Source organism: Streptomyces sp. NPDC002306 (assembly GCF_053593435.1).
Genome location: NZ_JBSFCK010000006.1, coordinates 338318 through 394615 on the forward strand (window position 1 = coordinate 338318; position 56298 = coordinate 394615).

Here is a 56298-nt window from a genome sequence, read left to right on the forward strand (position 1 = left end):
TCCGCGCGACGGACGGCGGTCTGTACCCCCGGGCTGAACTTCTCCAGCAGTTCGACGAGTTCGGCCGCGGCGGCCTCGACGCCGGACAGCGGCATCGGGGCCATGCCCTCCAGCAGGAAGATGCCCGAGGTCGTCGTCCCGGTGAGCCGCGTGCGCGGGCCCTGGCGCCAGTTCCAGCGCCGGCAGGTCACTCCCGCCTCGTCGCACCACACCACCTCGCCGGTGTCCGGGTGTTCCACGGTTCGCGTACCGCCGGCGTCGGTCACGAAATCCTCGTCACCGACGGCGCGCACGAGGCGCATCCCGCCCCGCACCTGGTCGATGTCCTCGCCCCCGACGGGGATGAGGTGGGCGACGCTGACGGCGTTGTAGAGGTCGACGAGCAGGTTGACGCGTGGCAGGCCCGCGTCCGACAGGGCCCTTCTGGCCAGCGCCTCCGCCGAGTTGCGGGTGCGGGACGGCTTCGACCCGAACGCCGTGTAGACCTCCCGCCAGGCCGCCATGTGCGGGTCCTCGTGCGGCGCGCGTCCCTCCAGCCGGACGGCGAGCCGACGGACCGCGTCGTCGAGGAGTGCCGCACTGGCGTCCGTGCTGGGCCCGTTGCGCAGTCCGTGCGCCTCCACGGCGAGGGGCGTGAAGCCGGGCGCGAGGGCGCGCACCTCGTCGGACACGGTCAGGGAGGGGGTCATCGCCTGCCTCGGAGTGCGGTCGGGAGCGTCTTGCGGAGAAACGACCGGTCGGGGGCGGCCCGCAGGGCGCTCAGCACGACCGGATGCGGTTCAGCGTACAGGACCGGATAGTCCACCTCATTGGACTCCGGGTCGACCGTGAAGGCCAGGCGCTCCCCGTGGAGGGAGAACCGCGCGTCCACACCCGGTTTGTTGCCCCGCGGATCCTGCCGATGCCAGGCCCCGTCCAGCCGCACGGCGACCAGTCCGTGCACCACGTACCCGCCGTCGTCGTCCGCCAGTCGCTGGTAGCAGAGCGCCGTCGGGATGCCCTCGGCGCGCAGCAGCGCGGTCAGCGCGTGGGCCTTGGCGTGACAGATGCCGGTACGCCGCTCCAGGACGTCGGAGGCGCGCCAGGTGACCCGCGGGTCACCGGAGTCCTGGGAGTGCGGGACGGTGTCGCGGACGAACTCGAAAGCGGCCCGCGCATAGCCATACGAGTCCGCGCTCTCCCGGGCGAGGCGGGCGGCCGTTCCCCGGACCAGCGGGTGATGATGGTCGATGGTCTCGTCGGCGGCCAAGTAGGCGGACAGGTCGGGAGTTTCCTGGATCAGCTCCATGGCGGCAGAGCATAGGAATGCGACCACCCGAGCGTCAATTACTTTTCGGGTGGCCGCATATCTATGCACACCGGCCTGTGCCGGTGCGCCTCTCGCGTCCTTGCCTGCCGGGCTAGCGCGCCATCTCTTCCTTGAGGGCCGCGACGAACGCGTCCACGTCGTCCTCGGTCGTGTCGAACGCGCACATCCAGCGCACGTCGCCGGCCGCCTCGTCCCAGAAGTAGAAGCGGAAGCGCTTCTGGAGGCGCTCACTCACGTCGTGCGGCAGCCGGGCGAAGACGCCGTTGGCCTGCACCGGGTGCAGGATCTCCACACCGTGCACCGCGCGGACGCCCTCGGCCAGCCGCTGGGCCATCTCGTTGGCGTGGCGGGCGTTGCGCAGCCACAGGTCCTTGGCGAGCAGTGCCTCCAACTGCACCGACACGAAGCGCATCTTGGACGCGAGCTGCATGGACAGCTTGCGCAGGTGCTTCATGTGGCTGACGGCGTCCGGGTCGAGGACCACGACCGCCTCGCCGAACAGCGCGCCGTTCTTCGTCCCGCCCAGGGAGAGGATGTCGACGCCCACCGCGTTGGTGAACGTCCGCATGGGCACGTCGAGCGACGCGGCCGCGTTGGCTATCCGGGAGCCGTCCAGGTGGACCCGCATGCCGTGGGCGTGCGCGTGGTCGCAGATCGCGCGGATCTCGTCGGGGGTGTAGAGCGTGCCCAGCTCGGTGCTCTGGGTGATCGACACGACCTGCGGCATCGCCCGGTGCTCGTCGTCCCAGCCGTACGCCTGCCGGTCGATCAGCTCGGGCGTGAGCTTGCCGTCCGGCGTCGGCACGGTGAGCAGCTTCAGGCCGCCCATCCGCTCCGGGGCGCCGCCCTCGTCGACGTTGATGTGCGCGCTCTCGGCGCAGATCACCGCGCCCCAGCGGTCGGTGACCGCCTGGAGCGCGACGACGTTCGCGCCGGTGCCGTTGAAGACGGGGAACGCCTCGGCCGAGGCCCCGAAGTGGCTGCGGATGATCCGCTGGAGGTTCTCGGTGTAGTCGTCCTCGCCGTACGCGACCTGATGGCCGCCGTTGGCCACGGCCAGGGCGGCCATCACCTCCGGATGGGCTCCGGCGTAGTTGTCACTGGCGAAACCGCGGATCTCCGGGTCGTGATGGCGCCGTGCGTCGGTCTTCGGAGGGTTCACGGCTTCTCGGTCAGCCACAGACGTTGTCCGTTCACTTCGGCGGCGGGCTTGCTCCACACGTCGACGATGGCGTCGGCCAGGTCCTTGACGTCCGTGAAGCCCGCGAACTTCGCGTTGGGTCGCTCGGCGCGCATCGCGTCGTGCACCAGTGCCTTCACGACCAGGATGGCAGCAGCGGACGTCGGCCCGCTCTCGCCCCCCGCCTTGCGGAAGTAGTCGGCCAGCGCGAGGGTCCACGCCTCGGCGGCGGCCTTGGCGGCGGCGTAGGCGGCGTTGCCCGCGGTGGGGCTGCTCGCGCCCGCCGCGCTGATCAGGACGTACCGGCCGCGCTCGCTGCGCTGCAACGCCTCATGGAAGGCGAGGGAGGTGTGCTGCACGGTACGGATGAGCAGCATCTCCAGCAGGTCCCAGTCGTGGAGATTCGTCTTGGCGAAGGTCTCGCTGCCGCGCCAGCCGCCGACGAGGTGGACCACGCCGTCGACGCGCCCGAAGTCCTTCTCGACGTGCAGAGCCCACTCGCGGGTCGACTCGAGGTCGAGCAGGTCGACCGTCTCGCCGATGACGGTGGCCCCGCCGTGCCCGTAGCGCGCCTCGTCCACGGCTTCCGCCAGGCGCTCCGGGTCGTTGTCCGCGCCGATGACGGTCGCGCCCGCGTCGGCGAGGCGCACCATGGCGGCCCGGCCGGCCGGGCCGCCCGCTCCGGCCACCGTGATCACAGCTCCGCTGAGAACCCCGTTCCCCACCATGCGCGCCTCCTGAGCAGTGTTCTCGGTATCGCGGTCCCTCACGCGGCGGCCCGCTCGGCACCGTCCGCCGTGATGCCCCTGGTGGAGGCGATCACGTTCTTCAGCTTCTTGGAGAGTGCCTCATAGAACATGCTCAGCGGAAACTCGTCCGGAAGCACGTCGTCCACGAGCCGGCGCGGCGGCTGGGACAGATCCAGGGCGTCCGGACCCTTGGCCCACTTGGAGCCCGGGTGCGGAGCGAGATAGGTGGAGACCAGCTCGTAGCCGGCGAACCAGTGCACCAGCTTCGGGCGGTCGATGCCGTCGCGGTACAGCTGCTCGATGTCGGCGCACAGCTGGTTGGTGACCTGCGGGGCGCGCTGCCAGTCGATGTGCAGCTTGTTGTCGGTCCAGCGGACGACGTCGTGCTTGTGCAGGTAGGCGAAGAGCAGCTGGCCGCCGAGGCCGTCGTAGTTGCGCACGCGCTCGCCGGTGACCGGGAAGCGGAACATCCGGTCGAAGAGCACCGCGTACTGCACGTCACGGGCCTGCGGGACGCCGTCGGCCTCCAGCTTCACGGCCTCCTTGAAGGCGGTGAGGTCGCAGCGCAGCTCCTCCAGGCCGTACATCCAGAACGGCTGGCGCTGCTTGATCATGAACGGGTCGAAGGGGAGGTCGCCGTGGCTGTGGGTGCGGTCGTGGACCATGTCCCACAGGACGAAGGCCTCCTCGGAGCGCTTCTGGTCGTGGACCATCGCGGCGATGTCCGCGGGCAGCTCCAGGCCGAGTATCCCGACGGCGGCGTCGGTGACCCGGCGGAAGCGCGCGGCCTCGCGGTCACAGAAGATCCCGCCCCAGGTGAAGCGCTCGGGGGCCTCGCGCACGGCGATCGTCTCGGGGAACAGGACGGCGGAGTTGGTGTCGTAGCCGGCCGTGAAGTCCTCGAACGTGATGCCGCAGAAGAGCGGGTTGTCGTAGCGGGTGCGCTCCAGCTCGGCCAGCCAGTCGGGCCAGACCATGCGCAGCACGACGGCCTCGAGGTTGCGGTCGGGGTTGCCGTTCTGCGTGTACATCGGGAAGACGACCAGGTGCTGGAGGCCGTCCTCGCGGTGCGCGGCCGGCTGGAAGGCCAGCAGCGAGTCGAGGAAGTCCGGCACCCGGAAGCCGCCGTCCGCCCAGCGGCGCAGGTCCTTGACGAGCGCCTCGTGGTACGCGGCGTCGTGCGCCAGCAGCGGCGAGAGCTCCTCGACGGCGTCTCCGACACGCCGGACGACGAGTTCCACCTCGGCCGGACCGGGGGCGCCCTCGGCGTCGAAATCGATCGATCCGTCCTTCGACTGCCATGGCCGGATCTGCTCCACGGCATCCTTGAGCACGGGCCATGCCGGGTGCTCAACCACCCTGCTCACGGGAGGAACCCGCTCCTCCGTACCCACCTGCACAAGAATTTCCGTCATGTCCCATCCTCCACGGGAGAACCTCGCGTATGAAGACCGTATACATACGGGGTTTCTCCCAGCAAGGGGGTACCCGGGAAATTATCCTGCGCGCCCCACATGTCACCGCACTTTTTCCTGCCGGACATGAGAGCGGCACACACTTCCGCTACCCCTTCCCGTTCCGGGCACACCCGGGTCCCAAGGGCGGGATCCGGCCACCGCGTGGGGTCGATCACCGAGGGACTCGCCCACGCCCGAGTGAGCGCTCTCGACGCTCCACGCCGCTTCCGGCCCGCACGCCACACCAATGCCCTGTGTACGAGCGGGTACATCGCGGGGCGGGGCCACTAGGCTGCGGCTCTGCCGCGTGGACAGGGCCGTCCGCTCCGGTCCGCGCGCGTGCCGAGCCGCCGTCGACGGAAGCGAGTTGAGCCTTGAACTTCCTTACCATCGGTCATCGCGGGGTCATGGGTGTCGAGCCCGAGAACACCCTCCGTTCCTTCGTCGCCGCCCAGCAGGCCGGCCTCGACGTCATCGAACTCGATCTGCACCTGAGCAAGGACGGCGCCCTCGTCGTCATGCACGACGCGGACGTGGATCGCACGACCGACGGCTCAGGCCCGATCGCCGAGAAGACCCTCGCCGAGCTGCGCGCCCTGGACGCGGGTCTCGGTGAACGGGTCCCGGTCTTCGAGGAGGTCCTGGACGCGGTGCGGTCACCGCTCCAGGCCGAGATCAAGGACGTGGCGGCGGCCCGGGTGCTGGCCGGGGTGATGACCGGACGGGACCTGCTGGGACGCGTGGAGGTGTCCTCGTTCCACGACGAGGCGATCGCGGAGATCTCCCGCCTGGTCCCGGGCGTACGGACCGCGCTCATCGGCGGCCGCTACGGCCCCGACATCGTGCGCCGGGCCGTCGACGTCGGGGCCTCGACCCTCTGCCTCGACATCCGCCGCCTCACGCTGGAGGTCGTGGAGCAGGCGCGGGAGGCGAACCTGAAGGTCATCGGCTGGGTGGTGAACACCCAGGACCACCTGCGGCTCGTACGCGCCCTGCAACTGGACGGTGCGACCACCGACCATCCGGACATCAAACGCACGGGCCGCTTCACGGCCTGACGGCCGGGCAGGTCCTAGACGAGCTCCTTGACCAGCAGCTCGAACTCCAGGTCGTCGCGCTGCGGAACGCCGAAACGCTCGTCGCCGTACGGGAACGGACTCTTCTTTCCCGTACGGCGGTAGCCGCGGCGCTCGTACCAGGCGATGAGGTCGTCGCGCACCGAGATGACGGTCATGTGCATCTCCGTGACGCCCCAGGTCGCACGGGCCAGCCGCTCCGCCTCCGCGATGACCGCCTTGCCGAGGCCGCCGCCCTGCTGGGTGGGGCTGACCGCGAACATGCCGAAGTAGGCGTGGTCGCCGCGGTGCTCGAGCTGGCAGCAGGCGACCATCCGGCCGTCGCGCTCCACCGTCAGCAGCCGGCTGTCGGGCGCCTCGACGACCGCCAGCACACCCTCCGGGTCGGTTCGCTGACCTTCGAGGATGTCCGCCTCGGTGGTCCACCCGGCCCGGCTGGCGTCGCCTCGGTACGCCGACTCGACGAGCGCGACCAGCGCGTCCACGTCGGTCTCGGTGGCGTCGCGGAAGATGAGTCCGGCGGCGGTGTCCATGGGCGGGTGTCTCCGATCTGTGGCGCGGCTCGCAGGGACGAGGGTATCGCTGCCACTAGGCTCCGGGTGCATGGTGCATGTACTCAGCAGCCGGACCCTCCTGAGCCCCACCGACCCCGCACGCTCCCGGGCCTTCTACGGCGAGCAACTGGGCCTCGCCGTCTACCGCGAGTTCGGTACGGGCCCGGAGCGCGGCACCGTCTACTTCCTCGGCGGCGGCTTCCTGGAGCTCTCCGGGCGGTCGGACGCCCCGGCGTCGCCGCCGCCCCGGCTGTGGCTCCAGGTCGCGGACGTGACAGCGGCGCACGATGAGCTGCTCGCCCGGGACGTCACGATCACGCGTCCGCCGGTGCGGGAGCCGTGGGGGCTGGTCGAGATGTGGATCGCGGATCCGGACGGCACCAGGATCGTCCTGGTGGAGGTGCCGGCCGACCATCCGCTGCGGTACCGACCGGGCATCTAGGAGTACCTCGTCCCGTCATGGTTCTTCCGGCCGGCAGGGGCTGGGCCCTCAAGGCAGGTCCGGATGGACGCCCTGCGGGGCCGGGGCTAGCGTGCTGGAGGGGTCTCCTTTCGGAAGGAACGCCATGAAGCTCGACAAGCCGATGCCCGGCGGACCCTGCTGGACCGAACTGGGGACCAGCGACCTGGAGGGCGCGAAGCGCTTCTACGCCGAGCTGTTCGGCTGGCGTGCCGAGACGGATCCGCGGCAGGAGGCGGGCTGCTACACGGTCGCGCACCTCGGTGACACGGCGGTCGCCGCCCTGTCGCCCCTCTACCAGGAGTCGCAGCCCGTCGCGTGGAACGTGTCGTTCGCCGTGACGGACGCGGACGTCGCGGCGCGGCTGGTGGCGGAGGCCGGCGGGACGATCCTCGTCGGGCCGATGGACGTGCTCGACGCGGGCCGCTTCACGGTGGCCCTCGATCCGGGCGGCGCGCCCTTCCAGCTGTGGCAGGCGCGCGCCTTCCCCGGCGCGGGGCTGTTCAACGAGCCGGGCGCGCTCGGCTGGGTGGAACTGCTGACACGCGCCCCGGAACAAGCCGAGAACTTCTACACCACGGTGTTCGGCTGGAGCGTGAACGCCTCCGAGCACTACACACAGTGGGGCCTCGACGGCGCCGACTTCGGCGGAATGATCACGATGGACGACAAGTTCCCGCCCGAGGTGCCGCCGCACTGGCTGCCGTACTTCGCGGTGCGGGACGTGGACGCGACGGCGGCCACGGCGACGGCCGCGGGCGGCACGGTCCTCATGGAACCCACCTCCGTGCCCCAGGGACCGCGCATCGCGGTGCTACGGGATCCACAGGGCGCGGTCTTCGGCGTCCACCTGGGGGGCACGGAGGGCTGAACGCTTCCGGGGTCCTGGCGGGGCGGAGGGCTGAGCCCTTCCTGGCACCCTGGCGGGGCAGAGGGCGGGGACGGAACACTTCCTGGCACCCTGGCGGGGCGGAGGGCTGAGCGTCCCAGTAGCCCCGGGGCACGCGGAAGGCTGAGCCACGGCGGACACGGGCAGGAGCGGCAGGGCGCCCCCGGCGTCCCTGCGGGCGCGGAAGGCTGATCCGGCTCCGGGCACCCCTGCGGGCACGCAGAGCCGGGCTGCTCCAGGCCTCCGACGCGCGGAAGGCTGAGCGCCGCGACTCAGTCCCCCGGCCGGAGCGAAGGGCTGAGCGTCCGGGCACCCCAGCGGACACGGAAGGCTGAGCCGCTTCAGGCACCCCTGCGCCCACCGCGGGCTCCGGTGGGCGCTGAAGGATGAGTGCCTCAGCACCCCCGGCACACCGCACCCCCGGCGAACCCTGCGGGCGCGGATGGCTGGCCCCTAGGCCCCCCGGCTGGAGCGGAAGCCTGAGCCGGGCAGGTATTCCGGTGGCTTCGCCGCCCCTGAGCCGTCCCACGTACCCGGCGCCCTCGCCCTCAACCGGTCGGTCGCCGAGGCGCACGCGGTGCGCCTGCCGCGAGGGCTGCTGGCGACGCCGTCGAAGTCGGTGGGTCGGCGGGTGGATGGGGGGGTGAAACGAGCGCGTCCCCTGGTCCGCCGCCGAGGCCCGGGGCCTCAGACATCCCCGTGACGGCGGCCTTGGTGACGGCGTCGACCAGAAGGGGCGCGCTTGGCGCGAGCGGCCCGAGGTGTCGCCGTGGCCCGCGCGGGCGCCGCCCTCCCGAGTCGGCGTACGCGGTGTCGTAGGGCGCGGGTGCGGTGAACGTCGTCGTCGAGCGGTGGCAGGACGAGCCGGTCAGGCGCGCAGCGCGCCCATCCGGCCCTCCAGTCGGCCGAGCAACTCGGCGAGCAGCGTGGCGAGTTCGCCCTGTCTTGGCGGATCCAGCACCTCCAGCACGGTCGTCTCGTAGGCGAGTTGCTCGGGCAGGATCGCGTCGACCAGGGCGCGGCCGCTCTCCGTGAGGCGGACATGGGCGACCCGGCGGTCCCTGGTGTCGCCGCGGCGCTCCACGAAGCCACGCTCGGTCAGCTGCTTGAGTCGTTTGGTGACGGCGGCGCCGGAGGAGAAGGTCTCGCGGGCCAGCTCGCTCGGGGTCAGCTCGTGCCCGGTGCGGCGCAGCGCGCCGAGCAGGTCGAACTCGGGACGGCTCAGTCCGGCCCGGCGCAGCGGAGCGTCCTCGGCCTGCTGGAGCAGGGCCGCGCAGCGATTGACCCGGCCGATGATCTCCATGGGCCCGGTGTCGAGCTCGGGGTGCACGGCCCGCCACTGCCGTACGACGGCGGCGACGGTGTCCCCGTACCGCGCCCCCATGGCATCACCTTCGGTCGTGCCGGGCCCGTCCGTCGGTCGTCCCTGCGTCGGCGTCATGGCCGTACGTCCTCCGCTCTGCCGCTCGTGCGCCCGTCCAGGTGCAGTCCCTGGCGCCGGACCGTCGCCGCGAGCGTACGGTGTCCGGCCTGCTCGGCGAACACGACCCGCTCCTGGGGCAGTGCGCGCTGCCACCACTCGCCGGCCGCGGCGTCCGCGGTGGCGCGCAGGTCGACCAGGGCGCCGGTCAGCGCGCGGCGGGCGGAGTCCAGTGCGCCGGAGGCGGAGTGCGGCTCGGCGAGCAGCCGGGCGGTGTGGTCGCGGGCGCGTTCGGCGGCGGTCAGCGCCTGTTCGAGGCGGGCGCCCGAGCGCCGGTTGGTGACGGCGACCGCGGCGACGAAGCCGGTCAGCGCGCCGACCACGGTGTCCAGCACCCGCTCGGTGATCAGCTCGCCGGAGTCCTGGAACCGGGCGAACTCGGTGATGAGCAGCGCCATGGGGGTCACACAGGTGCTGCCGAGCCAGTAGTTCCGGCCGATCAGGGCCTCCGCACCGAAGTTGAGGGCGACGCAGCACAGCACCAGCGCCGCCTGGTGGAGGTGGGCCAGCGGGACCAGTGCGGCGAAGACGAGGACACCGACGAGGTTGCCGACGACGCGCTGGACAGCCCGGCTCCAGGTGAGGGTGACGTTGGCCTGGTAGAGGGAGGCCGCGGTGACCAGGGCCCAGTAGGGACGACCGACACCGAGGGCGAGGGAGGCGTAGCCGGCGAGGGCGCAACCCACGGCGGTACGCATGGCGAGCGGGGTCAGCGGGCCGAGCCTGGTCCACAACGGCCGTTTCCCGGAGGCAAGTTCGGCGTCGACGCCGAGGAGCTCGCCGACGGCTTCGGCCAGGTCGTCGGCCCGCGGTACCGGGCCACGCCCGCGCAGGGCGCGCGCCAGGTCGCGCAGCGACTCGGGGTCGGTGTCGCCGGGCGCGGAGAGGGCGACCTCGGCGCGGACCACGAGCCGTTCGAGTGCGCGCCGGGTCTCGGAGCGGGCTCCGGCGGAGAGCAGTGACTGCCAGGCGGCGTGCAGGGCCGCCGACGCGGCGGCCCGGGCCTTGGCCTGAGCGGTGCTGATGCCGGTGTCCGTGTCCGTGCCGGTGTCGGTGTCCGTGTTCCTGTCCGTGCCGGTACCGGTGCGAGAACCCCTGGTCGCGGCATACGCGGCGGCGGCGTCGAGGGCCTGCGCGGTGGCGCGGCGCTCCGGGCCGTGCGGGCGGACGAGTCCCGGGGCCATGCCGACGAGCCAGGCCCAGGCCCCCGCCGCGAGGGCCAGGGCGAGGTGCCCGGGCACCTGACCGAGGGCGCCCGGGACGAAGAGGGAGGCGGAGCTGATGAAGCTGAGGACCACGTTGCCCGGCGGGCCGACCCGGGTGGCGTCGCACAGGGCCTTCTGCACGGCGGCCAGGAGCGCGCCGACGGTGACGAGGACGACGGCGTTCGTGGTCAGCGAGGCGGCGACCAGCGCGACGGCGAGACCGCCGGTCATGCCGAGCACCACCCGGGCCAGGACGCGGGCCCGGGCGGCGTACGGGCGGTTGTGGGCGTACAGCGCGCACAGGGACCCGGCCATCGTGTACATCGCCAGGTCGAGCCGGCCGAGCGCGAGCAGGATCAGGTTGGGCGGGGCGACCGAGGCGACCACGCTCAGCGCGGGCTTGAACCAGATGTCCGAGGGCCGGCCGAGGCGCAGCACACCGGCCAGCGGGAGGCGCCGGACGAGTGGAGCGGCGGGGGTGAGGGTGGGGGGCGCACTGCTCATACGTATAAGATTAACCGGTGTTTTACTTGTAAAGAATTAATTTTGAGACCGGCAGCCGCACCGGTGACCTGCTGTGCTTCGCCGAGTGCTCCCCGTGTACAACATTGCGCTCGCTTGAGCTCCGCGTGACCCGGGCATCCCTTGACCGACCGTCGGAACCGGCTCGGGAGCCGCCCGACCGTCCGGACGTCCGAGCCGTACGAGCGGGGAGGCACGTGTGCACGGACCGGCTTCGCCCGGCTGGCTGCTGGTCGCGCTGTGCGCGGCGACCGGGGCCTACTGCCTGCTGCGGATGCGCAGCAGGGTCGAGGAACAGCGCCGGGCCGCGGGCGGTGAGGCGCTCATGGGCTTCGGCATGGCCGCGATGGCCGTCCCGGCGACGGTGTTCAGCCCGCCGTCGTGGGCCTGGCCCGGCTACGCGGTGGTCTTCGGCGCGGCGGCCCTGCACGCCCTGTGGGCGGCACGGGCCGACGCACACCATCTGCACCACCTGGTGGGAACGTCGGCCATGGTCTACATGGCGGTCGCGATGGCCGCCTCCCCCGGACACCACCACGGAACCGGCGGATCCGGGCTCCCGCTGGTGACGGGTGCGCTGCTGCTCTACTACGCGGGCTACGTACTGCTCTCCGGAGCCCGGCTGCTGCCCGCCGGGGCCGGCGCCACGACCGGGGGCTGGGGCGACCGGCCGGAGCTGGCCCGGGCGTGCCGGCTGTCGATGGGGATCGGGATGGTCGCGATGCTGCTGACGCTCTGAATCCGCGATCCTCGCCTGCGTCGGCGGTCGTTGCTGTCGCCAGCCGTCGTTGCTTGCGGCGGCGATTGCTGCTCGAGTCGACGATCGTTGCTTGCGTCACTTCCCGTGGCAGCCCGTACCCCTGACCACGCGGCGCTCATAGGGTGCTCCCATGATGGTCCCCGCGGCACTGTTGCTGCTCGGCGCCCTGACCGCCGTCCTCGCCCCCCGGGTGCTCGCCCGCGCGGACTGGGCGGACCGAGAACCGGTGGTCGCCCTGTGGGTCTGGCAGTGCGTGGTGGCGGCCGTACTGCTGTGCTGCGCGCTGTCGATGACGCTGAGCGCCGCGGCGGCCTGGCAGGCGGTGCGGGGGCATGTGTTCGGGCCCGCGCCCCGCGCGGTGGTGGAGGCGTACGCGCTCGGCGCGGCGGGGCCCTGGGCGGCCGCGACCGCGGTGGTGCTGGCGTGCGGCGGGCTGTGGAGCGCCGCGATGCTGGTCCGCGAGGTCTCGCGAGCCCGGCTCAGGCGACATCGCCGAAAGACCGAACTCCTCGTACGCGCCCCGATGTTGCCCGGCGAGGAACCGACGGGCGAGCGGCTGGTGGTGCTGGAGGGCGAGCGGCCCGAGGCATGGTGGCTGCCTGGCGCGGCACCCCGGCTCGTCGTCACCACGGGCGCCCTGCGCCGGCTCAAGGGGCGTCGGCTGGACGCTCTGCTGGCCCACGAGGAGGGCCACGCGCAGGCCCGGCACGACTGGCTGCTGCACTGCTCGGCCGCGCTGGCCGAGGGTTTTCCGCAGGTGCCGGTGTTCGCCGCGTTCCGCGCCGAGATGCACCGGCTGGTCGAACTGGCCGCCGACGACATGGCCTCGCGCCGCTTCGGCCGGCTGACGACGGCCCTCGCCCTGGTCGAACTCAACGAGGACCGCGGCGTGTTCGGCCCGGCGCCGACCCCGCACGCCCACGTCCCGCAACGGGTCGACCGGCTCCTGACTCCCCCGGCCCGGCTCACCGCGGTCCACCGGCTGCGCCTGACGGCGGCGGCGGCGCTGATACCGGTGGTCCCGGTCCTGGTGACGTTCGTACCGGCGCTGCGCGCGCTGGGTTAGAGCCGGTCCGACCACGGAGCCGCGAGGCCGGTCCGCGCACCGGCCGGACACCTCGTGGCCGACACTCCGGCTCGTCGCCGATACTCCAGGTCGCCGCAGACGCCCGAGGTCATCGCCGACACTCCAGGCCGCGGAGTTCGCCCCGCGCCCCATGGGTCGGCGAGGATCTCTCCATGCCCACCCCGTACGCGCCCGCCCCGCCCCGACCGCCGGAGCGCCGCGTCACCCCCGCCGGGACGGCACTGGTCCTGGCCCTGTGCTCGGCGCTGCTGAGCACCCTGGTGGCGACGGAATGGCTCCCCCTGCTCGCCCTCGACCACGACATCGCCCGCGCCACCCACCGCTGGGCGGTCGACGAACCCGGTCTCACGCACACGTTGCGCATCCTGAGCGACTGGGTGTGGGACCCGCTGACGATACGCCTGCTGGCCGCGGCCGTCGCGGTGTGGCTGGTGTGGCGGCACTCGGCGTGGTGGACCGCCGTGTGGCTGCTGGTCACGTGCGCGGTGGGCCTGTTGGTGCAGCAGTCCCTCAAGGCGGCGCTGGACCGGGCGCGTCCCGTCTGGCCCGACCCCGTCGTCTCCGCCCACTACGCGGCCTTCCCGTCGGGTCACGCCATGACGGCCACGGTGGTCTGCGGCCTCCTCCTGTGGCTGCTCCACGACCGGGGCGCCGGCCGCGCCCTGTGGCGTACGGCTCTCACGCTGGCCCTGCTCAGTGTGATCGGCGTCGGGCTGACCCGGGTGTGGCTCGGCGTCCACTGGGCGTCGGACGTCGTCGGCGGCTGGCTGCTCGGCGCGTTCGTGGTGGCGCTGGCGGTCTGGGCGTACGAACGGCGGCGCGACGGCCGCGCACACCCGAGCTGAACGACCGCGCGCGCCCACACCACCCATCGCGTTCTCCGAAACGGCCCTCACGTCTCCGGAACGGCCGCACGTGCTCCGGAACGGCCATCTCGTTCTCCGGCACATCGCTGCCCGCGTCCCTGAACCGGCCGGCGCCGCGGGCTCCTCGCGCCGGACGGCGGTCCGGGTAGGGTCCGGGCATGACCGCCGTTCTGTTCGACTTCTCCGGGACCCTCTTCCGCGCCGAGTCCACCGAGTCCTGGCTGCGCGCGGTGCTCGCCGAGGCGGATCTCGGCCTTCCCGAACCGGAGTTGGCCAAGATCGTCCGGGCCCTGGAAGCGGTTGGAGCGCTGCCCGGCGGGGACCTTCCGCCGCGCGTCCCGGCGGACCTCGCCGAGGCGTGGGCGACGAGGGACGTCAGCGCCGCGCTGCACCGGGCCGCGTACACCGGCCTGGTCCGCCAGGTCGCCCTGCCCGGGACGGGGTTGCACGAGGCGCTGTACGACCGGCACATGGCTCCGGCCGCGTGGGCGCCGTATCCGGACGCCGCCGAGGTGCTGCGGGCACTGCGCGAGCGCGGGATCGGCGTGGGGGTGGTGAGCAACATCGGCTGGGACCTGCGCCCGGTGTTCCGCGAGCACGGCCTCGACCCGTACGTGGACGCCTACGCCCTGTCGTACGAACACGGCATCCAGAAGCCGGACCCCCGACTGTTCGCCGCCGCCTGCGAGTTGCTCGGCGCCGATCCGCGGGACACGCTCATGGTGGGCGACAACCGTCACGCGGACGGCGGTGCGGCGGCCCTGGGTTGCGGCGTCCACTTCGTGGACCATCTGCCCGTGACCGAGCGTCCGGACGGCCTGCGCCCGGTGCTGGATCTGGCGGGCTGACCCCGACCCCGGGCCGCCCACCCGGGAGTTCGGATCCGGAGCAAATCGCCTCAGGCAACTACCAGTGCGAAGAAAGCGTCCGCCTCGGACGATCCCCCGCGTCGCCCGAGGCGGACGACAGCCCGGCATGACCCCGAACAGGGGTCGGCCAGGACGCGTTGAGTATAGTTGGCTGCCAACCAGTCAACGCAGGAGTTCCAGCATGTCCCCGCGCAGCGCCTCGGTCAATGAAGAATTGCGGCGGCGTTCCCGGGAACGTCTGCTGCAGGCGGCGGTCGAACTCGTCCGGGAGCGCGGGTACGACGCGACGACACTCGGCGACATAGCCGACCGGGCCGGTTCCGCGCGGGGCCTGGTCTCGTACTACTTCCCCGGCAAACGCCAGTTGGTTCAGTCGGCCGTGCACCGGCTGATGCACCGCACGCTGGAGGAGGCACTGGAGCGTGAACCGCGCACCGAGGACGGCCGGGAGCGGACGGCACGCGCCGTGGACGCCGTCCTGGGACTGGCGCGGGACCAACCGGTGCTGATGCGCCAGCACATGGCGGGACTGTTGCAGGCCGAGGGTTTCGTGCAGTGCCCGGAGCAGAAACGGCTGGCCGAGCTGCTGCGCGACACCATGGTCCGGCACGGCTCACAGAACGTGGACGCCGACTATCCGATGCTGCGCTCCCTGCTCATGGGCGCCGTCTACGCGATGGTCCTGCCGAACGTGCCGCTGCCCATCACCCCGCTGCGCGCCGAGCTGTTCGAGCGTTACGGACTGGACTGGGACATGGGCGTCCCGCCGGACACCGAGGCGTCCGGCGGGACGGTCGAGTCGGATCTCTCACGCTTCTTCGCCACGGAGGGGCAGGAGGTCGACCAGCCGCATCAGCGGCCGGTGAACCGGCCCCCCGGGCAACCTGTCGACCGGCCGGGACAACGGCCGGCCGACAAGTCGTAGCCGTCTCCGACGGTCGGCCGGAGTGGCGGGCGTTCGTCAGTCGAAGTAGTCCGGCTGCGTCTGGACGTTGAGCTCGTCCAGCCGGACGTGCTTCGCCGGATCCGTACGACGGTCGCTCAGCTTCAGGACGTCGAAGCCCTTGGCGATGTCGTTCGAGTAGATGTAGCCGTTGTAGTAGTACGCCGACCACGAACCGCCGATGGAGAGCGTGGTGGACAGCGGGCCGCGCTCGAAGTAGGCGATCTCCTTGGGGTGGGCGGAGTCGGTGAAGTCCCAGACCGAGACGCCACCCTGGTACCAGGCCTGGACCATGATGTCCTTGCCCTTCACCGGGATCAGCGAGCCGTTGTGGGCCACGCAGTTCTCGGAGTCCGCCTGGTGGCGGGGGATCTTGTAGTAGCCGCGGAAGACGAGCTTGCGGTGGTCGCCCTTGCCGACGATGTCGTAGATGCCGTCGGCGCCTCGGTTCGGGCCGACGGTCGCGTTGCAGGTGGCCGCACCGCCACCGCCGAGTTCGTCGGTGAAAACGACCTTGTTCGCCTTCTGGTTGAAGGTCGCCGAGTGCCAGAACGCGAAGTTGACGTTGTCCTGGACCTGGTCGATGACCTTCGGGTGCTCGGGGTCCTTGATGGAGAACAGGATGCCGTCACCCATGCACGCGCCCGCGGCCAGGTCCCTGTCGGCCAGCACCGTGATGTCGTGGCAGCCGGTCGTCTTGGAGACACCGGGGTTGGTCGGCGAGCCCGGGTTGCCGCCGCCGTCCGGCCCTTCGCCGGGGAAGAGGACGGGGAAGCTCACCAACGCGGCCTTCTCGGGGGCCTTGCGCGGCACCTTGATGACCGAGATGCCGTCGTGCGGCGGCTGGCAGTCGGGGTAGGTGGCGCTCGGCGAGTACGAGGAGACGTAGATGTAGACGTTCCTGCGCTCCGGTACCAGCGAGTGCGTGTGCGAGCCGCACGCGGTCTCGACGGCGGCGACGTACTTCGGGTTGGTCTTGTCGCTGATGTCGAAGATCTTCATGCCCTCCCACGACGACTTCTCGGTCGCGGGCTGCGTCGTGCTGTTGCAACTGCTGTCGCTGCGCGAGGAGTCGGTGGACAGGAACAGCAGGTCGCCGGAGACGGAGATGTCGTTCTGCGAGCCGGGGCAGAGCACCTGGGCGACCGTCCTGGGCGCCTTCGGGTTGCGCAGGTCGAAGATGCGGAAGCCGTCGTAGTTGCCGGCGAAGGCGTACCTGCCCTGGAAGGCGAGGTCCGAGTTGAGGCCGGTGAAGGCCTCCTTGGGGACGTTCGCGAGGTGTTCGATGTTGGCGGAGTGGACGATCTCGTCCTGGCCCGGTATCTCACCGTCGGCGATCGCCCGCGCCGCCTGGGCCTGCGCGTTCGCGGACAGCTCCGTCCGCGCCGCCGGGCCGTCCCCGGGGTCGGGGGTGGCGGCCGCCGGGACCGCGGTCAGCAGTGCGGCCAGAAGTCCGGTCGCCGCCGCCGCGATTCCGAATCGTCTGCGCCGCGTTCGGGAATGGTTCAACAGGGTCACTGCTTCCTCCCTAGTCGCCGTGGTCACCGTTCACGCGGGAACGGTTCACGTTCCACCGAAGTATGGTCTTTACCATGCTCACATCAATAGAGGGCAATGCGTTCGCCATGCCGAGTCATGCGCCGTGGTGTGCGCGAACCAGCCGGAATGAGTCACCGGCGCTCGTATGACCACCGGGGTCCCGTCAACCCGCCTGCCACTGGAGGTCCTTGTGCTCTACCGCCGCGCGTCCCGTACGCCCCTCACCCTGGCCGCGTTGACCGCGCTCGCCGTACTCGCGCTCGGGGGCTGCGACTCGGGCTCCGACGCCGAGTCCCGGCAGGCCGGGGCGGACGGGCCTTCGGTGATCGTGCCGGGTGCGCCCGGCGAGGCGAACCGGACCCTGTCCGCCGCGGACGCGGCGCAGCAGCGCGCCGACGACGACACCCCGAACGCGGCGGACATCGCCTACGCCCGCCGGATGATCGAGCACCACACCCAGGCTCTGGAGATGACCGCACTCGTCCCCGGACGTGCCCGGTCGGCGAACGTCGAGCGGCTCGCCGAGCGGATCTCCGCCGCGCAGGGACCGGAGATCAGTGTCATGGAGAGCTGGCTGAAGCCCTACGCCAAGAACGGCGGCACAACCGGACACGAGCACGCCGCGATGCCCGGCATGGCGACCGAGGCCCAGCTGACGAAGCTGCGCGCGGCCAAGGGCAAGGCCTTCGACACGCTGTTCCTCAGCCTGATGATCGCCCACCACGAGGGGGCGATCACCATGGCCACGGACGTGAAGGCCCAGGGCAACAACGTCCGGATCGAGGAGATGGCGGACGACGTGATCGCCCAGCAGACGAGCGAGATCACGCGGATGCGTGAAATGGGGTGACGGCCGCGCGGATGCGTGCGACGGGGTGACGGCCACCCCGATGCGCGCGACGGGGTGACAGTCAGGCGGATGCGCGCGATGGGGTGACGGTCAGGCGGATGCGCGAGGCGCGGTGACGACCGCACGGGGACGCGAGAGGGGGCGCGGACCGCACGGATACGCGTGCTGCGGTGACGACCACACGAAGACCCGCGATGCGGCGCGGATCGCTTGGCGACGCCGAGGTGCGCTCACCGGCCCGGTCAGCGCCGGGCGTGGCGGGGTGTCAGATAGCCGGCGTCCCGGGCCTGCGCGATCAGCCTGAGGGACCGGCGGCGACTGTGTCCGGTCGCGCACATCACCGCGTGGACGGGGTCGACGCCCTCGTCCTGGGCGGCCCGGTACTCCTGCGCGACCAGCCACCGCCCCTCGATCCCGCGCGGCCACGCGGGGCGGGCCCGGCGCGACCCGCCGTCCGTGTCGTCGGGCCCGAAGACGGTCTCGCCGGTCCCGTCCTCCAGCCCCTCCGCCGGGTCGGCGTCGAGCCCGCAGGCCTCGAACAACGGGCCCTCGATCCAGTCCGCGAGCACCGTCAGGTCGCCGAAGGAGAGCGCGGGCTGGGCCCGGACGTCCTCGACCGAGACACAGCCGTCGGCCACCACGGCGAGCGCGTCGACCCGGGCCCCGTCGGCGAAGGCGAGCCGGACGTTCAGCCAGGCGGTCGCGCCTTCCCCCTCCTGTACCTCCCACGCGGGCCACACGGACACCGCGCCGTCCGAGGCGGAACGACCGGAAAGATTAAGAAAGGATGCTTCTAGCACACACGCAACGTAACCGCATGATCACATTCCATACGAATGGACACGCGCGCCCCCGAACGCCACAGCACCCTGTCAGCGGAGCCCTCACGGTGCGATGCTGAAGACGTCATCGATCTCCTCCGATCCCCCCACTGCCCTCGGAGAAGGAGTACGCCGTGCTGCGTGTCGCCGTCGTCGGCTCCGGGCCGAGCGGGTGCTACACCGCCCAGAGCCTCGTCCAGGAAGACCCCGGGGTACGCGTCGACGTCCTCGACCGACTGCCCTGCCCGTACGGCCTGGTGCGCTACGGCGTGGCGCCCGACCACGAGAAGATCAAGTCGCTCCAGAACAATCTGCGCACGGTCCTGGAGCACGAACGGGTGCGCTTCCTCGGCGGAGTGCGGGTGGGCGCCGACGGGATCCCGGCCGAGCGGCTGCGGGAGCTCTACCACGCGGTCGTGTACTGCGTGGGCGCCGCCACCGACCGGCATCTGGGCATCCCGGGCGAGGACCTTCCAGGCAGCTGGTCGGCGACGGAGTTCGTGTCCTGGTACAGCGCCCATCCGGACGCCACCGACGCCGCCTTCGTGGCGGACGCCCGTTCGGCCGTGGTCGTCGGCATGGGGAACGTCGCCGTCGACGTCGCGCGGATGCTCGCCAGGGGCGTGACCGAGCTCAGCCCCACCGACATGCCGCAGGCCGCGCTGACCGCCCTGGCCGGCAGCCAGGTGGCCGACATCCATCTGGTGGGCCGGCGCGGACCCTCCCAGGCCCGCTTCACCACCAAGGAGCTGCGCGAGCTGGGGTCTCTGCCGGACACGGAGGTCGTGGTGGACCCCGCGGAGCTGGCCGCGGATCCGGCGTACACCGACCCCTCCGCCCTGCCGGCCGCCCAGCGCCGCAACGTGGAGGTGCTGCGCGGCTGGGCGCAGCAGCCGCCCCGGCGGACCGCGCGCAGGATCCGGTTGCGCTTCTTCCTCCGGCCGGTCGAAGTTCGCGCCGCCGACGGGCGCGTGGGCGCGGTGCGCTTCGAGCGCACGGAGCCCGACGGACACGGCGGTGTGACGGGCACCGGACGGTACGAGGACATCGAGGCGCAGCTGGTGCTGCGGTCGGTGGGCTATCGCGGGGTTCCGCTGGCGGGGCTGCCGTTCGACGCGGAACGCGGCACGGTACCGAATCTGGCCGGACGTGTCCTGCGGGCGGGCGCCGTGGCGCCGGGCGAGTACGTGGCGGGCTGGATCAAGCGCGGCCCGACGGGAGTCATCGGCACGAACCGGCCGTGCGCGAAGGAGACAGTGACGTCTCTGCTGGAGGACGCCCCCGCGCTGCTGGACCGGGAGCTGCCCGAGGACCCCCTCACGGCACTGCGCGCCGAGGGGATCGAACCGGTCGAATGGGCGGGCTGGCAGGCCATCGAGCGCGCCGAGTCCGCACTCGGGGCCACCCTCGGACGGGGTGTCGTCAAGCTGCCGGACTGGGAGTCCCTGCGGGCCGCGGCGAACGCGCCACTCCCGCCGGACCTGGCGCAGAACCTCCCACCGGACCTCCGACCGGACGTCCCGCCGGCCCTTCCGCGGGACCTCCCGCCGGCGCTTCCGCAGGACCTTCGCTAGCGGAGTGGGGCGAGGGCGGGCGGCCAGGTCACACGGCGGCAACAGCTCGGAAATCAACAAACCGTTCAATCCGCCTACGGTCACGTGCTGTCCGGAAGTCGCCACCCCCCTCGCCGCCGTTCTGGAGTCGCCCATGCCCAGGCCCGCATCGATACGTCCCCCACATCCGGCGCGTCCCACACATCCCGTGGACGAGGTGCCACCCGTACGCCGACTGGCCGCCTTCGGGCTTCAGCACGTGCTCGCGATGTACGCGGGCGCGGTCGCCGTTCCGTTGATCGTGGGCGGCGCGATGAAGCTGTCGCCGGCCGATCTGGCGTACCTGATCACCGCCGACCTGCTGGTGTGCGGCATCGCCACGCTGATCCAGTGCGTGGGTTTCTGGCGCTTCGGTGTGCGGCTGCCGATCATGCAGGGCTGCACGTTCGCCGCCGTGTCGCCGATGGTGCTGATCGGCACGAAGGGTGGCGGCCTGCCCGCGATCTACGGCTCGGTGATCGTCGCGGGGCTCGCGATCCTGCTGCTGGCACCGGTCTTCGGGAGGCTGCTGCGCTTCTTCCCACCGCTGGTCACAGGCACCGTCATCCTGATCATCGGCGTCTCGCTGTTGCCGGTGGCGGGCAACTGGGCTGCGGGCGGAGCCGGTTCGAAGGACTTCGGGGAGCCGAAGAACCTGGCGCTCGCCGGGTTCGTGCTCGCGGTGGTGCTGGGCGTGCAGCGGTTCGCACCGGCGTTCCTGAGCCGGATCGCGGTGCTGATCGGCATCGCCGTGGGGCTCGCGATCGCGGTGCCGTCCGGTTTCACGGACTTCGACGGTGTCGGGGATGCCAACTGGCTCGGGATCAGCACGCCGTTCCACTTCGGCGCGCCTGCCTTCGAGGCCTCGGCGATCATCTCGATGCTGGTGGTGGCGCTGGTGACCATGACGGAGACGACCGGTGACCTGATCGCGGTCGGCGAGTTGACCGGGCGCAAGGTCGAGCCACGTTCCCTGTCCGACGGCCTGCGCGCCGACGGCCTGTCGACCGTCCTCGGCGGCGTCTTCAACACCTTCCCCTACACCGCGTACGCGCAGAACGTGGGTCTGGTGGGCATGACCCGGGTGCGCAGCCGCTGGGTCGTCGCCGCGGCGGGCGGCATGCTGGTCCTGCTCGGCCTGCTGCCCAAGCTCGGTGCGGTGGTCGCGGCGATCCCGGCGCCGGTGCTGGGCGGCGCGGGCCTGGTGATGTTCGGGACGGTCGCCGCGAGCGGGCTGCGGACGCTGACCCAGGTCGACTTCGAGGACAACCACAACCTGACGGTCGTGGCGGTATCGGTGGCCGTGGGCCTGCTGCCGGTCGGAGTGCCGACGGTCTACGAGAAGTTCCCCGCTTGGTTCCAGACGGTGATGAACAGCGGCATCAGCGCCGGCTGCCTGACGGCGATCGCACTGAACCTGCTGTTCAACCACTGGCCGAGCAAGGCCGGTTCATCCGTCGGCGCAACGGGCGGCCCGACGGACGGCATCGACAGCGACAGCGACGGAAGCAGCAGCAAGGGCAACGTCGACAAGAACATCGGCTAGGGCCCCCGAAGGGCGCCGGCGCAGACCCCGGAAGGAGTCGCCCGGGCGGCCGGACACGTTCTGCGTGAGGCGTTGACTAGAAAGCGCTTGCCCTCTACGTTCCGTTCAGAAGTGTGACTGACCCCGCGATCACAAACGCGGCCAAGCGCCCGCTGAGCGCACGCAAGAGTTCGCCATGACGTACATCGTTCAGCTACATGATCGCCTGTGTGATCGAACGAGCTCCTCAGCCATCCGAAGGGACGCACTCGCATGCGTACTCTCCCCCCACGCACACCTCTGCGGAGATCCTTAGCCGCCGCGGCGACCGCCTTCAAGTCGGCGGTGACAGGCGGCACGGCCAAGGACGTCAGGGTCATCTGACCACCCCCCATCCGGAAGCAGGCATCGGGACATGACTTCACCAGCACGTCCACACGCCCGTCGGCACACCGTCACCGGCTCCCTGGCCGCCGTCGGCCTCTCGGTTGGCATGCTCATGACCGGAGGATTTCTCACCCCCGCGTCCGCCGCCACCTGGCCCACCGCCAACGGCAGTCAGGCCGTCTCCGCCACCCTCTCGGTCTCCGGCACCAAGGACTACGGGATGAAGCGCCTCTACGGCACCGGGGACCTGGGCAGCGACAGCCAGGACGAGGACCAGGGGCCGATCCTGGAACTGGCCGCCGGCACGGTCCTGAAGAACGTCATCATCGGCGCCCCCGCCGCGGACGGCATCCACTGCCTGGGCAGTTGCACACTCCAGAACGTCTGGTGGGAGGACGTCGGCGAGGACGCGGCGACGTTCCTGGGCTCGTCGTCGTCCAACGTGTACACCGTCTCCGGCGGCGGCGCGAAGGAGGCCAGTGACAAGGTGTTCCAGTTCAACGGCGCCGGAACGCTGAACGTCTCCAACTTCGCGGCGCAGACCTTCGGCACCTTCGTGCGGTCCTGCGGCAACTGCAGGACGCAGCACAAGCGGACGATCAACCTCAACACCATCGAGGCGACCTACAAGGGCAGCCGGCTCGTCGGCATCAACACCAACTACGGCGACAGCGCGACCCTCCGGGGCATCACGATCGTCGGGGACAGCGGCAAGAAGATCATTCCCTGCCAGAAGTACATCGGCAACAACACGGGCAAGGAACCGACCACGAACGGCACCGGCCCCGACGGCACCTACTGCAAGTACGCGACCTCGGACATCACCTACAGGTGATCGGCGGACGGCGTACGACACCGGAGCCACCGGGCGTCGTACGGCCGCCGCACCTCATTCCGGACGGCCGTGCTGCGGCACCGTGTCCGCCAACTCCCCCTGGTAGCCCGTGTACGCGGACCGCAGGGCCGCGCCCGGCCAGTCGTCCGGGAGGAGTTCGGCGGGCAGCACGGGGTCGGCGAGCAGGTGGCGCACCAGGGCCGCGAAGACGGTGAGCCGGTCGGCCGGCCGGCCCGTGCCGGTCACCCGGGTCACGTGGGAGAGCAGGGACCGGGCCGTGCCGGCCCAGGCCTCCAACGGCCACAGGTCCGCGGCCAGTTCGGTCACGGGCAGGTCGGGGCGGGCGGTGTAGTGCTGGGCCACCCGCGTGAGGTCACCCGGCAGGGGGCGCCGTAGATTGGCGGGCCGGAGCCAGACCCCCTCGCGGAGCTCGGCAAGCCGCAGGGCGGTCAACCGGGACCGCAGGTCGGCGCGTTCGGCGGGGCCGCGCCCGGTCGCCGTGACGACCACCATCTCCCAGTCACCGTTCCACGCGCGCGTGCGGGGACGCACGGCGTCGTCCTGACGGCGCTGCCGGGACAGCAGACGGTCGCTGAGACCGTAGACGGCGTCCGTGCGGCGCAGATCGCCCGCGGCCACCATCCTGCTCAGCGCGGCACGCAGGGTGGACCCGCCGACGCCGAAGGGCTCCACCGCCTGGACGAGGTCTCGCACGGGCAGTTCGGGCGGATGAGCGCCGAGCAGCAGGCTCAGCACGACCGAGCGCGCGGACAGCGGCCTCAGGTCGACCTCGCCGGGCTGCGCTGACACGTTGATCCGCATGGGCACGTACTGTACGTGCGTCCTCTTGTTGCAGTATTGCTACGACCGCAGCAGAGGTGCAACATGGGGGCATGGCCTCGATACTCGCGCACGCCCAGTCGCAGCCCCAGCCTCCGACGCAGCCCCGGTCGCAGCCGGACGACGCCGCCTTCGGCGCCGGGTCCGGCGTCACGCGGGGCGCCACGCACGACGTGACCAACCAGGCTCCTCCGCTCTCCCCGTACGACGCCTCCGACGACACGGCCCTGCTGGAGGGGCTGCGCCGGGAAGGCGCCGGGTGGGCCGAGGACGACGTCCGCAGGCTCGGGCTGCGGGCCGGCGGCGCCGAGGCGCAGGAGTGGAGCGAGCTGGCCAACCGCCACGAGCCCGAACTGCGCACCCACGACCGCTACGGCAACCGCGTCGACGAGGTCGACTTCCACCCCAGCTGGCACCACCTGATGGGGGCCGCGGTCGCCGAGGGCCTCGCGGGCACGCCCTGGGCGGACGAGCGGCCCGGCGCCCACGTGGTCCGTACGGCGAGCGGACTGGTGTGGGGGCACACCGAGGCCGGGCACGGCTGTCCCACCTCGATGACGTACGCCGCCGTGCCCGCGCTGCGTCGCCAGCCGGAGCTGGCGAAGATCTATGAACCCTTGCTGACCAGCAGGGAGTACGAGCCCGGACTCCGGGTGCCGACGGAGAAGCGCGGGCTGCTGGCCGGCATGGGGATGACCGAGAAGCAGGGCGGTTCGGACGTCCGTACGAACACGACCGTGGCGACGCCCACCGCCGAGCCCGGTGTGTACACCCTGCGCGGGCACAAGTGGTTCACCTCGGCGCCGATGTGCGATGTGTTCCTGGTGCTGGCGCAGGCCGGAGACGGTCTGTCCTGCTTCCTGGTGCCGCGCGTCCTGCCCGACGGCAGCCGCAACACGTTCCGTATCCAGCGGCTGAAGGACAAGCTGGGCAACCGGTCCAACGCCTCCTCCGAGCCGGAGTTCGACGGGACGGTGGCCTGGCTGGTCGGGCCCGAGGGAGAGGGCGTCAAGACCATCATCGAGATGGTCAACTGCACGCGGCTGGACTGCGTGATGATGTCGGCGACGCTGATGCGCAAGACGCTCGTCGAGGCGGGACACCATGTGCGGCACCGCAGCGCGTTCGGCGCGCGGCTGGTGGACCAGCCGTTGATGCGCAACGTGCTGGCCGACCTCGCGTTGGAGTCGGAGGCCGCGACGACCCTCACTCTGCGGCTGTCGGGCGCGGCCGACCGGGCGGTACGCGGGGACGCCGGTGAGCGGACGTTCCGCCGGATCGCCACGGCCGTCGGCAAGTACTGGGTCACCAAGCGCGGCCCGGCTTTCACGGCGGAGGCGCTGGAGTGCCTGGGCGGCAACGGCTATGTGGAGGACTCGGGCATGCCCCGGCACTACCGCGAGGCACCCCTGCTGTCGATCTGGGAGGGCTCGGGGAACGTCAACGCCCTCGACGTGCTGCGGGCACTCGTGCGGGAGCCCGGCGTCGCGGACGCCCTGTTCGCCGAACTCGCCCTGGCCCAGGGAGCGGACGCCCGGCTGGACACGGCCGTCAGCAGGCTCAAGGGCAGGCTCGCCGACGCGTCGCCGACCGGTGCCCGCCGACTGGTCGAGCTGATGGCTCTCACCCTCCAGGCCTCCCTGCTGGTCCGGCACGCCCCGCCCGCGGTCGCCGACGCCTTCTGCGCGACCCGGCTGGGCGGCGACTGGGGGTACGCCTTCGGCACGCTGCCCGACACGGCGGACCTAGACGGGATCCTGAACCGGGCGCTGCCGGGCGGGGAGTGAGCCGACGGCCCGCCTGGAGTCCACCGCACGGCCGCCCGACCTGAGGCCCGCGTGAGCGCGGGTTTCAGCCCGTCTGGCGTCCCCAGAGGGGGTCGAACCGTGCCCAGTCGACATCCCACTGGTCCATGCGGCGGCGTTCCAGACGGGCGCGCAGGGCGCGGCACGCGATGAAGGGCACGGCCGCGGTACTGACCCCGGCCAGCCCGCCGACCAGCGATGAACGCACCTGGGCCTCGCCGGGGGTGGCGGGTCTGGTCACCATGCCACCCTGACGGTCCGTCCAGATCACCACCGGTGTGCCGGCGGTGCTGCCGGGCCGGACCCGAACCAGCCCGGAGTGCGCGGTGCCGTCCGCCGCGGTCCAGTCCGCCTTGCCCCATACCCGGTCTCCGCTGGCGGTGCCGGTGTGCACACCAGCCGTTCCGGGCGCCTTCTCGGTGAGGTGTGCCACCGCCGGGCGCCACTCCTCGCGCTCGCGGGCCAGACCGTCCTCGACGGACCAGGTCGCCGTCAGACCGGCGAGCACTCCGGCGAGGACGGTGACCGCCCAGGCCCCGAGCACGACCCAGGCCTCCATCGCGTCGGCGCGACGCCTGAGCGGATTGCGCCGCCAGCGCCACAGCCACACCTTCGGACCACGGAACGCCATCGAAGGCTTCCTCCTCGTGAGCGCACGAACATCCCCCGACCGCCCTCCCATACGGGCGATGCGGCCACGATGCTCAGGGCGAGTCCACCGGCTCGACGGTCCCACGGGACCCATCACTCGCGCAGGCATCTGTCCGAAAGTGCCCGGAAGCTGTCCGCGGAGCATCGCAGACTGGCGTCGCCCGACCGTCACGCGCCCCGTGACCTGCGCCTACGCCGTTCACAGGGGGTGGCTGTCAGTGGCGGGGTGCAGACTGGCGGGTGTCTGGGACGACGATCTCGCGGAGGGGATCAGCAGGGCCGAGGCGCTGCTCGCGGCGGACACGTACGGCGGGCGGTCCGTCCGAATCCGCCGTCGCCGAGGCGCCTTTGCCGGACGCACCGCGCGTCCGGGTCGCGGTCGCCGTCCGGACGGGACGGCGCGAGGAGGGGGAGGATGCGGTCGATGAGGTCAAGGGATCCGAGGTCAAGGGATCTGGCGAAGAGGCCAGTTGGGCCGTCCCGGTGCGGCCTTGGCCACCGGTTGATCGCCGTCGTGCGTACGGCAGTAGGGTGACGGCCGTGGCACCACGACCTTTGCATGAAATCCTCGAACCGGGCTGGGCGAAGGCCCTCGAACCCGTCGCCGGGAAGATCGCCGAGATGGGCGACTTCCTGCGCGCGGAGATCGCCGCCGGACGCACCTACCTCCCAGCCGGGGCGAACGTCCTACGGGCCTTCCAACAGCCCTTCGACGACGTACGCGTCCTCATCGTCGGGCAGGACCCGTATCCGACCCCGGGCCATGCGGTGGGGCTGTCCTTCTCGGTCGCGCCCGAGGTGCGGCCGCTGCCGGGCAGCCTGATCAACATCTACCGGGAGCTGAACACCGACCTGGGGCTGCCCCAGCCTTCCAACGGCGATCTGACGCCATGGACCCAGCAGGGCGTGCTGCTGCTCAACAGGGCGCTCACCACCGCTCCGCGCAAGCCGGCCGCCCACCGCGGGCAAGGCTGGGAGGAGGTCACCGAACAGGCCATACGGGCCCTGGCCGCACGCGGAAAGCCGTTGGTGTCCATCCTGTGGGGCCGGGACGCCCGCAACCTGCGCCCGCTGCTCGGACAGCTCCCGTCGGTGGAATCCGCCCACCCCTCCCCCATGTCGGCCGACCGCGGGTTCTTCGGCTCCCGCCCGTTCAGCCGGGCCAACGACCTCTTGATCGGCCAGGGCGGCCAGCCCGTGGACTGGCGCCTGCCGTGACGGACCGGGCGACGCCCCGGAGCACCTGATCGAGCAACTCTCACCGTTGCTGCGCAAGTTGCCGGCGAAGACCGACGTCGCGGAACCGGGCAGGGGCGACGTGCCGCGCGCCGAACTGTGGGGCCCTCCGGCGCGGGGGTCGGGGCGCGGCAGGTCGCTCGGGTGTGGTGAGGCGGGGCGCGGCCGGCCGCTCCGATGGGCGAGCTGCGGGCGTGCGCTGGGCGGCTATGCCAGCGGCAGTGGTGCGTGGATCGGGCGGCCGAGTCCGCGGCGGCCGCGTGCCGCCCTCGGGCGAACCCCGAACCCCTGACCCCGAATCGCGCTCCCCGAAGGCCCGTTCAGGAGGGGCGCGCCCCTCCTCGTCCCACCGGAGCACGAACTGGCGCAAAAGCTACCCCTTACGCGCCGGACGCCCGTCGACGGCGATCCACCGCACCATGCGGTCCGCACAGCCGCTGACCTGGCAACTGACGCGCTCACCCTGCCGAGTGACGGGACAATGGTGTCCGTCTTCACCAAAAGGGGGATTAGCCCTGTCAGGGACAAGTCGCCCGGAAGTCATGCCGATCACTTCTGATCCGTACGTAACTCATCAGACAAAACCGGACGGATACCGCTCACCTGCACCCTCCCCGAACAGGGGAACCCAATGAGCCAGTAACATGCGGCGCCATGAGCTCCCCCACTGGGCCCGCGTCCGGCCTGCCTGTACGAATGCCGCGCCCCCGCCAGCCCGGGCGGCACCGCCGACCCGAGCCGCTGGCGGCTCCCGAGGGCGCGCCCGCGCTTGTCCTGGCGGTGCCGGGAACGCCCGCGGCCGCCACGCGTAGCCTCGCCGAGGAGGTCGTGAGCATCGCCCGCTCCGAGCTCCCCGGCCTCGACGCCCGCATCGGGTACCTCGACGGGGACGACGCGGAGTTCCCGACCCTCCAGTCCGTGCTCGCGCACGCCGCCGACGAGCGCACCGCCCGCTACGAGCAGGCCCTCGCCGCCGGTGCGGACGTCAAGGAGCCCGACGGTCCGGTGGCCGTCGTCGTGCCCCTGCTGGCCGGCCCGGACAGCAGCCTGCTGCGCCAGGTCCGCCAGGCCGTGATGGAGAGCCGGATCGCGGCCGAGCTGACCGACGTCCTCGGCCCGCACCCGCTGCTCGCGGAGGCGCTGCACGTACGTCTGTCCGAGGCGGGCCTCGCCCGTGCGGACCGCGCCCGTCTGTTCACCGTGGCGACCGCCGCGGACGGCATCATCCTGGCGTCGGTCGGTGGCGAGGAGGCCGTGCAGGCCGCCGGGATCACCGGCATGCTGCTCGCCGCGCGACTGGCCGTGCCGGTGATGGCGGCGGCCCTGGACCAGGAGGGTTCGATCGCCTCCGTCGCCGAGCAGCTGCGCGGTTCGGGCTCGCAGCAGCTGGCGCTGGCGCCGTACCTGATCGGCCCGGAGATCGACGCCTCCCTGGTCGAGGACGCGGCACGGGAAGCCGGCTGCTCCGCCGCCGAGGCGCTCGGCCCCTACCCGGCCATCGGCAAGCTGGCCCTGGCCAAGTACACGTCGGCCCTGGGTATCGCCCCGCAGCAGGCCCAGAGCACGCCGGCCCACTGAGCCGGACCGGAAGACGGCGAAACGCCGAGAGGGCCCGCTCCGCACGCCGGAGCAGGCCCTCTCGCCGTTCCCGGAGCGACCGGAGCTCACCAGAGCTACCGCTGCAACCGGAACGTCCGGAACAAGCGGATCGGCGGAGCGACCAGAACGATTCGTCGGAACTCAGTCGAGGACCACGCAGGACGCCGCCGGGACCTCGACGGCGCCGCCGCGACGCGGCACGCCCGTCTCCGGGTCGACGGAGAACCAGGTCACGTCGCCGGAGCGTTCGTTCGCGACGTACAGGAATCCGCCCGCCTCGGCGAGGGCGCGGGGCCAGTGGCCGCCGCTGGGGACCGTGCCGACCGGCCGAAGTTCCTCGCCCTGGACGGCGAGCACGGACAGCACGTCCTCACCGCGGGTGGCGGTCCACACGAAGCGGCCGTCGGGCGAGACGACGATGCCCGAGGGGTAGGCGTCCCCGGCGGGGGCGCCGGGCAGCACCTGGGTCTCGGCCAGCGGCTTCAGCACCCCGTTCGCGGCGTCCCAGCGGCAGACGGTGACGGTCGGCGTCAGTTCGTTCAGCACGTAGGCGTACGAACCGTTCGGGTGGAAGGCGAGGTGCCGTGGACCGGAGCCGGGCCGCAGGGCGGTCTCCCGGTGCAGTACGGGCGTGCCGTCGCTGAGCGTGCACGCCCGCACCGAGTCCGTGCCGAGGTCGACGCTGACGGCCCACCTCCCGCTCGGGTCGGGCTGCACCTGATGGGCGTGCGGGCCCTGCTGGCGGCGCGTGTGCGGGCCGGATCCGGTGTGCCCCAGCACTCCGGACGCGGCCGGGGCGAGGCTACCGTCGGGACGTACGGGTACGGCACTGACGCTGCCCGAGCCGTAGTTGGCGGTCAGCACGTGCCCGTCGAAGACGCTGAGGTGGGTGGGACCGCTGCCGCCGACCAGGACCGGCGGCCCGACCTGCGCCACCTTGTCGCCGTCCACGCGGTAGGCGACCACCGCGCCCTCGGCCGTCTCACTCACCGCGTACAGGGTGTGCCCGTCGTCGGACAGGGCCAGGTAGGAGGGGTCGGGTACGCCGTCGATGGCGCCGAGCACCGTCAGCGCGCCACTGTCCGCGTCCACGGCCGCCGTCACGAGCCCTCGGCCCCCGGCCGCCGTGAACGACCCGATGAACGCCCGCCGCTGCCGCCTGCCGCCGTCTGTCACCGCTGTCCCCTCTCGTCGCGCGCACCTGTCGGACGTGACGGTAGCAGTCGATCACGAGCGGTCTAGACCAGCTCTTCGGCCATGTCGCGCCCGGGTTCCGCGGCCCGGCCCGGACCCGCCGGGAGCGCCCGCACCGAGCCGACGGCAGCGGTCACGAGCCGCGCTGCGGGCGCCGGGCGACGGCCCCGCGGACTTCCCCGGAGGGTCCACCGCCCCCGGACAAATACCGCGCGCGCGGCGACACCAGCCGCGCCTGAAGCCGTAGCCGCATCCGTAGCCGTAGCCGTAGCCGTAGCCGTAGCCGCCGAAGGGGGTCGGCCGTTCAGGCTCCGACCAGTGGCGAACCCGACGGGGTGCGCAACGGTGTGGCGAGTTCGGCGAGGGCGCGTTCCAGACCGTGGAGGTGGACCAGCGCGGGCTCGGCCGAGGGCGGGTGGGCGGCGGTGAAGAGGGGTTTCGTTTCGTCGGCGCCACGCTGCGTGAGTGCTTCCACCGCGGCCTCCACCCGCCAGCACGCGGCGGCCAGGCGGGCGTCGTGGGAGGCCTCCGGATCGGCGGCGACGGTGACCAGGCCGCGTGTCTCGCGGGCGCAGTCGTCCAGCAGGGCGAGCACCTGGCGGGCGCGCCGCTTGCGGTCGGCCATCGGGTTCAGCGGGTGCACGAGCGGGGCCACCGAGAGCCGGACCCGGCCGAGCAGCTGCTCCAGTTCGGCGACGCGCCGGCCCGGGTCCGCGTGGTCGGCGCCGGAGAGCCGGGCGGCGGCCTCCGCGGTGCAGGCGTGGACGCAGCGCAGCGCGCGCTGGATCCAGGCGTCGGTGACGGCGTGGGTGGTGACGGGCAGGACGAACAGCACCGCGAGGACCGCGCCGAGCGCCCCCACGGCGGTCTCCGTGAGCCGTAGCGCGAGCAGGCCGGGGGTGAGCACGCCGAGTGTGCCGTAGAGCAGTCCGGCGAGGAGCGTCACCGAGAGCATCATCCAGGTGTAGGAGACGGCGGCCGCGTAGAAGATGCCGAAGACACAGACGGCGAGGAGTACGGCCGTGGGCGCGGCGGCCCCGTTCACCGGGACGGCGACGATCAGGCCCAGGCCGATGCCGATCACGGTGCCGAGGACGCGCCGGAAGCCGCGTACCAGCGTCTCGCCACGGGAGGCGGTGTTGACGAAGATCCACCAGGTGGCGCCGACGGCCCAGTACCAGCGCTGCCCGGACACCAGTTGGCCCACGACCAGCGCGAAGCCCGCGCCGGCGGTCGCCTGGACCGCCTGGCGCGTGGTCACGCGAGCCAGTCCGGTGCCGCCGGGCGGCGCGGGCACGGCGGCCGAGGGCAGCCGGCGCTCGTAGCACCAGAGCCCGAAACGTACCGCCGCTGCGGTGAGGACGGACAGGGCGACGGCGGCGTACAGGCGGGGCAGTTGTCCGGTGGTCGCGTGCAAAAACTGCGCGATGAAGAAGGTCATGAACGCGAACACGCCCAGGCTGTGCCCCCGTGGTCCCCACCGGCGGGCGTACACGCCCGCGCCGACCACGGTGAGGAAGGTCAGGTCGCGGGCCACGGGGTGGTCGTGCAGCAGGGCCGCCGCCGCGAGGACGGGCAGGCCGACGGCGGGCAGCAGCGCGGTGGTGACCGCCTGCCCGCGAACCGTGGCGTCGCTGACGGTGAAGAGGGCGAGGAGCGCGGCGAGCCCGCCGGTGACGGTGCTCGCGAGGGACTGCCCGGCCACGGCGCAGCCGACGACCGCGAGCCCGATGCCGAGGACCGCCCGCGCGGCAAAACGCAGCCGCACCCGCCCCGGGTCCGGGGCCATGAACACCCTCTTCAGCACTGCTTACCGCCCCCTCGGACACCGGCATGAAAAAGGCGCCGCGGGATCCGCAGCGCCATCGACGTGTCCATCAGAGCACCTTCATGGCCAGTGGCTCAAGTGACCTCCGATCCACTGCGCCATTGGCCCAGTCCCGCTCGGCACCGTCGCTCGCCGACAGAGCCAACGGACCACGTCGACCGGCCCACCCGATCTGCGGCTTTGTGAGCCATTGGTACAGTCGACGATGATCACGAAACGGTGATCACGGGGCGAATGACACGGGAAGAGGCGGCGGGGAATGGGACCGCCGCACGAATGACCGACGGACGATCGACGGCGGGACGGCGGAGGGCAGGGAGGTCGCGATGGCCGTGGACGAGCTCGACACACGCATCCTGCGGCTGCTGATCGCGCAGCCGCGTACCAGCGTGCGGGAGTACGCCCGCATCCTCGGCGTCGCGCGCGGCACCCTCCAGGCCCGCCTCGACCGGCTGGAACGCGACGGCGTGATCACCGGTACGGCCCCGGCGCTCTCCCCCGCCGCGCTGGGCCACCCGGTGCTGGCGTTCGTGCACATCGAGGTCACCCAGGGCCACCTGGACGACGTGGGCGCGGCCCTGGCGGCCGTACCGGAGATCGTGGAGGCCTTCTCGATCACGGGCGGCGGAGACCTGCTCACCCGGGTGGTGGCGCGCGACAACGCCCACCTGGAGGATGTGATCCAGAAGCTCATCAGCCTGCCCGGCGTGGTCCGCACCCGCACCGAGGTCGCGCTGCGCGAGCGGGTGCCGCACCGGCTGCTGCCGCTGGTGGAGTCGATCGGCCGCGCGGCCGCCGGGAGGTAGCGCCCGCCATGAGCGAACTCGACGCCATCGCCGTGATCTTCGATCTCGACGGCACTCTCGTGGACAGCGAGCCGAACTACTACGAGGCCGGCCGACAGACCCTGGCCGAACACGGCGTCCGGGACTATGCCTGGGCGGACCACGAGCGGTACGTCGGCATCAGCACCCTGGACACGGTCACCCACTGGAAGGAGCTGTACGGCCTGTCGGCGCCGGCCGACGAGCTCCTCGCCGCGATGAACCTCCGCTATCTCGCGCTCGCCCGCGCCTCCACCCCCGCCTACCCGCAGATGCGCGCGTTCGTCGAACTGCTCGCCGCCGAAAACGTCCCGCTGGCCGTGGCCTCGGGCTCCTCGCCCGAGGCGATCGAGGCGATTCTGGTCGGCACGGGACTGGACGCGTTCCTGCGCACGGTGGTGTCGGCCGACGAGGTCGCGCACGGCAAGCCCGCTCCGGACGTCTTCCTCGAGGCTGCGCGCCGCCTGGGCGCGGCCCCGGCCGACTGCGTGGTCCTGGAGGACGCGGCACCCGGAGCCGCCGCCGCGCGCGCGGCCGGGATGCGCTGCATCGCCGTGCCGTACCTCGCCGCCCAGGCCGACGACCCGGGGTTCGCCGCGGCGGACCTCGTCCTGCGTGGTGGGCAGCGGGAGTTCACGGCCCGGGCGGCGTACGACTGGCTGGTGCGGTCGGCGGAATCCGGCACCCGCTGAACTCGCCGGCGCCCGCTGACGCCCACGCAGAGCACGAATCGCCGCGAGGGCACGGGCAGGCCAGGGCGTCACCGACCACCAGGACCGCGGCTGCGGGTGCCGCTCCCGGCGACGGCCGGATTCCGGGTGACGGCCGGATTCCGGGTACGGCCGGATTCCGGGTGACGGTCCGTCAACGGCCGTACGGCCGAAGGCATTCCGACGCTCGGAGGCTACTTCACGGCGTCCCGGACCTCGCGCGCGTTCGGCTCGGGGCTTATGGACTGCGGCGGGGGCGTCCGCGCTTGGCGCCGCCGCTGCCGCCGGACTTGGGGCTGCCCGAGCGGCCGCCGCGCACGGCGCCGCCGGTCTTCTTGCCGCTGCCTCCGGCCTTCTTCCCGGTGGCACCGGCCGACTTGCCCGTGGCGGGCTTGCGCCGTGCGCCGGCGCCCGTCTCGCCACGCTCGCGCTTCGGCTCCTGCGCGGACTGTCCGCGGCCGCGGGTGCTGTTGACCGTCCGGCCGCGGACGATGCCGATGAAGTCCTCGACGAGATCGGTGGTGGCCTCCTCCGGCCAGGACAGGACGACGCTCGACTGGGGCGCGTCGGCGACCGGCCGGTAGGTGAGGTCCCGCCGGTGGTGGAGGCGCGCCAGCGACTGGGGCACGACCAGGACGCCCACGCCCGCCGCCACCAGCTCGACGGCGTCCTCCGTGGTCGCGGGGCGCTCGAAGGCGGGCTGCCCCGGCGGCCGCTCCCAGCCGAGGACGTCGTCGAGGGGATGGAAGACGACCTCGTCCGCGAGGTCCTCCAGGGTCACTTCTTCCGCCGCCGTGAGGAGGTGGTCCTTGGGGACCACGACCACCGTCGCCTCGGTGTAGAGGGGGATCGCGCTGAACACCGTACGGTCGACCGGGAGGCGTACGACGCCCGCGTCGGCGTCGCCGCCGCGCAACACATCGGATGCCTCGGCGGCGGAGACCTGGAGGAGAGCCAGGGGGATGTCGGGCAGACGCTCGTTCCAGATCCGCACCCACTTGGTGGGTGTCACCCCGGGGACGTACGCGAGCCGGAACGAGGGGGATTCTTCCGAGCCTGTCACCCCGCAAGGCTACCGGCTGTGGTCGGATGTCTCGCCCTGGGCCGATAGTCTGGACAGTATGAAGTCGCACCAGACCGCCCAGACGATGAAGGCCGCCACGGCGGCGAAGAAGCTGGGTGTGTACCTCCCCGCCACCCCCGCCGCGTTCCAGGAGGGTGTCGTCACGCGCGCGGAGCTGAACGAACTCCAGGCGAACCCGCCCGAGTGGCTCCAGGAGCTGCGGCGCAACGGCCCGCACCCCCGCCCGGTGGTCGCGTCGAAGCTGGGCGTCTCCATCGCGGGCCTGGCGCGCGCCGGGGTCACGGAGGCCCTCACCACCGAGCAGATCGAGGCGCTCAAGGACAGCGGGCCGGAGTGGCTGGAGAAGGAGCGCTCCACCCAGGCCGAGGTCCGCAAGGAGACGGCTCGCCTCAAGAAGCGGGACGCCGAGCGCGCCGAGCAGGACTAGGACTCGGTCCACGTCCGAGTCCAGGAGCAAGTCCAGGACCAGGACCAGCGTTCCTGATCCGCGCACCGCGGGTGTCCGCGGGCGCGGCACCCGGGGTGCTGCCGCCAGCGCCCATGCCACGCAGGGCAGTTGATGTGTGCAGCAGTTGGATCGCGGGCCGGTCGAGGTGCGGTGGCGGTGGCGGTGGCGGTGCGACACGGCACGCCGCGGGGTCGCCGCCCCTGCGTTCTCCCGTGTTCGAACCGTGTTCCCCTGCATGGATGGCTGGGATCCGCACGCGGACGTCCGCGACCCGCACTCCGCGAGCACGAAAGAGCGACTGTGAAATAATCCGATATGCCCATGCAAGAGTTACTTTCATGGTCATTCGTGATCATTCATGATCGATCGAGGGAATGACACGGCGGACCGCGGCACCCCCTGAAACGGGACGGGACGCGTGACGGAGCACCGCACTTCTCAGCACAGCCCCACCAGGAACGGCCGGCGGTCCGACGGCCTGCCGGGCGGGGCGGGGGAGCGTGCCGTGGCGGGACACCCTCTGGGCCCACCGTCCGCCTGCGACGGACCGCAGGCGGACCGGCTCCGGTATCTCGACGTGGCGACCCGCCGGATCGCGGGCCGGATGGATCTGGACGAGACCCTCCGGGAGCTGCGCCGGGCCGCCGTTCCCGCGTTCGCGGACGTCATCCTGATCCACCTGCACGATCCGTTGCCGGTCGGCGACGAGAAGTCCCCCGCCCCCGTCGTCCTGAAGCTGCACAGCGTCGAGCGGGCGCCGCGACCGCCGAGCGCGGACCGCCGCTCCCCGGGACCTCGGCCGGACCACTCTTCGGGCTCCCCGCCGGGCCTCCCCCTGCGCGCGGACCTGGCCGAGCGTGTGGAGGTCGTCGACGCCGGCCGGCTCGCGCGACTGCTGCTGTCGGGGCGGCCCGCCTTCGGCGACACCCCGGGGATCGCGACCGCGGTGACCGAGCTGCTCGGACCCGTGGGCGGGGCGCCGGAGGCCCTGCCGCCCGGACGCAGAATGATCATCGCTCCGCTGCACGGCCGTCCCCACCTCATGGGCGCCGTCGTGCTGCTGCGCGGCGGCGACCGGCCCGCGTTCACCGGCGACGACCTGCTCGTCTCCTCCCAGCTCGCGACGCACACCGCCCTCGGCATCCAGAAGGCGGTGATGTACGGACACGAGGCCTCCGTCGCGGACACGCTCCAGCACACCATGCTGCCCTCGTCGCTGCCCGAACCCACCGGTGTCCGGCTGGCCAGCCGGTACCTGCCCGCTTCGAAGACCGCCCAGGTCGGCGGCGACTGGTACGACGCGATCCCGTTGCCCGGCAGCCGGGTCGCGCTGGTCGTCGGCGATGTCATGGGCCACTCCATGACGTCCGCCGCGATCATGGGCCAGCTGCGCACCATCGTCCAGACCCTGGCCGGGCTCGACCTGGCTCCCGACGAGGTCCTGCACCACCTCGACGAACAGGCCCAGCGCCTCGGCAGCGACCACATAGCGACCTGCCTCTACGCGATCTACGACCCGATCACGCAGCGGCTGCTGATGGCGAACGCCGGCCACCCGCCCGCCCTGCTCGTCCAGCCGGACGGCCGCGTGGAGGTGCTGCGGGTCCCGCCCGGCGCCCCGATCGGCGTCGGCGGGGTCGGCTTCGAGGCGGTGGAGATGCCCGCGCCCGCGGGCGCGACACTGCTCCAGTACACCGACGGCCTCGTCGAGTCGCGCGACATGGATGTGGGCTCGGGCGTCGAGGCCCTGCGCGTCCATCTCCAGGCCCCGCCCCAGGCGCGCGGCCCCGGACGCGCCGCCCCCGCCCTGGAGACGCTGTGCGACCAGGTACTGGGCACCCTGGGTCCGCGCGCCCGGGACGACGACATCGCGCTGCTCGCCGCCCGGTTCGAGGGCTTCCCCGAGGACAGCTTCAGGCACTGGTACCTCGATCCCCTCCCGCGCACCGTCGGACACGCCCGCGGGCTGACCCGCGGCACCCTGCGCCACTGGAAACTGGAGGCGCTGCTCGATCCGACGGAACTCATGGTCAGCGAGGTCGTCACGAACGCCGTGCGCTTCGCCTCGGGTCCCGTCGCCCTGCGGATGCTGCGTACGGACGTCCTGCGCTGCGAGGTCACCGACGACTCGCCCCAGGTGCCCCGGATGCAGCACGCCTCACTCGGTGACGAAGGCGGCCGCGGTCTGTTCCTGGTCAGCAGGCTCGCCTACCGTTGGGGGGCGTCGATGCTGAGCACGGGCAAGGTCGTCTGGTTCGAGCAGCAACTACCGAAGAGCTGACCAGGGCGCGCGAGGTCGACTGAGCGCACACGACCACTACGTCGCCCGCGCCGAGGCCCGTGCGCCCAGCCGCTTGAGGAGCAGGGTCGGCCTATGGGATGGCCTCGCACCGACGCCCGTATCCCTCGCACCTCGCCCCCCGTCACTCGGCCCCCGGCCCCGTCCCTTGTCCCCCGTCACGAGCCGCCGAGGAAGCTCAACCGCACCTGACGGTCGGGGTTGTCCCGGTTCGTGTCGACCAGGCACACCGACTGCCAGGTCCCCAGTTGCAGCCTCCCGCCCAGCACCGGGAGCGTCGCGTGGGGCGGGACGAAGGCCGGCAGGACGTGGTCACGTCCGTGACCGGGGCTGCCGTGGCGGTGCCGCCAGCGGTCGTCGGCGGGCAGGAGGGTGCGAAGGGCGGCGAGCAGGTCGTCGTCGCTGCCCGCGCCCGTCTCGATGACCGCGACGCCCGCGGTGGCGTGCGGGACGAAGATGTTCAGGAGTCCGTCGCGGCCGGCGGCCGCCTCGCGCAGGAACTCCTCACAGTCGCGGGTGAGGTCGACGACCCGCTCCACGGGACCGGAGGCGATGTGCAGGACTCGGGTGGTGAAGGCGTCAGGCATGTCCCCATCCTCACCCACCCGATCGTGAGCGACGTCACCTCCCCACGCGGCGACCACGCGCCACGACCGGGAAGACCCACGATCGCGCCCCTGTTGCCAGAAGCGTGAACAACGCGCGCGAGGTCGAGGTCGTCGTCATCGGCGCCGGGCAGGCGGGTCTGTCCAGCGCCTATCACCTGCGGCGCACCGGATTCGTGCCGGAGCGCGACTTCGTGGTCCTCGACCACTCCCCCGGCCCGGGCGGTGCCTGGCAGTTCCGATGGCCGTCACTGACGTACGGCAAGGTGCACGGGATGCACGCGCTGCCGGGCATGGAACTGACGGACGCCGATCCCGCGCGGCCGTCCGCCGAGGTGATCACCGAGTACTTCGAGCGTTACGAGCGCGACTTCGACCTGCGGGTGCGGCGACCTGTCGACGTGCGGGCCGTCCGCGAGGGCGGCGGCGGCAGACTGCTCGTCGAGACGACCGGCGGTGTGTGGTCCACGCGGGCGCTGATCAACGCGACCGGCACCTGGGACCGGCCGTTCTGGCCGCGCTACCCCGGCCAGGAGACCTTCCTCGGACGGCAGTTGCACACCGCCCAGTACCCCGGACCCGAGGAGTTCGCCGGGCGGCGGGTGGTCGTGGTGGGCGGCGGGGCGTCCGGTACCCAGCACCTGTTGGAGATCGCGCCGTACGCCGCGGCCACCACGTGGGTGACCCGGCGGCCGCCCGTCTACCGTGAGGGCCCGTTCGACGAGGAGCTGGGCCGGGCCGCGGTCGCACTCGTGGAGGAACGGGTGCGGCAGGGGCTGCCGCCGAGGAGCGTCGTCTCCGTGACCGGCCTGCCGCTCAACGACGCGATCAGGCGGGGGCTGGCGGAGGGCGTCCTGGACCGGCTCCCGATGTTCGACCGGATCACCCCGGACGGCGTGGAGTGGAACGACGGGCGGCGCGTGAGCGCCGACGTCATCCTGTGGGCGACCGGCTTCCGGCCCGCCGTCGACCATCTGACCCCGCTGCGGCTGCGCGAACCGGGCGGCGGGATCCGGATCGACGGGACGCGCGCGGCAGCCGACCCCCGCGTCCACCTGGTCGGCTACGGCCCCTCGGCGAGCACGATCGGCGCCAACCGCGCCGGGCGCGCGGCGGTGCGGGACATCAGACGTCTGCTCGCCGGGGAGCCGGTGGCCGTCTGACGTCCCGCCCGCTCACTTCGTGGGCTGTGGGCCGGCGCTCTTCTGCCGGGCGTTGAACTCCGAGACATTGCGCAGGTGCTGCTGGTAGTCGGCCGTGAACCGGGTGTCGCCCGGCTTGACGGTGACGAAGTACAGCCAGTCGCCCGCGGTCGGGCTGATGGCGGCCTTCATCGCCTGCTCGCCCGGGTTGTCGATCGGCGTGGGCGGCAGACCCATGCGCTGGTAGGAGTTGTAGGGGCTCTCGATCCGGGTGTCTTCCGTCGACGTGCGCAGGGTGGTGCGGTTGAGCGCGTAGTTGAGGGTGGAGTCCATCTGGAGCGGCATCCCGCGCTCCAGCCGGTTGAAGACGACCCGGGCCACCTTGCCCATGTCGGCCTTCGTGGCGGCCTCGGCCTGGACGATGCTGGCGATGGTGACCGCCTGGTAGACGTTCATCGCGTTGTGCTGCGCACCGGAGGCGATCGGCGCCTTGTTGAACTTCCGGTTCGCGGTGTCGACCATGGCCGACAGCAGAGACGCGGGCGTGGCCCCCTCGGCCACGGGATACGTCGCCGGGAACAGGTAGCCCTCGGGGTTGCTCTCGGCGTCGTTCGGCAGTTTGAGGGCGGCCTTCGCCAGCGACTGTCTGGTGGTGCCGGCGGGCAGTTTGAGCGCCTTGTCGACGGCGTCGTAGACCTGGCCGGCCCGCCAGCCCTCCGGGATCACCAGCGAGCCGGGCTTGGGGGGCTCGCCCTTGCCCAGGCCCAGCAGCGGTACGGCCACGGCGGTGCCTGCCGCGACGGCCCCGGCCGCGATGAGGGCGACACGGCCCCGGGGTGTCAGTCGAGTCGTTTTCCGTGGCGGAAAGTTCATCTGCATGCGGGCACGGTAACCCGCATAACGCTACAAACCCGGCATATCTTCAGCTTGTCGGCTCCAGTTGGGCATCCCGGCGTACGAGCGCCGCGTACCGCCCGCCCCGCTCCAACAGCTCCTCGTGCGTACCCCGTTCCACCACGTGCCCCGCGTCCAGGACCACGATCTGGTCGGCACCCCGAATGGTGGACAGCCGGTGCGCGATGGTGAGCGTCGTACGGTTGGCGGACAGGGCGTCGATGGCCTCCTGGACCGCGTGTTCGGTGCGGGTGTCCAAAGCGCTGGTCGCCTCGTCGAGGATCAGCACCGGAGGGTCGCGCAGGATGGTGCGGGCGATGGCCAGACGCTGTTTCTCGCCGCCCGAGAAGCGGTGGCCGCGCTCGCCGACGACCGTGTCGTAGCCGTCGGGCAGGGACGCGATGTGGTCGTGGATCTGGGCCGTCCGGGCCGCCGTGTACAGCTCCTCGTCGGTGGCGTCGGGCTTGGCGAAGCGCAGGTTCTCGGCGACCGAGGCGTGGAAGAGGTACGTCTCCTGCGAGACGACGCCGACCGCGCGGGCGAGGGTGTCGAAGTCGAGGTCACGGACGTCGACGCCGTCGAGGGTGACGCGGCCGCCCGTGACGTCGTAGAGGCGGGGCACGAGATAGCCGAGCGTGGACTTGCCCGCGCCGGTGGCGCCGACGAGCGCGAGACCGCTGCCCGCGGGGACGGTGATGTCGATGCCGTCGAGGACCGGGCCGCCCTTGCCGTCGTAGCCGAAGGTGACGTCCTCGAAGCGGACCTCGCCCTTGACCTGGTCCAGATGGACGGGTTCCGCGCGCTCGGTGATGTCGATGGGCAGGTCGAGGTACTCGAAGATGCGCTGGAAGAGCGCGAGCGAGGTCTGGATCTGGACGCCCGTCGCCAGCAGGCTCACGGCCGGGCGGAACAGGCCCTGCTGGAGCGAGACGAAGGCGACGATGGTGCCGATCGACACCCCGGGACCGCCCGTCCGCAGGGCGAGGCCCGCGGTCCAGTAGATGACGGCCGGCATCGCGGCCATGACGATCGTGATCACGGCCATGCGCCAGCGGCCCGCCATGCTCGACCGCACTTCGAGGTCGACCAGCTGATCGGACTCCTCGGCGAAGGACCGGGTGAGCGAATCGGAGCGGCCCATGGTGCGCCCGAGCAGGATGCCGCTGACGGAGAGCGACTCGGTGACGGTCGCCGCCATCGCGGCCATCTGCTTCTGACGCTCGGTGGTGATCCGCTTGCGTTCGTTGCCCACCCGGCGGCTGATCCACACGAAGACCGGCAGCAGGAGCAGCGAGACCGCGGTCAGCCGCCAGTCGAGGACGATCATCGCGGCGATGGTGGCGACCACGCTGGTGAGGTTGGAGACCAGGGAGGTCGCGGTGGACGTGACGGTGGCCTGCATGCCGCCGATGTCGTTGGCGATGCGGGACTGCACCTCGCCGGTGCGGGTGCGGGTGAAGAAGGCGAGCGACATCCGTTGCAGGCGGCCGTAGACGGCGGTGCGCAGGTCGTGCATCACGCGTTGGCCGACGGTCGTGGAGATCAGGGTCTGCAGGACGCCGAAGACGCTGGTGAGGACGGCACTGAGGATCATGCCGAGCGCGAGCAGGCTCAGCAGGCCGGTGCGGCCCTGCGGGATGGCGACGTCCAGCGTCTCCTTCAGCAGGAACGGGGTGGCCACGGTGACCAGGGACGCGGCGCCGACCAGCAGGCCGACGACCGCCAGCCTCGCGCGGTAGGGCTTGAACAGGGTGAGGATGCGGCGCACCTGCCGGGGCTGGTCCTGGTCGGTCGAGGTGCCGGGTGAGGGGGTCCAGTCGATGTGATCGCGGGGCATGGCTCCTACGGAGGGTGAGACGGTGAGGATTCATGGAGCATAGCTCATTGTTACCTATACTCACAATGAACCTGGTCCTGATATTGTTCCCGCATGACCACCCCTGATCCCGACGGCGTGCTCGCCGAGCAACTGCTGCGGCTCACGCGCCGGGTGCACCGCATCCAGAAGCGCCACCTGGAGCAGTGCGGGCTGGGCGTGACACCGGCCCAGGCCCGGCTGCTGCGCACCCTGGCGCACTGCGACGCCCCGCCCCGCATGGCCGACCTCGCCGCCCGCCTCGAAGTGGTGCCCCGGGCCGTGACGACCCTGGTCGACGGCCTGGAGGCGAGCGGCAAGGTGCGACGGGTCCCGGACCCGACCAACCGCCGGGTGATCCGCATCGAACTCACGGACGACGGCCGCCAGGCCCTGCGCGAACTGCGCGGCGCGCGCGTGTCCGCCGCGCAGGAGATCCTGGCCCCGCTGACGGGTGAGCAGCGCGCGGTGCTCGGGGGGCTGCTGGACACACTGGTGGACGGCGTCATGGAGCCGCGGCGGGGTTGCTGACGGGCGGCCGCCCCGCCGGCCGGGTGTGCGAACCGGTCGCGGCCACGGCCGACGGGGTCAACGGGGTCGACGGGGTTACGCGGCCGACGGGGCCGACGGGGTTACGCGGCCGACGGTCGCGGCATCAGCAGCGGTTCCGATCCTGCGTGAGCACCCCCTGAACAGTCGTCAGGGAGCGGTCATGGCAGCCGTCCGAGCCGCGGAACCGATAGCGCTCGCCCGTGGTACCGACCGCGTGCCGCTGCTCGCGCGGCACGTTGACGGTGAACGTGGCGTCGCCCGTGTAGGTGTCGTCGAGCCGCGACCACCCGGTGCGCCTGCCCCCGCGTGTCTGCACGACCGCGGCACGGTCGCCGAGCGTCAACACGGTGCGCAGCCGGTCGTCCGCGCCGACGGTCGTCGTCCCGTCCATCGTGTACGTCCGGTCCGTACGGGTCGTGCGGGCCGGTCCGCGTCCGTCGACGGTCACCGACTCCTCGTCCGTCCAGGTGGCGGTCAGGCCGTCGGTGCTCTCGCCGTCGGTCCAGTGGTGCGCGGAGTCGTTCGCCAGCGAACGGACGACGGTGGTCGTCACCCGGCCGTGCGAGGTGTCGACGTAACCCGCGACGGTGAGCCGGTGCGCGCCCTGCGTGTCCACGCGATGCTCCGAACCAGGTGTGTATGTGGAGGTGTTGGCGAGGTCACCGGGTTCGTGCACGGTGAGTCCGCCGTCGACGTGCGCGCGACGCGCGTCCTGCCAGACGAGCACGTTCACCGGAGTGCTCCAGCCGGACCGCCCCTCGGGCACACCGACGACCGACACCTCGACGCGATGCGGGCGGCCGTCGTTGAGGATGCCCGCGAAGGGGGTCAGGTCGTACTCGATCGGCTTGATGTCGAAGGCGCGGGGCCCCGGGACCACGTACCAGAGGAAGGGGTTGGACCAACCGCCGGTCCACACGGTCGGGAAGGGCGTGGCGATACCGGCGAGGCGGCCGTCGACCTCGATCTGGACCTCCCGGTAGGCGCCCTGGTCCGCCTTGCAGGAGTACGGCGCCGCGTCGGGCACCGTCAGGTACCAGTACTCCTCGCACCCGCCGCCCGAGCCGGTGGCGTACACCTCGGCGACGATGCGCTCGCTGTTGCGCGGGGTGGTGAGGGTGACACCGTCGGCGAGGGTCAACACGCGGTCGGGGGGCGATGCTTGATGGCGGGTCGGGGCGTGGCCGAGGGTCGGGACGTGGCCGGGGGTCGGTATGCGGCCGGGGGACGATACCTGGGCGGGGGTCGTGGGCCGGCCGCCGTCGGTGGAGGCGGCGTAGAAGGTGAGCGTGACCTTGACGTCGATGACGCCCGTGTACGTGTCGTCGACGACGTTCCCGATGAGCATCTCGACGTCCCGCGCGTGGCGGAACGTGTCGCTGTAGCGCGTGACGTCCTTCTCCACGGACCACTCGATGCCGTCGGGCGACGGTTCCGGTGTCGAGGTACGGAAGATCTCCACGCCACCGACGCGCAGATGGCCGAGCCGGTCGTACTGCCGTCCCTTGACCTTGCCGTCGAGCCGCAGCACGACCTTTCCCCAGCGCTCACCGCAGCCGCTCGGGGGCGCGTACGCACCCTCGTACGGCGTGAAGTCACGGAACTGCGCCTCGACGAGGGTGACTTGGCAGGACTTTCCATGTGGCCTGCTCACGGGTGGGCCCGCGGTGAGCGGGTCGTGCCAGTCGGTACCGAACTCGGCGGGGACGGCCACGGACCGGGAGGAGGCGGCCGCGGACCGAGAGGCGCCCGACGCGGCCTGTGCCGGCCCCGCCCCGACGACGGCGCCCAGCAGGAGGGGCACTCCCGCGAACGCTGTGAGCATGGACATGCTAATCCGGCTTCTCATGGCCGGAGTTCTACGGGGAGTCGGCCGCCGCCGCAATGAGGCCTCGGCCGCGCACACCGGGCCGTCGCGCGTACTAGGCGTTCAGGTCCGCCCTGTCTCCCATCACCACCACAGGATGACGGTCCGGGTCGAGCGTGCGCAGCAGGTACTCCATCGCCGACTTCGACAGGCTGACGCAGGCCGACGTACCGCTGCCGTGGTCCATGTGCAACCAGATACCGCCCCCCTTCCCCGCACCCTCGGGCCGGGTCGGATCGTTCGGCGGGGTGCCCTTGACGCGGTTGTAGTCGATGGCGATGACGTAGTCGAAGTCGTGCCAGTGCGATCGGGCCCACCAGCGTGGGGCCGCGAAGCCGGCGGACCTCGTGTACGGCAGCCTCGACCCGGGGTCCGCGAGCACACCGCCGGCGTCGCTGAGCGTGAACACACCCACGGGGCTGCGCCCGTCCCCCTCGCGATGGCCGGTGGTCCAGCCCTTCTTGCCGTTGTGCGCGGGCCAGTCGCGGGTGCGGTCCCAGGTGGAGCCCCGCTTGGCGTACAGCACGGCCGTGGAGTCCGCCGAGTCCTTGCCGTCCCCGTAGACCGCCAGGACCTGACGGGAGCCGGAGGGGATCCGCCGCTGGAGGCGCGCGCCGACGTCCGGGATGCGGGTGGGGTCCGTGGCGCTCGGGCGGGCGCGGCCCGCTTCGGCGGGAGACCTCGCCCCGCCACCGCTTCCCTCTCCCGGACCATCGCAGCCGAACAGCGTCACGACGGCCGTCAGCGCCACCAGTACCGTCAGTGCCCGCCCTGCGCCCAATCTCTGCATCACCCCATCCTCACACCGATTTCCGGACGTTTGCCTAGAGTTACCGACATTTCATCCATGCCGGGCAGGCCGGCTCGCACGCCGTCCGCAGCCGGATCCGTGCGGGACTCCGGAAAACCGGTTGATTTTGACCACGCCCCGACGCGAACCTTTCACGGTTTGTTGCCGCACCCCGCGGTTCCTTCGATCCGCCTCCCCACTCCCCCGACAGAGCCACTGGGACGTCATGCAGATTCAAGACCTTCCGTATCCCGACCCCGGCGTGCCTGACACACGTTCGGGGCCCCGGTTCCTGTGGTGGCTCGGCCGCAATCAGCTGGGCGGTCAGTTCCGGGCGCTGGCCTGGGGACTGCTGCACTTCACGGCCGTCTCCGCCCAGCCGTTCTGCGTCGGTTACGCCGTGCAGGCCGTCGTCGACCGCTCCGGCACCCGGCTCGCCCTCGCCGGCGGGCTGATGGCCCTGTTCTGCGTGGCCATCGCCGTCGGCGACACGTTCCTCCACCGGGCCGCGGTCACCAACTGGATCACGGCGGCAGCGCGCGTACAGCAACTCCTGGCCCGCAAGGCCGCCCAGTTGGGTTCCGGCCTGACCCGGCGGGTCGCCGCCGGCGAGGTCGTGGCCGTCTCCACCGGCGACGTCGAGAAGATCGGCTGGTTCGTGGAGTCCGTCTCCCGCTTCACGGCGGCCGCGGTCACCGTGGTGCTGGTCTGCGTGGGCCTGGTCGTCTACCAGCCCGCGCTCGGCCTGGTCGTCGCCGTGGGACTTCCCGTGCTGGCGCTCGCCGTGCTGCCGCTGCTGCCCCGCGCGACCCGGCGCGCCGACTTCCAGCGCGAGAAGGCCGGACGCGCCACCGAACTGGCCTCCGACACCGTCGCCGGTCTGCGCGTGCTGCGCGGCATCGGCGGCGAGGACCTGTTCCTCGACCGCTACCGCCGCGCCTCCCAGGAGGTCCGCCACGCCGCCGTGCGCAGCGCCCGGATGTGGTCCCTGATCTCGGCGATCCAGGTACTGCTGCCCGGCCTGCTGCTGATCGCGGTCGTCTGCTACGGCGTCCACCTGGCCCGGCAGGGCCGGATCACCGTCGGTGAACTCGTCGCGGTCTACAGCTCGGTCATGGTGCTCACCTACCCGCTCCGGCACTTCGAGGAGATCGCCATGGCGTACTCCTTCTCGCGTCCCTCGGCCCGGCGCGCCGCCGGTGTGCTGGCGCTGGAACGGGCCACGGACACCGCGGGCTCACGCGCCGCCGACGTCCCCTCCGGCGACCTGTACGACCCGGACACCGGTCTGCTCGCGCCGGCCGGCCGGCTCACGGCGGTGGTCTGTGGCGACCCGGACGCGGCCGGACGGCTGGCGGAACGGCTCGGCGGGCACCCGGCCGAGGCCGGCGTCTCCGCGCTGCTGGACGGTGTGCCGCTGGACGAACTGCCCCTCGACACCGCACGGACGGCCGTCCTCGTCCAGGACAAGGACCCGGTCCTGCTGTCCGGCACGCTGCGCGAACTGCTCGACGTGCCCGCCTCGGGTGACGTCGATCCGCGGGAGGCGCTGGCGGCCGCGCAGTGCGGGGACGTGCTGGAGGCGCTCGTGCAGGGGTCGCTCGACGCCGAGGACCCGCTCGACGCGCGGATCACCGAACGCGGGCGTTCCTTGTCGGGCGGCCAGCGCCAGCGTCTCGCGCTGGCGCGGTCGCTGATCACCGATCCGGAGGTCCTCGTCCTGGACGAACCGACCTCCGCCGTGGACTCCCACACCGAGGCCCGGATCGCGGAGGGCCTTCGCCGGGTGCGGGCGGGCCGCACAACGGTGGTGTTCACCTCCTCGCCGCTGCTCCTCGACCGCGCGGACCGGGTCGTCCTCGTCCACGAGGGCGAGGTGCTGGCCGTCGGCGTGCACCGGGAACTGGTGCACACGGAACCGCGGTACCGAGCGGTGGTCACACGGGAGACGGAAGAGGAGCGGGACTTCGGCGACGGTCCACGGACCGGGGCGGAAGCGATGACGACCGCGGCTGTCGCGGCTGGCACACCGGCGGCCACGTCAGCGGCCGCATCGGCGGTCGCGGCCGGACCGGTTGGATCGGCCGGAGCAGCGAGGTCCGTGGGATCGACCGTGACAGCGCGATCAGCGGCATCAGCCGGATCAGGACGATCAGCACGATCAGCTGAATCGGACGCGACGGACGCCTCGGATGAATCAGATGACGACGGTGCCTTCCGCGGCGCCCTGGAAGAGATCGAGGAGACCGCATGATCGGCGTGGCGCCACCGGCCTACGACCCGGCGGCCCCGACGACGGCGAACACCCTGCCTGTCGGTGCCCCCGCGACCGTACGCGCCTACGTGGCCGAACTGTTCCGTAGGCACCGCCGTGCCTTCCTGCTGCTCATCACGGTCAACACGGTCGCCGTGGTCAGCTCGATGGTGGGTCCCTGGCTGCTGGGCGGTCTGGTCGAACGCGTGTCGGACCAGACACGGGAGCTTCATCTGGAGCGCACCGCCGCCCTGTTCGTGATCGCCCTGCTCGTCCAGACCGTGTTCGTGCGCGAGGTGCGGCTGCGGGGCGCGGTGCTCGGCGAGCGGATGCTGGCCGACCTGCGCGAGGACTTCCTCGTACGGTCGGTCGGACTGCCGCCGGGCGTCCTGGAGCGGGCGGGCACGGGCGACCTGCTCTCCCGGATCACCACGGACATCGACCGGCTGGGCAACGCCATGCGCGAGGCCGTGCCGCAGCTCGCCATCGGCGTGATGTGGACGGTGCTGCTGCTCGGCGGGCTCGTCGTCACCGCGCCGCCCCTGGCGCCCGCCGTACTCATCGCCGCACCGGTGCTGGTGATCGGCTGCCGCTGGTACTTCAAACGGGCACCCGCCGGTTACCGCTCCGAAGCCGCCGGGTACGCCGCCGTCGCCGCGGCACTCACCGAGAGCGTGGACGCCGGGCGCACCATCGAGGCGCACCGGCTCGGGGCCCGCCGCGTCGAGCAGTCGGAGCTGCGGATCAAGGAGTGGACGGCCTGGGAGCGCTACACGCTCTGGCTGCGGTCGGTGCTCTTCCCGGTCATCAACGTCACGCATGTGACCGTGCTCGCCTCCGTCCTGATGATCGGCGGGGTGTTCGTGCTGAAGGGCTGGATCGACGTCGGCCAGCTGACCACGGGTGCGCTGATCGCCCAGATGCTGGTCGACCCCGTGAACCTGATCCTCCGCTGGTACGACGAACTCCAGGTGGCGCAGGTGTCGCTGGCCCGGCTGGTCGGGGTCCGGGACGTCGAGTCCGCCGCCGGGGACGAGTCGGTGTCCCCCGACGGGCGCGACGTCCACGCCGACGGGGTGCACTTCGGCTACCGCGCGGGCGTCGACGTACTGCGCGAGGTGTCCCTGGCGGTCGCGCCCGGCACCCGGATGGCACTGGTCGGCCCCTCGGGCGCCGGCAAGTCCACGCTGGGCAGGCTGCTCGCCGGTATCTACGCGCCCCGGACGGGCCGTATCGCTCTCGGGGGCGCCGAGCTGTCCCGGATGCCCGCCGAGCGGGTCCGCTCGCACGTGGCCCTCGTCAACCAGGAGCACCACGTGTTCGTGGGTTCCCTGCGCGACAACCTCCTGCTCGCCCGTACCCACGCGGTCGACGCCGAGCTGTGGGCGGCACTGGGCGCGGTGGACGCGGACGGCTGGGCGCGCGCGCTCGACGACGGCCTGGAGACCGAGGTCGGCTCGGGCGGTCTCGCGCTCACCCCGGCCCAGGCCCAGCAGATCGCGCTGGCCCGGCTGGTCCTGGCCGACCCGCACACCCTGGTCCTGGACGAGGCGACCTCGCTGCTCGACCCGCGGGCCGCACGGCACCTGGAGCGCTCCCTGGCGCGCGTCCTCGACGGCCGCACGGTCATCGCCATCGCCCACCGTCTGCACACCGCCCACGACGCCGACGTGATCGCCGTCGTGGAGAACGGGCGCATCAGTGAGCTGGGCAGCCACGACGAGCTGGTGGCTGCGGACGGCGCGTACGCGGCGCTGTGGCGCTCCTGGCACGGCTGACAGGACTGGCGGGGCTGACAGGGCTGACAGGGCTGACAGGGCTGACAGGGCTGACAGGGCTGACAGGGCTGACAGGGCTGACAGGGCTGACAGCACCGCGTACGCCGGGTGCGGCTGGTTGCCGAGCGGGTCGGGCGTCGGCCGGAGGTGGCCGTTCGGACTCGGCGTCCGCTGGTGTGAGCTGTGCCGACTCGTCTTTCGTCGGTGGGAGCTGCATGGATCCGGCCGCCGCCGGTGGGGGCTGCGCGGATCCGGCGTGAATCGTCGGCGGCCGGGCAGCGCGGGCCCCGCCGGGCGCGGCAGCCCGTACCAGGGAGGGTCGTCGCCCTGACAGGGGCGGCCGGGCGACCCGGCGCGCGTGCTGTGGAGGGGGTGGGAGCCGGTGCCGGTCGCGGCCGGTGGGCCGGTGGGAATGCCGGGAGGCGGGCCGGTGCGAAGGCTCTCCGCGCCCTCTGCCGTTGCGCGGTCCCGAACGCAGGTGGAACGCTGGAGAGCGGCACAGGTTCGGGAAGCGCCCGGTAATCGTCCGGTGCGTGCCGCGTGCAGCCTGCGCCCCGTGCGGCGGCGGCCGGTGGTCGACCGCGGTGCGGGCGGGCCGGTTCCCACCCCCTGGAGGTACCCGTGAACAGCGTCGACGGATGGGGAGACGACGTCTACCAGCCCGACGGATCCGACGTCCAGGCCGACACGGGGCTCCTCGACGTGGAAGACACCCTGGAGAACGACGGCGTCGGTGACCCCCTGGACCGGGGCTGGTCCCCTCCGGACCGGCCGTGGGCGGTGGAACGCGCCGACGTCACGGCCGCCGAGCGGCATCGGGGCGAGACGCTGGAGCAGCGTCTGGCGGAGGAGGTGCCGGATCTCGGCGTCCCCGACGGCGACGGTATCGGCGACTGCGCGGGCAGCGACGGGGAAGCCCTGGACAACGAGGTCGGCGATCTCCGCTCCGGGCGGCTCGTGGCCCCGGACGAGGGTGCGCACGAGGACGAGGAGAGCGCGCTGATCGCCATGGACGTGGGCATCGACGGCGCGGCCGCGTCCGCCGAGGAGGCCGCGATGCACATCGTCGACGAGGACACCCTGTCCGGCTGAGCCGACCCGCCTCGGCCCGCCGCACTCACCACCCCCGTACGAGGAGCAGTCATGCAGCAGGACAAGCAGCCCGACTACCACCCCGTCGTCTTCCGCGACCGAGCAGCCGGCTACGCCTTCCTCACGCGGTCCACCGCGATCAGCGACCAGACCGTCGAGTGGGACGACGGCGAGACGTACCCGGTCGTCGACGTGGAGATCTCCTCGGAAAGCCACCCGTTCTACACGGGCAAGGCACGCACGGTGGACTCCGAAGGCCGCATCGCCCAGTTCGAGCGCCGCTACGGCGGTGCGGGCGGCCCGGGAACCGGGGGCGGCGCGGCCTGAGCCGCCACCGCCACCGCGATTGACGTCGGATGCCCGTGAGGGCCTGACCGCGCTCCTCAGATGAAGTTGAGCGCCGCCGCGCAGCCCACTCCGCCGAGCACCATGAACGCCGGCATCAGCACCTTGAGCTCGACCCAACTGCCGGCCCGGAACCGCATCGCCTTGGGCGGTCCGAGGGCGTACCAACGCTTGCGGCCCAACGGGATCGGCCACAGGATCGGACAGCCTGAGATGGTCAGGGCGTCCCCGATGTCGTGCACCAGGGCGCCGAGCACGATCGGCAGTCCCAGCCACAGGTACTCCTGGCCAGGCGCCGTGAAGAGCCAGTCCGCGCCGTTGCCCGGTTTGTCCAGCACACCGGCGAGGATCCACGCGGTGGTCGCGGCGAGCAGCCACACCAGCACGTCGCTGCTGGAGCCGCGGGCCGCCCGCCACAGCAGACCCTCGATGGCCAGCACCATGTGCACGAAGAGGATCGCCAGCACCGCCCAGCGTCCGCCGGTGATCGCCACCGCCGAGGTGCCCGCGCCGATCAGCACCGCCCACAGCCAGGTGTGGGTGAGGGTGCGGTGTCCGCCGGAGCGACGCGGGTCGCCCTGCTTCCTCGTGGCCTTGTAGACGGCGGCGGAGAGCTTGTCGACGATCTCGCAGATCCAGCGCGAGACCGGTCCGAACGCCCGCGAGATGGTGGCGGCCTTGTGGTCGAGGTCCGGGGCGAGGGCGGCGCCGGCGCAGATCAGCGCGCCGCACAGCAGGACCGGCCAGGGCATCGGATGCCCCGCCGCTGCGGTCGCCGCCCCGACGCCGAGCCAGGCGGCGGCCCCCGACAGTGAGTGTGCTGGTCCCATCATGGCCGTTGCCCGCCCCATTCCTCTTAAGCCGCTGTCCAGTTGACCGGGTGCGTTGACGCTCCGTCGGCGACACAGCGTAGCGTCCGTGATCTTCGGACCGGCATCCGATTCCCGCATCGGGTCCAAGGCCAGGCAAGATGGGGGCGTGACCCTCATCGATCAGCTGCCGCCGACCCCAGACCCCGACGCCCTCTACGAAGCCTTCGAGTCGTGGGCGCGGGAGCGCGGCCTCACGCTCTACCCCCACCAGGAGGAGGCGCTGATCGAGGTGGTCTCCGGCGCCAACGTGATCGTGTCGACGCCTACCGGCTCCGGCAAGAGCATGATCGCCGCGGGCGCCCATTTCGCGGCGCTCGCCCGGGACGAGGTCACCTTCTACACCGCCCCGATCAAGGCGCTGGTCTCCGAGAAGTTCTTCGAGCTGTGCAAGATCTTCGGCACGGAGAACGTCGGCATGCTCACCGGTGACGCGTCCGTCAACGCCGACGCGCCCGTGATCTGCTGCACCGCCGAGGTGCTCGCGTCGATCGCCCTGCGCGACGGCAGGGACGCCGACGTCGGCCAGGTCGTCATGGACGAGTTCCACTTCTACGCCGAGGGGGACCGCGGCTGGGCCTGGCAGATCCCCCTGCTCGAACTGCCGCAGGCGCAGTTCGTCCTGATGTCGGCCACTCTCGGCGACGTCTCCTTCTTCGAGAAGGACCTCGCCCGCCGCACCGGCCGGCCCACCTCGGTGGTGCGCTCGGCGAACCGCCCCGTGCCGCTGTCCTACGAGTACCGGTACACCCCGCTCACGGAGACGCTCACCGACCTGCTGGACACCCGGCAGGCCCCCGTCTACATCGTGCACTTCACCCAGGCGCAGGCCGTGGAGCGCGCGCAGGCGCTGATGAGCATCAACATGTGCACGCGGGAGGAGAAGGAGCAGATCGCCGACCTGATCGGCAACTTCCGCTTCACCACCAAGTTCGGCCGCAACCTCTCCCGCTACGTGCGGCACGGCATCGGTGTCCACCACGCCGGCATGCTGCCCAAGTACCGGCGCCTGGTGGAGAAGCTCGCCCAGGCCGGCCTGCTGAAGGTCATCTGTGGCACGGACACGCTGGGCGTCGGCGTCAACGTACCCATCCGCACGGTGCTGTTCACCGCCCTGACCAAGTACGACGGCACGCGCGTGCGCACCCTGCGCGCCCGTGAGTTCCACCAGATCGCGGGCCGCGCCGGGCGAGCCGGCTTCGACACGGCGGGCTTCGTCGTCGCGCAGGCGCCCGAGCACGTCATCGAGAACGAGAAGGCGCTCGCCAAGGCCGGTGACGATGCCAAGAAGCGCCGCAAGGTGGTCCGCAAGAAGGCGCCGGAGGGTTTCGTCGCGTGGAGCGAGAGCACCTTCGACAAGCTCATCGTCTCCGACCCGGAGCCGCTGACATCCCGCTTCCGGGTGACGCACACCATGCTGTTGTCGGTGATCGCACGACCCGGCAACGCCTTCGACGCGATGCGCCGGCTGCTGGAGGACAACCACGAGCCGCGCAAGCAGCAGCTCCGGCACATCCGGCGCGCGATCGCCATCTACCGTTCCCTGCTGGACGGCGGCATCGTCGAGAAACTCGACGAGCCGGACGCCACCGGCCGCATCGTGCGGCTCACGGTCGATCTCCAGCAGGACTTCGCCCTCAACCAGCCGCTCTCCACGTTCGCGCTGGCCGCGTTCGAGCTGCTGGACCCGGAGTCGCCGTCCTACGCGCTGGACATGGTGTCGGTGGTCGAGTCGACGCTGGACGACCCGCGGCAGATCCTCGCCGCCCAGCAGAACAAGGCGCGCGGCGAGGCCGTCGCCGCGATGAAGGCGGACGGCGTCGAGTACGAGGAGCGCATGGAGCGTCTCCAGGACGTCAGTTACCCGAAGCCGCTGGAAGAGGTGCTCTTCCACGCGTACAACACCTACCGCAAGAGCCACCCCTGGGTGGGCGATCACCCGCTGTCGCCGAAGTCCGTCATCCGCGACATGTACGAACGGGCCATGTCCTTCACGGAGTTGGTCTCCCACTACGATCTGGCGCGCACCGAGGGCATCGTGCTGCGCTACCTGGCCAGCGCCTACAAGGCCCTTGAGCACACCGTCCCGGACGACCTGAAGTCCGAGGACCTGGAGGACCTGATCGCCTGGCTCGGCGAGATGGTGCGCCAGGTCGACTCCAGCCTGCTGGACGAGTGGGAACAGCTGGCCAACCCGGAGGTGATGACCGCCGAGGAGGCCCAGGAGAGGGCCGACCAGGTCAAGCCGGTCACCGCCAACGCGCGCGCCTTCCGCGTCCTCGTCCGCAACGCCATGTTCCGCCGCGCCGAACTGGCGGCTCTCGACCGTGTCGGGGAGCTGGGCGAGATGGACGCCGAGTCCGGCTGGGACGCCGGGGCCTGGGGCGAGGCGATGGACAAGTACTGGGACGAGTACGAGGAGCTCGGCACGGGCCCGAACGCCCGCGGCCCCAAGCTGCTCCTGATCGAGGAGGAGCCGCAGCACGGCCTGTGGCGTGTCCGCCAGATCTTCGACGACCCCAACGGCGATCACGACTGGGGCATCAGCGCCGAGGTGGATCTCGCTGCCTCGGACGACGAGGGCCGGGCCGTCGTCCGCGTCACCGATGTCGGCCAGCTGTGAGCCAAGGAGAACTTCCCGCATGACAAACCCGGCCGAGAGCCTCGTCGACCTGCTCGACCTGGAACAGATCGAGGTCAACATATTTCGTGGCCGCAGCCCGGAGGAATCCTTGCAGCGGGTCTTCGGCGGCCAGGTGGCGGGCCAGGCGCTGGTCGCCGCCGGGCGCACCACGGACGGCGAGCGCCCGGTGCACTCCCTGCACGCGTACTTCCTGCGCCCGGGCCGTCCGGGCGTGCCGATCGTGTACCAGGTCGAACGGGTCCGCGACGGACGGTCGTTCACCACCCGCCGGGTCACCGCCGTGCAGCAGGGCCGCACGATCTTCAATCTCACCGCCTCCTTTCACAAGCCTGAGGAAGGGCCTTTCGAGCACCAGCTGCCGCCGGCCCGCAAGGTCCCGGACCCCGAATCACTGCCGTCGGTCACGGAGGAGATACGGGAGTATCTGGGTGCGCTGCCCGAGCAGTTGGAGCGGATGGCGCGCCGCCAGCCCTTCGACATCCGGTACGTGGACCGGCTGCGCTGGAACGCCGAGGACATAGACGGAGCCGAACCGCGCAGCGCGGTGTGGATGCGCGCGGTCGGTCCGCTCGGCGACGACCCGCTGGTGCACACGTGCGCGCTGACGTACGCGAGCGACATGACGCTGCTGGACGCGGTCCGCATACCGATCGAACCGCTGTGGGGTCCGCGGAGCTTCGACATGGCGTCGCTGGACCACGCCATGTGGTTCCACCGCCCGTTCCGCGCGGACGAGTGGTTCCTGTATGACCAGGAGTCGCCGGTCGCGACCGGCGGGCGCGGCCTGGCCCGCGGACGGATCTACGACGTGGAGGGGCGCCTGCTGGTGTCCGTGGTCCAGGAGGGTCTGTTCCGCGCGCTGTAGGTCATGGCTTTCGTCGGCGCAGTCGGCCCAGCAGCCCGCGCACGCGCTCGGGCCGCTTCGGCGCGCGCGTCTCGTTTCGGGCTGCGCGCGTCACGTCGCGGGGTGGGCGCGGCGGGGACGGGCGGCCCGCGGGCGGGCCGTCGAGCAGTGCGGGGCGGGGCGCGGGCCGGTGTCGGCGCGCCTCCTCGACGGTGCGGGTCAGGTCGGCCCTCAGCCAGCCGATCTCGTCCGGGTCGGCCGCCGTCGTGATCTTCTCGGCGAGGTGGGCGGAGGGTGAGCCGGGTGCGCCTTGCCCAGGGGGTCCCGGCCTGAACCGGTTGACGTAGGAGCGTTCGTAGGGATCCGTGACGGTCTCCGCGAGATGGACGGGATCGAGCAGGGCGGCCAGGGCTCCCGCCCGCTCCCAGGAGTCGTCGGCATGCCGCAGCAGGAATCCCAGGCGCCGTCCCCTCCAGTTCCGGGGCCGTAGGTCGACTCCCGCGTCGAGTTGGCCCCGCAGCCCTTCGGGGATCCGTCCGCTCAGCAGTCGGGACTGCTCCGCTCCGGCGGCGAACTCGCGTACCTCGTCGGCGAGATACAGCCAGACCACCGCGCGGTAGCGGTTGAGGTAGAACGACACCGGGGTCACCAGGCCCAGACGGGCCAGCCGGGTGAAGCGAGCCGTCGTCACCTCCATGAGGGCCGCGCCCTCCTTGGTCCCCACGGCCCTGACGCTCTCGCGGAGCCCCTCGGGAAAGCCCTCGGCCGCACGCAGCCGCTCGATCTCGGCGTGTGCGACGCGACGCGCTCCTCCGCCGCCTTCGTCGGGAACGGTCCGGACGCGTCCCAGGTGTACGGCGAGCTCGAACTCGGCTCGCTTGAGGCCCAGTTCCCGGGCGGCGCGGCTCGGTGCGCAGGAGAGGGCGGGCGGCTGCGTGATGGTGTGGCCGGGCATGGTCGATCTCCCCCGTGGAGTCGGTGGCTCACGCCGTGTGCGCTCGCCGTGCAAAAACCGTAGCCGGAACGGCGGTTCTCGTGGCAAGCCTGTGGATAACTCCACGGGGATGAGGAAATTGCAGGTCAGAGGTCTGCGGCGGAGGTCCGCTCGGGCTGTCGCGGGTCCACGCCGAGGTGCTCGCCGACCCGGTTGACGAGCAGCGTCATCTCGTAGGCGATCTGGCCTATGTCGGCCTCCGCACCGCTGAGCACGCTCAGGCAGCTGCCGGCGCCCGCCGCGGTGACGAACAGGACGGCGTCGTCGAACTCGACCATCGTCTGCCGCACCCTGCCCGCG

At 71.9% G+C, this 56298-nt stretch carries 49 protein-coding genes and 1 pseudogene (2 of these 50 only partly in view); 27 read left to right on the plus strand and 23 right to left on the minus strand.

Going from position 1 to position 56298, the window contains the following annotated elements; all coding sequences use genetic code 11:
• The 5 genes from ACWCQK_RS15460 to ACWCQK_RS15480 form a co-directional block, all read right to left on the minus strand.
• A protein-coding gene (locus ACWCQK_RS15460) for a B3/B4 domain-containing protein (RefSeq protein WP_451155627.1) crosses the window boundary here: on the minus strand, window positions 1-689 show its 5' portion. It extends 7 nt beyond the left edge of the window; the window shows 689 of its 696 coding nt (coding positions 1-689); its start codon is at window positions 687-689; its stop codon lies beyond the left edge, outside the window.
• Complete coding sequence (locus tag ACWCQK_RS15465) at window positions 686-1288, minus strand: transglutaminase-like domain-containing protein (RefSeq protein WP_451155628.1); 603 nt, start codon at window positions 1286-1288, stop codon at window positions 686-688. The genes ACWCQK_RS15460 and ACWCQK_RS15465 overlap by 4 nt, the downstream gene beginning before the upstream one ends.
• 112 nt (window positions 1289-1400) lie before the next feature.
• Window positions 1401-2471 (minus strand): threonine aldolase family protein, encoded by a 1071-nt coding sequence (locus tag ACWCQK_RS15470; RefSeq protein ID WP_451155629.1) that lies wholly within the window; start codon window positions 2469-2471, stop codon window positions 1401-1403.
• Window positions 2468-3214, minus strand: a complete 747-nt coding sequence (locus ACWCQK_RS15475) for an SDR family NAD(P)-dependent oxidoreductase (protein ID WP_451155710.1) — start codon at window positions 3212-3214, stop codon at window positions 2468-2470. The genes ACWCQK_RS15470 and ACWCQK_RS15475 overlap by 4 nt, the downstream gene beginning before the upstream one ends.
• A gap of 41 nt (window positions 3215-3255) precedes the next feature.
• Window positions 3256-4653 (minus strand): DUF6421 family protein, encoded by a 1398-nt coding sequence (locus ACWCQK_RS15480; RefSeq protein ID WP_451155630.1) that lies wholly within the window; start codon window positions 4651-4653, stop codon window positions 3256-3258.
• Between the two features lie 416 nt (window positions 4654-5069).
• Between ACWCQK_RS15480 and ACWCQK_RS15485 the strand changes: the two genes are divergently transcribed.
• Window positions 5070-5753 carry a glycerophosphodiester phosphodiesterase gene (locus tag ACWCQK_RS15485; RefSeq protein WP_451155631.1) on the plus strand — a complete coding sequence of 228 codons (684 nt, stop codon included), beginning with the start codon at window positions 5070-5072 and terminating at the stop codon, window positions 5751-5753.
• A 14-nt stretch (window positions 5754-5767) separates the two neighbouring features.
• Here the strand turns inward: ACWCQK_RS15485 and ACWCQK_RS15490 are convergent, their stop codons facing one another.
• Window positions 5768-6304, minus strand: a complete 537-nt coding sequence (locus tag ACWCQK_RS15490; protein ID WP_451155632.1) for a GNAT family N-acetyltransferase — start codon at window positions 6302-6304, stop codon at window positions 5768-5770.
• 70 nt (window positions 6305-6374) lie between these two features.
• On the opposite strand from ACWCQK_RS15490, the gene ACWCQK_RS15495 reads away from it, so the two are divergent.
• Complete coding sequence (locus ACWCQK_RS15495; RefSeq protein ID WP_451155633.1) at window positions 6375-6767, plus strand: VOC family protein; 393 nt, start codon at window positions 6375-6377, stop codon at window positions 6765-6767.
• A 124-nt stretch (window positions 6768-6891) separates the two neighbouring features.
• The gene (locus ACWCQK_RS15500) at window positions 6892-7656 is read left to right on the plus strand and encodes a VOC family protein (RefSeq protein WP_451155634.1); all 765 of its coding nucleotides are present in this window, start codon (window positions 6892-6894) and stop codon (window positions 7654-7656) included.
• 886 nt (window positions 7657-8542) lie between these two features.
• Here ACWCQK_RS15500 and ACWCQK_RS15505 read toward each other — a convergent pair.
• Both ACWCQK_RS15505 and ACWCQK_RS15510 read right to left on the minus strand, forming a co-directional pair.
• On the minus strand, window positions 8543-9115 hold the full coding sequence (locus ACWCQK_RS15505; protein WP_451155635.1) for a MarR family winged helix-turn-helix transcriptional regulator: 573 nt from the start codon (window positions 9113-9115) through the stop codon (window positions 8543-8545).
• The gene (locus ACWCQK_RS15510) at window positions 9112-10863 is read right to left on the minus strand and encodes an FUSC family protein (protein ID WP_451155636.1); all 1752 of its coding nucleotides are present in this window, start codon (window positions 10861-10863) and stop codon (window positions 9112-9114) included. Before ACWCQK_RS15510 ends, ACWCQK_RS15505 begins: the two co-directional genes overlap by 4 nt.
• A 217-nt stretch (window positions 10864-11080) precedes the next feature.
• On the opposite strand from ACWCQK_RS15510, the gene ACWCQK_RS15515 reads away from it, so the two are divergent.
• From ACWCQK_RS15515 to ACWCQK_RS15535, 5 genes are all read left to right on the plus strand, one after another.
• The gene (locus ACWCQK_RS15515; protein WP_451155637.1) at window positions 11081-11620 is read left to right on the plus strand and encodes a DUF5134 domain-containing protein; all 540 of its coding nucleotides are present in this window, start codon (window positions 11081-11083) and stop codon (window positions 11618-11620) included.
• 151 nt (window positions 11621-11771) lie between these two features.
• Complete coding sequence (locus ACWCQK_RS15520) at window positions 11772-12707, plus strand: M56 family metallopeptidase (protein ID WP_451155638.1); 936 nt, start codon at window positions 11772-11774, stop codon at window positions 12705-12707.
• Between the two features lie 173 nt (window positions 12708-12880).
• A complete protein-coding gene (locus ACWCQK_RS15525; RefSeq protein WP_451155639.1) occupies window positions 12881-13573 on the plus strand; it encodes a phosphatase PAP2 family protein in 693 nt (230 codons plus the stop codon).
• A gap of 179 nt (window positions 13574-13752) precedes the next feature.
• A complete protein-coding gene (locus ACWCQK_RS15530) occupies window positions 13753-14442 on the plus strand; it encodes an HAD family hydrolase (protein ID WP_451155640.1) in 690 nt (229 codons plus the stop codon).
• Window positions 14443-14644: 202 nt separating this feature from the next.
• Window positions 14645-15388, plus strand: coding sequence for a TetR/AcrR family transcriptional regulator (locus ACWCQK_RS15535; protein ID WP_451155641.1), 744 nt, complete (start codon window positions 14645-14647; stop codon window positions 15386-15388).
• Between the two features lie 36 nt (window positions 15389-15424).
• Here ACWCQK_RS15535 and ACWCQK_RS15540 read toward each other — a convergent pair whose 3' ends face one another.
• On the minus strand, window positions 15425-16924 hold the full coding sequence (locus ACWCQK_RS15540; RefSeq protein WP_451155642.1) for an LVIVD repeat-containing protein: 1500 nt from the start codon (window positions 16922-16924) through the stop codon (window positions 15425-15427).
• A gap of 166 nt (window positions 16925-17090) precedes the next feature.
• Here ACWCQK_RS15540 and ACWCQK_RS15545 point away from each other — a divergent pair, with 166 nt between their 5' ends.
• Window positions 17091-17795, plus strand: coding sequence for a DUF305 domain-containing protein (locus ACWCQK_RS15545; protein ID WP_451155643.1), 705 nt, complete (start codon window positions 17091-17093; stop codon window positions 17793-17795).
• A 242-nt stretch (window positions 17796-18037) separates the two neighbouring features.
• On the opposite strand, the gene ACWCQK_RS15550 is transcribed toward ACWCQK_RS15545, so the two are convergent.
• Window positions 18038-18541, minus strand: a complete 504-nt coding sequence (locus tag ACWCQK_RS15550; RefSeq protein ID WP_451155644.1) for a DUF6214 family protein — start codon at window positions 18539-18541, stop codon at window positions 18038-18040.
• A gap of 209 nt (window positions 18542-18750) precedes the next feature.
• Here ACWCQK_RS15550 and ACWCQK_RS15555 point away from each other — a divergent pair, with 209 nt between their 5' ends.
• The 3 genes from ACWCQK_RS15555 (at window position 18751) to ACWCQK_RS15565 (ending at window position 22955) form a co-directional block, all read left to right on the plus strand.
• Complete coding sequence (locus ACWCQK_RS15555; protein WP_451155645.1) at window positions 18751-20190, plus strand: FAD-dependent oxidoreductase; 1440 nt, start codon at window positions 18751-18753, stop codon at window positions 20188-20190.
• Window positions 20191-20323: 133 nt separating this feature from the next.
• The gene (locus tag ACWCQK_RS15560; protein WP_451155646.1) at window positions 20324-21754 is read left to right on the plus strand and encodes a nucleobase:cation symporter-2 family protein; all 1431 of its coding nucleotides are present in this window, start codon (window positions 20324-20326) and stop codon (window positions 21752-21754) included.
• A gap of 394 nt (window positions 21755-22148) precedes the next feature.
• Window positions 22149-22955, plus strand: a complete 807-nt coding sequence (locus ACWCQK_RS15565) for a pectate lyase (protein WP_451155647.1) — start codon at window positions 22149-22151, stop codon at window positions 22953-22955.
• Between the two features lie 54 nt (window positions 22956-23009).
• Here ACWCQK_RS15565 and ACWCQK_RS15570 read toward each other — a convergent pair whose 3' ends face one another.
• A complete protein-coding gene (locus tag ACWCQK_RS15570) occupies window positions 23010-23777 on the minus strand; it encodes a PaaX family transcriptional regulator C-terminal domain-containing protein (protein WP_451155648.1) in 768 nt (255 codons plus the stop codon).
• A 71-nt stretch (window positions 23778-23848) separates the two neighbouring features.
• Between ACWCQK_RS15570 and ACWCQK_RS15575 the strand changes: the two genes are divergently transcribed.
• On the plus strand, window positions 23849-25582 hold the full coding sequence (locus ACWCQK_RS15575; RefSeq protein ID WP_451155649.1) for a DNA alkylation response protein: 1734 nt from the start codon (window positions 23849-23851) through the stop codon (window positions 25580-25582).
• A 64-nt stretch (window positions 25583-25646) separates the two neighbouring features.
• On the opposite strand, the gene ACWCQK_RS15580 is transcribed toward ACWCQK_RS15575, so the two are convergent.
• Window positions 25647-26231 carry an Rv1733c family protein gene (locus tag ACWCQK_RS15580; RefSeq protein WP_451155650.1) on the minus strand — a complete coding sequence of 195 codons (585 nt, stop codon included), beginning with the start codon at window positions 26229-26231 and terminating at the stop codon, window positions 25647-25649.
• Window positions 26232-26791: 560 nt separating this feature from the next.
• Here ACWCQK_RS15580 and ACWCQK_RS15585 point away from each other — a divergent pair.
• Window positions 26792-27469 (plus strand): uracil-DNA glycosylase, encoded by a 678-nt coding sequence (locus ACWCQK_RS15585; protein WP_451155651.1) that lies wholly within the window; start codon window positions 26792-26794, stop codon window positions 27467-27469.
• A 672-nt stretch (window positions 27470-28141) separates the two neighbouring features.
• Window positions 28142-29065 carry a sirohydrochlorin chelatase gene (locus ACWCQK_RS15590; RefSeq protein ID WP_451155652.1) on the plus strand — a complete coding sequence of 308 codons (924 nt, stop codon included), beginning with the start codon at window positions 28142-28144 and terminating at the stop codon, window positions 29063-29065.
• Between the two features lie 162 nt (window positions 29066-29227).
• On the opposite strand, the gene ACWCQK_RS15595 is transcribed toward ACWCQK_RS15590, so the two are convergent.
• On the minus strand, window positions 29228-30262 hold the full coding sequence (locus tag ACWCQK_RS15595) for a lactonase family protein (RefSeq protein WP_451155653.1): 1035 nt from the start codon (window positions 30260-30262) through the stop codon (window positions 29228-29230).
• A gap of 322 nt (window positions 30263-30584) precedes the next feature.
• Window positions 30585-32087, minus strand: a complete 1503-nt coding sequence (locus ACWCQK_RS15600) for an FUSC family protein (RefSeq protein WP_451155654.1) — start codon at window positions 32085-32087, stop codon at window positions 30585-30587.
• A 347-nt stretch (window positions 32088-32434) separates the two neighbouring features.
• Between ACWCQK_RS15600 and ACWCQK_RS15605 the strand changes: the two genes are divergently transcribed.
• Window positions 32435-32914: an Lrp/AsnC family transcriptional regulator gene (locus tag ACWCQK_RS15605; RefSeq protein ID WP_451155655.1), complete on the plus strand. Its 480-nt coding sequence runs from the start codon at window positions 32435-32437 to the stop codon at window positions 32912-32914.
• Between the two features lie 8 nt (window positions 32915-32922).
• Window positions 32923-33624: an HAD family hydrolase gene (locus ACWCQK_RS15610; RefSeq protein ID WP_451155656.1), complete on the plus strand. Its 702-nt coding sequence runs from the start codon at window positions 32923-32925 to the stop codon at window positions 33622-33624.
• A gap of 256 nt (window positions 33625-33880) precedes the next feature.
• Here the strand turns inward: ACWCQK_RS15610 and ACWCQK_RS15615 are convergent, their stop codons facing one another.
• Window positions 33881-34705 carry a LysR substrate-binding domain-containing protein gene (locus tag ACWCQK_RS15615; protein WP_451155657.1) on the minus strand — a complete coding sequence of 275 codons (825 nt, stop codon included), beginning with the start codon at window positions 34703-34705 and terminating at the stop codon, window positions 33881-33883.
• Between the two features lie 58 nt (window positions 34706-34763).
• On the opposite strand from ACWCQK_RS15615, the gene ACWCQK_RS15620 reads away from it, so the two are divergent.
• Entirely contained in the window at window positions 34764-35153 is a 390-nt protein-coding gene (locus ACWCQK_RS15620) for a DUF5997 family protein (protein WP_451155658.1), read from the plus strand.
• Between the two features lie 526 nt (window positions 35154-35679).
• Window positions 35680-37455 carry an ATP-binding SpoIIE family protein phosphatase gene (locus tag ACWCQK_RS15625; protein WP_451155659.1) on the plus strand — a complete coding sequence of 592 codons (1776 nt, stop codon included), beginning with the start codon at window positions 35680-35682 and terminating at the stop codon, window positions 37453-37455.
• Between the two features lie 176 nt (window positions 37456-37631).
• Here the strand turns inward: ACWCQK_RS15625 and ACWCQK_RS15630 are convergent, their stop codons facing one another.
• Window positions 37632-38060: a YjbQ family protein gene (locus ACWCQK_RS15630; protein ID WP_451155660.1), complete on the minus strand. Its 429-nt coding sequence runs from the start codon at window positions 38058-38060 to the stop codon at window positions 37632-37634.
• 104 nt (window positions 38061-38164) lie between these two features.
• On the opposite strand from ACWCQK_RS15630, the gene ACWCQK_RS15635 reads away from it, so the two are divergent.
• Window positions 38165-39241, plus strand: a complete 1077-nt coding sequence (locus tag ACWCQK_RS15635) for an NAD(P)-binding domain-containing protein (protein ID WP_451155661.1) — start codon at window positions 38165-38167, stop codon at window positions 39239-39241.
• Between the two features lie 12 nt (window positions 39242-39253).
• On the opposite strand, the gene mltG is transcribed toward ACWCQK_RS15635, so the two are convergent.
• Complete coding sequence (gene mltG, locus ACWCQK_RS15640) at window positions 39254-40099, minus strand: endolytic transglycosylase MltG (RefSeq protein WP_451155662.1); 846 nt, start codon at window positions 40097-40099, stop codon at window positions 39254-39256.
• 43 nt (window positions 40100-40142) lie between these two features.
• On the minus strand, window positions 40143-41951 hold the full coding sequence (locus ACWCQK_RS15645; RefSeq protein WP_451155663.1) for an ABC transporter ATP-binding protein: 1809 nt from the start codon (window positions 41949-41951) through the stop codon (window positions 40143-40145).
• Between the two features lie 93 nt (window positions 41952-42044).
• Here ACWCQK_RS15645 and ACWCQK_RS15650 point away from each other — a divergent pair, with 93 nt between their 5' ends.
• Window positions 42045-42500: a MarR family winged helix-turn-helix transcriptional regulator gene (locus tag ACWCQK_RS15650; protein WP_451155664.1), complete on the plus strand. Its 456-nt coding sequence runs from the start codon at window positions 42045-42047 to the stop codon at window positions 42498-42500.
• A gap of 124 nt (window positions 42501-42624) precedes the next feature.
• Here the strand turns inward: ACWCQK_RS15650 and ACWCQK_RS15655 are convergent, their stop codons facing one another.
• Together ACWCQK_RS15655 and ACWCQK_RS15660 are read right to left on the minus strand one after the other, a co-directional pair.
• Window positions 42625-44370, minus strand: coding sequence for a peptide-N4-asparagine amidase (locus ACWCQK_RS15655; RefSeq protein ID WP_451155665.1), 1746 nt, complete (start codon window positions 44368-44370; stop codon window positions 42625-42627).
• Between the two features lie 73 nt (window positions 44371-44443).
• Window positions 44444-45178, minus strand: coding sequence for a L,D-transpeptidase family protein (locus ACWCQK_RS15660; protein ID WP_451155666.1), 735 nt, complete (start codon window positions 45176-45178; stop codon window positions 44444-44446).
• A gap of 226 nt (window positions 45179-45404) precedes the next feature.
• On the opposite strand from ACWCQK_RS15660, the pseudogene ACWCQK_RS15665 reads away from it, so the two are divergent.
• The 4 genes and pseudogenes from ACWCQK_RS15665 to ACWCQK_RS15680 all read left to right on the plus strand — a co-directional run.
• Window positions 45405-47138, plus strand: a pseudogene (locus ACWCQK_RS15665) (ABC transporter ATP-binding protein); the annotation flags it as partial.
• 290 nt (window positions 47139-47428) lie between these two features.
• The gene (locus ACWCQK_RS15670) at window positions 47429-49210 is read left to right on the plus strand and encodes an ABC transporter ATP-binding protein (RefSeq protein WP_451155667.1); all 1782 of its coding nucleotides are present in this window, start codon (window positions 47429-47431) and stop codon (window positions 49208-49210) included.
• 621 nt (window positions 49211-49831) lie between these two features.
• The gene (locus ACWCQK_RS15675) at window positions 49832-50302 is read left to right on the plus strand and encodes a DUF5709 domain-containing protein (protein ID WP_451155668.1); all 471 of its coding nucleotides are present in this window, start codon (window positions 49832-49834) and stop codon (window positions 50300-50302) included.
• A 51-nt stretch (window positions 50303-50353) separates the two neighbouring features.
• The gene (locus ACWCQK_RS15680) at window positions 50354-50629 is read left to right on the plus strand and encodes a type B 50S ribosomal protein L31 (RefSeq protein ID WP_451155669.1); all 276 of its coding nucleotides are present in this window, start codon (window positions 50354-50356) and stop codon (window positions 50627-50629) included.
• A 56-nt stretch (window positions 50630-50685) separates the two neighbouring features.
• Here the strand turns inward: ACWCQK_RS15680 and ACWCQK_RS15685 are convergent, their stop codons facing one another.
• On the minus strand, window positions 50686-51480 hold the full coding sequence (locus tag ACWCQK_RS15685; RefSeq protein WP_451155670.1) for a metal-dependent hydrolase: 795 nt from the start codon (window positions 51478-51480) through the stop codon (window positions 50686-50688).
• 145 nt (window positions 51481-51625) lie between these two features.
• On the opposite strand from ACWCQK_RS15685, the gene ACWCQK_RS15690 reads away from it, so the two are divergent.
• Complete coding sequence (locus tag ACWCQK_RS15690) at window positions 51626-54139, plus strand: DEAD/DEAH box helicase (RefSeq protein ID WP_451155671.1); 2514 nt, start codon at window positions 51626-51628, stop codon at window positions 54137-54139.
• Window positions 54140-54158: 19 nt separating this feature from the next.
• On the plus strand, window positions 54159-55025 hold the full coding sequence (locus ACWCQK_RS15695; RefSeq protein ID WP_451155672.1) for an acyl-CoA thioesterase: 867 nt from the start codon (window positions 54159-54161) through the stop codon (window positions 55023-55025).
• A 1-nt stretch (window position 55026) separates the two neighbouring features.
• Here the strand turns inward: ACWCQK_RS15695 and ACWCQK_RS15700 are convergent, their stop codons facing one another.
• Window positions 55027-55959, minus strand: coding sequence for a DUF6397 family protein (locus tag ACWCQK_RS15700; RefSeq protein WP_451155673.1), 933 nt, complete (start codon window positions 55957-55959; stop codon window positions 55027-55029).
• A gap of 125 nt (window positions 55960-56084) precedes the next feature.
• Window positions 56085-56298, minus strand: the 3' portion of a protein-coding gene (locus ACWCQK_RS15705) for a roadblock/LC7 domain-containing protein (RefSeq protein WP_451155674.1). The gene runs 200 nt beyond the window's last position; only the last 214 of its 414 coding nucleotides appear in the window; its start codon lies beyond the right edge, outside the window — the gene reads right to left on this strand; the stop codon is at window positions 56085-56087.

Coding starts and splice junctions, on each gene's coding strand:
- ACWCQK_RS15535 (WP_451155641.1), top strand. CDS start 14,645: ATGTCCCCGCGCAGCGCCTCGGTCAATGAAGAATTGCGGCGGCGTTCC.
- ACWCQK_RS15630 (WP_451155660.1), bottom strand. CDS start 38,060: ATGCCTGACGCCTTCACCACCCGAGTCCTGCACATCGCCTCCGGTCCC.
- ACWCQK_RS15505 (WP_451155635.1), bottom strand. CDS start 9,115: ATGACGCCGACGCAGGGACGACCGACGGACGGGCCCGGCACGACCGAA.
- ACWCQK_RS15520 (WP_451155638.1), top strand. CDS start 11,772: ATGATGGTCCCCGCGGCACTGTTGCTGCTCGGCGCCCTGACCGCCGTC.
- ACWCQK_RS15590 (WP_451155652.1), top strand. CDS start 28,142: ATGAGCTCCCCCACTGGGCCCGCGTCCGGCCTGCCTGTACGAATGCCG.
- ACWCQK_RS15480 (WP_451155630.1), bottom strand. CDS start 4,653: ATGACGGAAATTCTTGTGCAGGTGGGTACGGAGGAGCGGGTTCCTCCC.
- ACWCQK_RS15650 (WP_451155664.1), top strand. CDS start 42,045: ATGACCACCCCTGATCCCGACGGCGTGCTCGCCGAGCAACTGCTGCGG.
- ACWCQK_RS15685 (WP_451155670.1), bottom strand. CDS start 51,480: ATGATGGGACCAGCACACTCACTGTCGGGGGCCGCCGCCTGGCTCGGC.
- ACWCQK_RS15695 (WP_451155672.1), top strand. CDS start 54,159: ATGACAAACCCGGCCGAGAGCCTCGTCGACCTGCTCGACCTGGAACAG.
- ACWCQK_RS15510 (WP_451155636.1), bottom strand. CDS start 10,863: ATGAGCAGTGCGCCCCCCACCCTCACCCCCGCCGCTCCACTCGTCCGG.
- mltG (WP_451155662.1), bottom strand. CDS start 40,099: ATGCAGATGAACTTTCCGCCACGGAAAACGACTCGACTGACACCCCGG.
- ACWCQK_RS15465 (WP_451155628.1), bottom strand. CDS start 1,288: ATGGAGCTGATCCAGGAAACTCCCGACCTGTCCGCCTACTTGGCCGCC.
- ACWCQK_RS15525 (WP_451155639.1), top strand. CDS start 12,881: ATGCCCACCCCGTACGCGCCCGCCCCGCCCCGACCGCCGGAGCGCCGC.
- ACWCQK_RS15645 (WP_451155663.1), bottom strand. CDS start 41,951: ATGCCCCGCGATCACATCGACTGGACCCCCTCACCCGGCACCTCGACC.
- ACWCQK_RS15530 (WP_451155640.1), top strand. CDS start 13,753: ATGACCGCCGTTCTGTTCGACTTCTCCGGGACCCTCTTCCGCGCCGAG.
- ACWCQK_RS15620 (WP_451155658.1), top strand. CDS start 34,764: ATGAAGTCGCACCAGACCGCCCAGACGATGAAGGCCGCCACGGCGGCG.
- ACWCQK_RS15575 (WP_451155649.1), top strand. CDS start 23,849: ATGGCCTCGATACTCGCGCACGCCCAGTCGCAGCCCCAGCCTCCGACG.
- ACWCQK_RS15680 (WP_451155669.1), top strand. CDS start 50,354: ATGCAGCAGGACAAGCAGCCCGACTACCACCCCGTCGTCTTCCGCGAC.
- ACWCQK_RS15500 (WP_451155634.1), top strand. CDS start 6,892: ATGAAGCTCGACAAGCCGATGCCCGGCGGACCCTGCTGGACCGAACTG.
- ACWCQK_RS15580 (WP_451155650.1), bottom strand. CDS start 26,231: ATGGCGTTCCGTGGTCCGAAGGTGTGGCTGTGGCGCTGGCGGCGCAAT.
- ACWCQK_RS15670 (WP_451155667.1), top strand. CDS start 47,429: ATGATCGGCGTGGCGCCACCGGCCTACGACCCGGCGGCCCCGACGACG.
- ACWCQK_RS15605 (WP_451155655.1), top strand. CDS start 32,435: ATGGCCGTGGACGAGCTCGACACACGCATCCTGCGGCTGCTGATCGCG.
- ACWCQK_RS15700 (WP_451155673.1), bottom strand. CDS start 55,959: ATGCCCGGCCACACCATCACGCAGCCGCCCGCCCTCTCCTGCGCACCG.
- ACWCQK_RS15495 (WP_451155633.1), top strand. CDS start 6,375: ATGGTGCATGTACTCAGCAGCCGGACCCTCCTGAGCCCCACCGACCCC.
- ACWCQK_RS15660 (WP_451155666.1), bottom strand. CDS start 45,178: ATGCAGAGATTGGGCGCAGGGCGGGCACTGACGGTACTGGTGGCGCTG.
- ACWCQK_RS15545 (WP_451155643.1), top strand. CDS start 17,091: ATGACCACCGGGGTCCCGTCAACCCGCCTGCCACTGGAGGTCCTTGTG.
- ACWCQK_RS15565 (WP_451155647.1), top strand. CDS start 22,149: ATGACTTCACCAGCACGTCCACACGCCCGTCGGCACACCGTCACCGGC.
- ACWCQK_RS15570 (WP_451155648.1), bottom strand. CDS start 23,777: ATGCGGATCAACGTGTCAGCGCAGCCCGGCGAGGTCGACCTGAGGCCG.
- ACWCQK_RS15655 (WP_451155665.1), bottom strand. CDS start 44,370: ATGAGAAGCCGGATTAGCATGTCCATGCTCACAGCGTTCGCGGGAGTG.
- ACWCQK_RS15490 (WP_451155632.1), bottom strand. CDS start 6,304: ATGGACACCGCCGCCGGACTCATCTTCCGCGACGCCACCGAGACCGAC.
- ACWCQK_RS15560 (WP_451155646.1), top strand. CDS start 20,324: ATGCCCAGGCCCGCATCGATACGTCCCCCACATCCGGCGCGTCCCACA.
- ACWCQK_RS15610 (WP_451155656.1), top strand. CDS start 32,923: ATGAGCGAACTCGACGCCATCGCCGTGATCTTCGATCTCGACGGCACT.